General features: G+C 72.1%; 49 protein-coding genes, 1 tRNA gene and 3 pseudogenes (1 of these 53 only partly in view). 37 read left to right on the forward strand and 16 right to left on the reverse strand.

The features are described 5' to 3' along the window. Window positions 1-120 (forward strand): annotated as a pseudogene (locus EER30_RS49825) (IS630 family transposase); the annotation flags it as partial. A 73-nt stretch (window positions 121-193) separates the two neighbouring features. Here the strand turns inward: EER30_RS49825 and EER30_RS39810 are convergent. Beyond that, a pseudogene (locus EER30_RS39810) lies at window positions 194-1,795 on the reverse strand (VWA domain-containing protein); the annotation flags it as partial. A 96-nt stretch (window positions 1,796-1,891) separates the two neighbouring features. Further along, window positions 1,892-2,122: a hypothetical protein gene (locus EER30_RS39815; protein ID WP_240670599.1), complete on the reverse strand. Its 231-nt coding sequence runs from the start codon at window positions 2,120-2,122 to the stop codon at window positions 1,892-1,894. Window positions 2,123-2,193: 71 nt separating this feature from the next. Here EER30_RS39815 and fdh point away from each other — a divergent pair. From fdh to nrfD, 3 genes and pseudogenes are all read left to right on the forward strand, one after another. Then, window positions 2,194-5,436, forward strand: a pseudogene (fdh, locus tag EER30_RS39825) (formate dehydrogenase); the annotation flags it as partial. A gap of 16 nt (window positions 5,437-5,452) precedes the next feature. Further along, a complete protein-coding gene (locus EER30_RS39830) occupies window positions 5,453-6,364 on the forward strand; it encodes a 4Fe-4S dicluster domain-containing protein (RefSeq protein ID WP_127506854.1) in 912 nt (303 codons plus the stop codon). After that, window positions 6,361-7,326, forward strand: coding sequence for an NrfD/PsrC family molybdoenzyme membrane anchor subunit (nrfD, locus tag EER30_RS39835; RefSeq protein ID WP_127506856.1), 966 nt, complete (start codon window positions 6,361-6,363; stop codon window positions 7,324-7,326). Before EER30_RS39830 ends, nrfD begins: the two co-directional genes overlap by 4 nt. Here nrfD and selD read toward each other — a convergent pair. Continuing rightward, window positions 7,316-8,326: a selenide, water dikinase SelD gene (selD, locus tag EER30_RS39840; RefSeq protein ID WP_432417589.1), complete on the reverse strand. Its 1,011-nt coding sequence runs from the start codon at window positions 8,324-8,326 to the stop codon at window positions 7,316-7,318. The two genes, nrfD and selD, sit on opposite strands and share 11 nt — an antisense overlap. A gap of 59 nt (window positions 8,327-8,385) precedes the next feature. Here selD and EER30_RS47600 point away from each other — a divergent pair. Next, window positions 8,386-8,479, forward strand: a tRNA-Sec gene (locus tag EER30_RS47600). A gap of 8 nt (window positions 8,480-8,487) precedes the next feature. Here the strand turns inward: EER30_RS47600 and EER30_RS39845 are convergent. Next, window positions 8,488-9,297 (reverse strand): serine/threonine-protein kinase, encoded by an 810-nt coding sequence (locus EER30_RS39845; protein ID WP_127506858.1) that lies wholly within the window; start codon window positions 9,295-9,297, stop codon window positions 8,488-8,490. Between the two features lie 134 nt (window positions 9,298-9,431). Further along, window positions 9,432-11,183 (reverse strand): ABC transporter ATP-binding protein, encoded by a 1,752-nt coding sequence (locus tag EER30_RS39850; RefSeq protein ID WP_127506860.1) that lies wholly within the window; start codon window positions 11,181-11,183, stop codon window positions 9,432-9,434. A gap of 78 nt (window positions 11,184-11,261) precedes the next feature. Here EER30_RS39850 and EER30_RS39855 point away from each other — a divergent pair, with 78 nt between their 5' ends. The 6 genes from EER30_RS39855 (at window position 11,262) to EER30_RS39880 (ending at window position 15,668) form a co-directional block, all read left to right on the forward strand. Further along, window positions 11,262-12,623: a sensor histidine kinase gene (locus EER30_RS39855; RefSeq protein ID WP_127506862.1), complete on the forward strand. Its 1,362-nt coding sequence runs from the start codon at window positions 11,262-11,264 to the stop codon at window positions 12,621-12,623. After that, complete coding sequence (locus EER30_RS39860) at window positions 12,547-13,176, forward strand: response regulator (RefSeq protein WP_127506864.1); 630 nt, start codon at window positions 12,547-12,549, stop codon at window positions 13,174-13,176. Before EER30_RS39855 ends, EER30_RS39860 begins: the two co-directional genes overlap by 77 nt. Continuing rightward, the gene (locus EER30_RS39865) at window positions 13,173-13,445 is read left to right on the forward strand and encodes a hypothetical protein (RefSeq protein WP_127506866.1); all 273 of its coding nucleotides are present in this window, start codon (window positions 13,173-13,175) and stop codon (window positions 13,443-13,445) included. Before EER30_RS39860 ends, EER30_RS39865 begins: the two co-directional genes overlap by 4 nt. Window positions 13,446-13,724: 279 nt before the next feature. Beyond that, a complete protein-coding gene (locus tag EER30_RS39870; RefSeq protein ID WP_127506868.1) occupies window positions 13,725-14,822 on the forward strand; it encodes a hypothetical protein in 1,098 nt (365 codons plus the stop codon). A gap of 85 nt (window positions 14,823-14,907) precedes the next feature. Beyond that, window positions 14,908-15,222 carry a hypothetical protein gene (locus EER30_RS39875; RefSeq protein ID WP_127506870.1) on the forward strand — a complete coding sequence of 105 codons (315 nt, stop codon included), beginning with the start codon at window positions 14,908-14,910 and terminating at the stop codon, window positions 15,220-15,222. After that, on the forward strand, window positions 15,219-15,668 hold the full coding sequence (locus EER30_RS39880; RefSeq protein WP_127506872.1) for a MerR family transcriptional regulator: 450 nt from the start codon (window positions 15,219-15,221) through the stop codon (window positions 15,666-15,668). Before EER30_RS39875 ends, EER30_RS39880 begins: the two co-directional genes overlap by 4 nt. A gap of 36 nt (window positions 15,669-15,704) precedes the next feature. Here EER30_RS39880 and EER30_RS39885 read toward each other — a convergent pair whose 3' ends face one another. Together EER30_RS39885 and EER30_RS39890 are read right to left on the reverse strand one after the other, a co-directional pair. Further along, window positions 15,705-16,361 carry a 4'-phosphopantetheinyl transferase family protein gene (locus EER30_RS39885; protein ID WP_127506874.1) on the reverse strand — a complete coding sequence of 219 codons (657 nt, stop codon included), beginning with the start codon at window positions 16,359-16,361 and terminating at the stop codon, window positions 15,705-15,707. Between the two features lie 35 nt (window positions 16,362-16,396). Continuing rightward, window positions 16,397-17,299 (reverse strand): LysR family transcriptional regulator, encoded by a 903-nt coding sequence (locus tag EER30_RS39890; RefSeq protein ID WP_127506877.1) that lies wholly within the window; start codon window positions 17,297-17,299, stop codon window positions 16,397-16,399. A gap of 71 nt (window positions 17,300-17,370) precedes the next feature. Between EER30_RS39890 and EER30_RS39895 the strand changes: the two genes are divergently transcribed. Beyond that, entirely contained in the window at window positions 17,371-17,784 is a 414-nt protein-coding gene (locus EER30_RS39895; protein ID WP_127506879.1) for a RidA family protein, read from the forward strand. A gap of 68 nt (window positions 17,785-17,852) precedes the next feature. On the opposite strand, the gene selB is transcribed toward EER30_RS39895, so the two are convergent. Both selB and selA read right to left on the reverse strand, forming a co-directional pair. Beyond that, entirely contained in the window at window positions 17,853-19,595 is a 1,743-nt protein-coding gene (selB, locus tag EER30_RS39900; protein WP_127506881.1) for a selenocysteine-specific translation elongation factor, read from the reverse strand. 2 nt (window positions 19,596-19,597) lie between these two features. Continuing rightward, on the reverse strand, window positions 19,598-20,890 hold the full coding sequence (gene selA / locus EER30_RS39905; RefSeq protein WP_127506995.1) for an L-seryl-tRNA(Sec) selenium transferase: 1,293 nt from the start codon (window positions 20,888-20,890) through the stop codon (window positions 19,598-19,600). A gap of 174 nt (window positions 20,891-21,064) precedes the next feature. Here selA and EER30_RS39910 point away from each other — a divergent pair, with 174 nt between their 5' ends. From EER30_RS39910 to EER30_RS39930, 5 genes are read left to right on the forward strand one after another with little or no spacing between them, the layout of a single operon-like run. Further along, entirely contained in the window at window positions 21,065-23,836 is a 2,772-nt protein-coding gene (locus tag EER30_RS39910) for an ATP-binding protein (protein ID WP_164842655.1), read from the forward strand. Continuing rightward, complete coding sequence (locus tag EER30_RS39915; RefSeq protein WP_127506885.1) at window positions 23,833-24,924, forward strand: class I SAM-dependent methyltransferase; 1,092 nt, start codon at window positions 23,833-23,835, stop codon at window positions 24,922-24,924. The genes EER30_RS39910 and EER30_RS39915 overlap by 4 nt, the downstream gene beginning before the upstream one ends. A gap of 43 nt (window positions 24,925-24,967) precedes the next feature. Then, window positions 24,968-25,618 (forward strand): dienelactone hydrolase family protein, encoded by a 651-nt coding sequence (locus tag EER30_RS39920; RefSeq protein ID WP_127506887.1) that lies wholly within the window; start codon window positions 24,968-24,970, stop codon window positions 25,616-25,618. Beyond that, on the forward strand, window positions 25,594-26,256 hold the full coding sequence (locus EER30_RS39925) for a phosphoribosyltransferase (RefSeq protein ID WP_240670600.1): 663 nt from the start codon (window positions 25,594-25,596) through the stop codon (window positions 26,254-26,256). Before EER30_RS39920 ends, EER30_RS39925 begins: the two co-directional genes overlap by 25 nt. Before the next feature lie 45 nt (window positions 26,257-26,301). Then, the gene (locus EER30_RS39930) at window positions 26,302-27,489 is read left to right on the forward strand and encodes an MFS transporter (protein WP_127506889.1); all 1,188 of its coding nucleotides are present in this window, start codon (window positions 26,302-26,304) and stop codon (window positions 27,487-27,489) included. Window positions 27,490-27,618: 129 nt separating this feature from the next. On the opposite strand, the gene EER30_RS49095 is transcribed toward EER30_RS39930, so the two are convergent. Further along, complete coding sequence (locus EER30_RS49095) at window positions 27,619-29,718, reverse strand: D-alanyl-D-alanine carboxypeptidase family protein (protein ID WP_240670601.1); 2,100 nt, start codon at window positions 29,716-29,718, stop codon at window positions 27,619-27,621. Between the two features lie 670 nt (window positions 29,719-30,388). On the opposite strand from EER30_RS49095, the gene EER30_RS39940 reads away from it, so the two are divergent. From EER30_RS39940 to EER30_RS39955, 4 genes are all read left to right on the forward strand, one after another. After that, window positions 30,389-31,732, forward strand: coding sequence for a ferredoxin reductase family protein (locus EER30_RS39940; protein WP_127506891.1), 1,344 nt, complete (start codon window positions 30,389-30,391; stop codon window positions 31,730-31,732). Between the two features lie 166 nt (window positions 31,733-31,898). After that, entirely contained in the window at window positions 31,899-32,837 is a 939-nt protein-coding gene (locus EER30_RS39945; RefSeq protein ID WP_127506893.1) for an alpha/beta hydrolase, read from the forward strand. A 35-nt stretch (window positions 32,838-32,872) separates the two neighbouring features. Continuing rightward, window positions 32,873-33,406: a hypothetical protein gene (locus EER30_RS39950; protein ID WP_127506895.1), complete on the forward strand. Its 534-nt coding sequence runs from the start codon at window positions 32,873-32,875 to the stop codon at window positions 33,404-33,406. Window positions 33,407-33,983: 577 nt separating this feature from the next. Further along, a complete protein-coding gene (locus EER30_RS39955; RefSeq protein WP_240670602.1) occupies window positions 33,984-35,039 on the forward strand; it encodes an aldo/keto reductase in 1,056 nt (351 codons plus the stop codon). A 50-nt stretch (window positions 35,040-35,089) separates the two neighbouring features. Here EER30_RS39955 and ald read toward each other — a convergent pair whose 3' ends face one another. Next, entirely contained in the window at window positions 35,090-36,202 is a 1,113-nt protein-coding gene (gene ald / locus EER30_RS39960; protein WP_127506897.1) for an alanine dehydrogenase, read from the reverse strand. A 123-nt stretch (window positions 36,203-36,325) separates the two neighbouring features. Here ald and EER30_RS39965 point away from each other — a divergent pair, with 123 nt between their 5' ends. From EER30_RS39965 to EER30_RS39975, 3 genes are all read left to right on the forward strand, one after another. Then, entirely contained in the window at window positions 36,326-36,796 is a 471-nt protein-coding gene (locus EER30_RS39965; protein ID WP_127506899.1) for an Lrp/AsnC family transcriptional regulator, read from the forward strand. Window positions 36,797-36,899: 103 nt separating this feature from the next. After that, window positions 36,900-38,117 (forward strand): GAF domain-containing sensor histidine kinase, encoded by a 1,218-nt coding sequence (locus tag EER30_RS39970; RefSeq protein ID WP_127506901.1) that lies wholly within the window; start codon window positions 36,900-36,902, stop codon window positions 38,115-38,117. Window positions 38,118-38,283: 166 nt separating this feature from the next. Continuing rightward, a complete protein-coding gene (locus EER30_RS39975; protein ID WP_127506903.1) occupies window positions 38,284-39,297 on the forward strand; it encodes a LacI family DNA-binding transcriptional regulator in 1,014 nt (337 codons plus the stop codon). Between the two features lie 312 nt (window positions 39,298-39,609). On the opposite strand, the gene EER30_RS39980 is transcribed toward EER30_RS39975, so the two are convergent. After that, the gene (locus EER30_RS39980; RefSeq protein ID WP_127506905.1) at window positions 39,610-41,211 is read right to left on the reverse strand and encodes a serine/threonine-protein kinase; all 1,602 of its coding nucleotides are present in this window, start codon (window positions 41,209-41,211) and stop codon (window positions 39,610-39,612) included. Between the two features lie 42 nt (window positions 41,212-41,253). After that, window positions 41,254-41,973 (reverse strand): laminin G domain-containing protein, encoded by a 720-nt coding sequence (locus EER30_RS39985; protein WP_127506908.1) that lies wholly within the window; start codon window positions 41,971-41,973, stop codon window positions 41,254-41,256. Between the two features lie 175 nt (window positions 41,974-42,148). Here EER30_RS39985 and EER30_RS39990 point away from each other — a divergent pair, with 175 nt between their 5' ends. Further along, on the forward strand, window positions 42,149-42,607 hold the full coding sequence (locus tag EER30_RS39990; RefSeq protein ID WP_127506910.1) for an STAS domain-containing protein: 459 nt from the start codon (window positions 42,149-42,151) through the stop codon (window positions 42,605-42,607). After that, entirely contained in the window at window positions 42,604-43,008 is a 405-nt protein-coding gene (locus EER30_RS39995) for an ATP-binding protein (protein WP_127506912.1), read from the forward strand. The genes EER30_RS39990 and EER30_RS39995 overlap by 4 nt, the downstream gene beginning before the upstream one ends. A gap of 121 nt (window positions 43,009-43,129) precedes the next feature. Here the strand turns inward: EER30_RS39995 and EER30_RS40000 are convergent, their stop codons facing one another. Then, window positions 43,130-44,632 carry a PP2C family protein-serine/threonine phosphatase gene (locus EER30_RS40000; protein WP_127506914.1) on the reverse strand — a complete coding sequence of 501 codons (1,503 nt, stop codon included), beginning with the start codon at window positions 44,630-44,632 and terminating at the stop codon, window positions 43,130-43,132. 187 nt (window positions 44,633-44,819) lie between these two features. Here EER30_RS40000 and EER30_RS40005 point away from each other — a divergent pair, with 187 nt between their 5' ends. The 4 genes from EER30_RS40005 to EER30_RS49100 all read left to right on the forward strand — a co-directional run bounded on the left by EER30_RS40005 (window position 44,820) and on the right by EER30_RS49100 (window position 47,996). Then, complete coding sequence (locus EER30_RS40005; RefSeq protein ID WP_127506916.1) at window positions 44,820-45,605, forward strand: hypothetical protein; 786 nt, start codon at window positions 44,820-44,822, stop codon at window positions 45,603-45,605. Window positions 45,606-45,716: 111 nt separating this feature from the next. After that, entirely contained in the window at window positions 45,717-47,216 is a 1,500-nt protein-coding gene (locus EER30_RS47605; protein ID WP_164842654.1) for an ATP-binding protein, read from the forward strand. Window positions 47,217-47,354: 138 nt separating this feature from the next. Next, window positions 47,355-47,765: a hypothetical protein gene (locus tag EER30_RS40015; RefSeq protein ID WP_127506918.1), complete on the forward strand. Its 411-nt coding sequence runs from the start codon at window positions 47,355-47,357 to the stop codon at window positions 47,763-47,765. 51 nt (window positions 47,766-47,816) lie between these two features. Beyond that, a complete protein-coding gene (locus tag EER30_RS49100) occupies window positions 47,817-47,996 on the forward strand; it encodes a tetratricopeptide repeat protein (RefSeq protein WP_432417590.1) in 180 nt (59 codons plus the stop codon). 60 nt (window positions 47,997-48,056) lie between these two features. On the opposite strand, the gene EER30_RS40025 is transcribed toward EER30_RS49100, so the two are convergent. Further along, window positions 48,057-49,982, reverse strand: coding sequence for a hybrid sensor histidine kinase/response regulator (locus EER30_RS40025; RefSeq protein ID WP_127506920.1), 1,926 nt, complete (start codon window positions 49,980-49,982; stop codon window positions 48,057-48,059). 61 nt (window positions 49,983-50,043) lie between these two features. On the opposite strand from EER30_RS40025, the gene EER30_RS40030 reads away from it, so the two are divergent. The 4 genes from EER30_RS40030 (at window position 50,044) to EER30_RS40045 (ending at window position 53,306) form a co-directional block, all read left to right on the forward strand. After that, window positions 50,044-50,865, forward strand: coding sequence for an SAM-dependent methyltransferase (locus EER30_RS40030; protein ID WP_127506922.1), 822 nt, complete (start codon window positions 50,044-50,046; stop codon window positions 50,863-50,865). A 67-nt stretch (window positions 50,866-50,932) separates the two neighbouring features. Then, the gene (locus EER30_RS40035) at window positions 50,933-51,355 is read left to right on the forward strand and encodes a response regulator (RefSeq protein WP_127506924.1); all 423 of its coding nucleotides are present in this window, start codon (window positions 50,933-50,935) and stop codon (window positions 51,353-51,355) included. 88 nt (window positions 51,356-51,443) lie between these two features. Next, window positions 51,444-53,120, forward strand: a complete 1,677-nt coding sequence (locus EER30_RS40040; RefSeq protein WP_127506926.1) for a GAF domain-containing sensor histidine kinase — start codon at window positions 51,444-51,446, stop codon at window positions 53,118-53,120. Window positions 53,121-53,153: 33 nt separating this feature from the next. Next, window positions 53,154-53,306: a response regulator gene (locus EER30_RS40045; RefSeq protein WP_205650628.1), complete on the forward strand. Its 153-nt coding sequence runs from the start codon at window positions 53,154-53,156 to the stop codon at window positions 53,304-53,306. Here the strand turns inward: EER30_RS40045 and EER30_RS47610 are convergent. Then, complete coding sequence (locus tag EER30_RS47610; RefSeq protein ID WP_164842656.1) at window positions 53,303-53,680, reverse strand: Hpt domain-containing protein; 378 nt, start codon at window positions 53,678-53,680, stop codon at window positions 53,303-53,305. The genes EER30_RS40045 and EER30_RS47610 overlap by 4 nt on opposite strands. Before the next feature lie 112 nt (window positions 53,681-53,792). Here EER30_RS47610 and EER30_RS40055 point away from each other — a divergent pair, with 112 nt between their 5' ends. The 3 genes in view from EER30_RS40055 to EER30_RS40065 are tightly spaced (at most 2 nt apart) and all read left to right on the forward strand, a layout consistent with a single transcriptional unit that may run on beyond the window. Then, window positions 53,793-56,057 (forward strand): putative bifunctional diguanylate cyclase/phosphodiesterase, encoded by a 2,265-nt coding sequence (locus EER30_RS40055; RefSeq protein WP_240670604.1) that lies wholly within the window; start codon window positions 53,793-53,795, stop codon window positions 56,055-56,057. Window positions 56,058-56,059: 2 nt separating this feature from the next. Beyond that, complete coding sequence (locus EER30_RS40060; RefSeq protein WP_127506932.1) at window positions 56,060-56,566, forward strand: hypothetical protein; 507 nt, start codon at window positions 56,060-56,062, stop codon at window positions 56,564-56,566. Continuing rightward, window positions 56,551-56,619 carry the start of an SCO6745 family protein gene (locus tag EER30_RS40065; RefSeq protein WP_240670605.1) on the forward strand. The gene runs 807 nt beyond the window's last position, so the window shows 69 of its 876 coding nt (coding positions 1-69); its start codon is at window positions 56,551-56,553; its stop codon lies off the right edge, out of view. The genes EER30_RS40060 and EER30_RS40065 overlap by 16 nt, the downstream gene beginning before the upstream one ends.

Raw genomic sequence — 56,619 nt, forward strand, 5'->3', positions numbered from 1 at the left:
CGCCAAGCCCATGCCTTCTTCCAGCACCGCACCGACAGCCAGAACCTGACCACCGCCGCGCCCTGGACCTCACCCTGGCTGCCGCCGGGTTACGGACAAAACTTCTGGCCAGGCGCTTAGCAATAGCCTCAAGAAAGATCTCACCAATTTTGGCCGGGTCAGTAGCAACGAAGACCCCACCCGACCCCGACGCCTTAACGATCGCCTCCAGCTCACTGCGATCAATAGCCGTTCCCATGCCGATGATAATCATGCGGACAGGCTTGTCAGGGTTGCGGAGTTTGGTCATCCTGGCCACCAGCTGATCGATGGTCAGCCCGCCCGGGTTGTCGTTCTTGCCGTCCGTGTAGATCACGACCGAATTCGAGACCCCTGGCTTCCACCCTTTTTGGACGCGCTCGTAAGCCGCCAGCGCCGTGTCAAAAAGACCCGTGTCTCCGCCGTCCTTCGGCACGATCTTCCCGATTGCCACCTTGAGCTCGGGCAGGCTGGTCGCCACCGACGAGATCGGCATGTTCTCGACCCACGGTCTCTTGCCCGCCATGTTCGTCGAGAACGTCCAGTTTCCCACCGACCAGCGGCCGTCCAGCAGGGCCAGCCCTTGTCGAGCCACTCCCTGGGTCACCTGGGCCCGGGTCAGCCCACCCGCTGTCGGCACTTTTGCCTTCATCGAGCCGGACACGTCGAACACCGCCAGCATTCGTCCTGGTTGCGTGATCGCCGTCCAGCTTCCGAGGAGTTGGGCTATCGCCCCCGCTACCGCCTTCGGGTCTTTCCCCGCGGTCGGCGGTGTCACTTTGGCCGGTGCGTTCTTCGGTGCCGGGAAGCCTGCCCCGCTCGTCCCGTCCGGGGCGCGCAGTCCCGCTTTCGCCAGTTCTCCGGTGAAGCTGGCCGCCCGCAATGCTGCCCTGAGGCTCGCCGCCGCCGTTTCCTTCTCGGGGGCGACTCCCGGCATCACCGCGTACGGGTAGTCAAGCACCGCCGTCGCCGGGTTCGGGTAGAGGGCGGCCAGCTTCGTCGCCGGGGATTTCGCGTTGTACGCGATCACGTCGGCTTCCGACAGCGGTGCCAGCCCGACCTCGTCGCCGAGTTTGGTCATCATCTCGGCGCGCAGGGCGGAGCTGTTGGCCGAGAGCGCCCGCATGACCCCGACGCGTAGCGCCGCCGCCGACGCGCCGCTGCCCGCGGCTCCGCCGATGGTGAGCAGCCCGGCCAGGCCGGTGGCGTCGCGGGACGGTTCGACGATGCCGGGGCGCAGCGATTCGTCCACGGCCAGCTTCTTGACCAGGTCGACCACCTTGGGCGTGCGGGTGGGCCAGCCGAGCTGCTGGGCGGCGGGCTCGGGGGCGGCCAGCACGATCGGGCTCGCGGCCACCGGGCCCAGCGCGGTCGGCAGGAAGCCGGGTGCTTCGGAGGTGATGCGCAGCAGCCACGTGCTGGAGTCGGGGATCCACACGTCGATGCCGGTCGCCGCCGACTGCTGGCCGGTGCCGACGCCGGCCAGGTTGACGCCGTGCTGGCCGCCGACGGCCGCGGCCACGTCGGCCGGGTCGGCCGCGTCGACCGTCACCTGGGCGCAGGTGCCTTCCTGCTTGCTCCAGGCGGTGGCGGCGGTACGTACGGCGGGGGCGATCTCGGGGGCGGCGTCGATTCGCAGCTCTACTGTGGTCGTGCACTTGTCGTCGTTGAGCCGCTGGTAGCCGGCCCAGCCTCCGCCGGCCATCACCGCTGCGGCCAGGACGGCGGCGGTGATGACGAATCCGGTGCGGCGCAGGGGGCGATGACGGCCAGGCATCGGGACATCATGGTCGTCCGGGTGGAAGTCGACCTCGGTCGTTCGGGCAATTGTCACTCGCCATGCACATAGATGTGCATGAACGTCGGTACGGGTTCAGGCGCGGTCGGCGGGGCGGTCCCAGCCGTCGCAGGCGTCCTGGTCCTCGTCCGAGGCGAGCAGGTCGAGCAGGTCGGGGCCCTCGTGGCCGGTGTCGACCGAGCGCCCGGTCAGGCCGAGCTGGGCCGCGCAGTCACGGCCGAAGCCCTTGATCATGCGGTCGGCGCGCGTCGGATGGCCGCAGCGCGGGCACCGCCGCAGGGCCGGGGGACGCTCGGGCACAGTCACCTGGCCCACAGTAGCCATGAGATCGGGTTTTGAGCGGTGCGCGCCGACCGGGGCGGGGTTAGTGTGTGATCGTGGGAGTCAGGACGTGGATCGAGGGCTGGCCGGTCTATCGGCAGCTCACGGGCACCGACCCGCTGGGTCGCGGCGCCGCTGCGCAGTCCCCGAAATCGAGGGCCCTGACGGCCCGCACCGAGACCGCCGACCGGGTCGCCAAGTCGGTCTGCCCCTATTGCGCGGTCGGCTGCGGGCAGCGCATTTTCGTGAAGGACGAGAAGATCGTCCAGATCGAGGGCGACCCCGACAGCCCCGTCTCGCGGGGGCGGCTGTGCCCCAAGGGCTCGGCCAGTCTGAGTTTGGTCACCAGCGACCGTCGCCAGCAGAAGGTGCTCTACCGCCGGCCCTACGCGACCGATTGGGAAGAGCTCGACCTCGAGACGGCGATGGACATGATCACCGACCGGGTGCTGGCCGCGCGCGAGGCGACGTGGCAGGACACCGACGCCGACGGCCGGGTGCTGAACCGTACGCTGGGAATCTCGAGTCTCGGCGGCGCGACGCTGGACAACGAAGAGAACTATCTGATCAAGAAGCTCTTCACCGCGATCGGCGCCATCCAGATCGAGAACCAGGCGCGTATTTGACACTCCGCCACCGTCCCCGGTCTGGGGACCTCGTTCGGCCGTGGCGGGGCCACCGGGTTCGTGCAGGACCTGGCCAACGCCGACTGCATCGTCATCCAGGGCTCGAACATGGCCGAGGCACACCCGGTCGGGTTCCAGTGGGTGGTCGAGGCGAAGAAGCGCGGCGCGAAGGTCATCCACGTCGACCCGCGATTCACCCGCACGAGCGCGCTCGCGCACTCCTATGTGCCGGTGCGGGCAGGCGCTGACATCGCCTTCCTGGGCGGAGTGATCAACTACATCCTGAGCAACGAGAAGGACTTCCGCGAGTACGTGCTCGCCTACACCAACGCGTCCATGATCGTCAGCGACCGGTTCCAGGACACCGAGGATCTGGACGGGCTGTTCTCCGGTTTCAACCCCGAGACCAACACGTACGACGGGGCGAGCTGGATGTACTCCGGATGCGAGGACAGCGGGCGCAGCCACACCCAGGCGCACGCCGACCGCGAGACGGCCGCCGGGCTCGAGTACGAATCGCACGGCGCGTCGGTCCCCGGCGACCTGCCCCAGGACCCGACGTTGCAGAACCCGCGCTGCGTCTACCAGATCCTCAAGCGGCACTACGCGCGGTACACGCCCGAGGTCGTCGAGCGGGTGTGCGGCGTACCGCAAGAGCAGTTCCTCGAGGTCTGTGAGGCCTGGACCGCGAACTCGGGGCGGGAACGTACGACCGCGCTGGTCTACTCGGTCGGCTGGACGCAACACAGCGTCGGCGTGCAGTACATCCGCACCGGCGCGATCGTCCAGCTGCTGCTGGGCAACATGGGCCGGCCCGGTGGCGGGGTCATGGCGCTGCGCGGGCACGCGAGCATCCAGGGCTCGACCGACATCCCGACCCTGTTCAACCTGCTGCCGGGCTACCTGCCGATGCCGCATTACACCCACCACCCGACGTTCGCCAAGTGGGTCGACGGGATGCGCAACCCGGGCCAGAAGGGCTTCTGGTCCAACGCCGAGTCCTACGCCGCCAGCTTCCTGAAGGCGTACTTCGGGGATGCCGCGACCGCCGAGAACGACTGGGGCTACGGCTGGATGCCGCGCCTGACCGGCGACCACGGCACATACCAGCAGGTCCTCGACATGATCGACGGGAAGATCAAGGGCTACTTCCTGCTCGGGCAGAACCCGGCCGTCGGGTCGGCGCACGGCCGCGCGCAGCGGCTCGGCATGGCCAACCTCGACTGGCTGGTCGTTCGCGACCTCTACATGATCGAGAGCGCGACGTTCTGGAAGAACGGGCCCGAGATCGCCACCGGCGAGATCACGACCGAGCAGTGCAAGACCGAGGTGTTCTTCATGCCGGCCGCCTCGCACGCCGAGAAGGAAGGCACCTTCACCCAGACCCAGCGCATGCTGCAGTGGCGTGAGAAGGCGGTCGACCCGCCGGGCGACGCGCGCAGCGAACTGTGGTTCTTCTACCACCTCGGCCGGCGCATCCGGGAACGGCTGGCCGGCTCGACGCTGCCCCGCGACCGCGGCGTCCAGGCGCTGACCTGGGACTACCCCGTGATCGGGGAGCGTGGCGACGAACCCGACGCCGAGGCCGTGCTCAAGGAGATCAACGGGTACGACCTGACGAGCGGCCAGTTGCTGAGCACGTTCGGCCAGATGAAACCCGACGGTTCGACCTCGGGCGGCTGCTGGATCTACACCGGCGTGTTCGCCGACGGCGTCAACCAGGCCGCTCGCCGCAAACCCGGCCGCGAACAGAATTACGTGGCTGGCGAGTGGGGCTGGGCCTGGCCGGCCAACCGGCGCATCCTCTACAACCGTGCCTCCGCCGACCCCGAGGGCAACCCGTGGTCGGAACGCAAGAGGTACGTCTGGTGGGACGCCCAGAAGGACGAGTGGGCCGGTGAGGACGTGCCCGACTTCGAGAAGAAGAAGCCGCCCTCCTACCGGCCGCCGGAAGGCGCGGTCGGCGTGGCGGCCATCTCCGGGGACGACGCGTTCATCATGCAGGCCGACGGTAAGGGCTGGCTCTTCGCGCCGATCGGGCTGATCGACGGCCCGATGCCGACCCACTACGAGCCGGCCGAGTCGCCGATGCGCAACCCCCTCTACGGGCAGCAGGCGAACCCGACCCGCAAGGTCTACAACCGCCCTGACAACCCGACCAACCCGAGCCCGCCCGAGCAGCACTCCGAGGTCTTCCCGTACGTCTTCTCGACCAGCCGCCTCACCGAGCACCACACCGCGGGCGGCATGAGCCGGCAGCTGGCGTACCTCTCGGAGTTGCAGCCGGAGATGTTCGTCGAGGTCTCGCCGGAGCTGGCGGCCGAACGGGGCCTGGAACACCTGGGCTGGGCCCACATCATCACCGCCCGCGCCGCCATCGAGGCCAAGGTGCTGGTCACCGAGCGGCTCGTGCCGCTGCGCATCGAGGGCCGCCGCGTGCATCAGCTCTGGATGCCCTACCACTGGGGCGGCGAGGGTCTGGTCACCGGCGACTCGGCCAACGACCTGTTCGGCATCGTGCTCGACCCGAACGTGCTCATCCAGGAGAGCAAGGTGGGCACCTGCGACATTCAGCCGGGACGCCGGCCCACCGGACCCGACCTGCTGCGCTACGTACAGGGTTACCTTGATCGAGCGGGGCTGGGCCCCGACCACCATCCGCCGATCGTGACCGCGAGGGACACAGACGATGGGGAATAGCCTCTACGGGCCGCTCGACGACCCGGCCACCGACGCCGGCTTCACCGAAGCGCCGCCGCGCATGGGGTTCTTCACCGACACGTCCGTCTGCATCGGCTGCAAGGCCTGCGAGGTGGCCTGCAAGGAGTGGAACGCGGTCCCGGAGGACGGCTTCAACCTGCTCGGCCAGTCGTACGACAACACGGGCGGGCTGTCGGCCAACTCGTGGCGGCACGTGGCGTTCGTCGAGCAGCCCGCCCCGGCTCATGTCGATGCACTCACCGAGGCGGGTACGCAGTTCCTCGGGATGCCGCTGTCCGATCTGCCCGGGCGGGTCACCGACGCCCCGCGTACGGATTTCCGCTGGCTGATGATGTCGAACGTGTGCAAGCACTGCACGCACGCGGGCTGCCTCGACGTCTGCCCGACCGGCGCGCTGTTCCGCACCGAGTTCGGCACGGTCGTCGTGCAGGACGACATCTGCAACGGCTGCGGCTACTGCATCTCGGGCTGCCCGTACGGCGTGATCGACCGGCGCGAGGACGACGGGCGAGCCTGGAAGTGCACGCTCTGCTACGACCGCATCGGCGACGGTCTCACCCCCGCCTGCGCCAAGGCCTGCCCGACCGAGTCGATCCAGTTCGGCGAGCTCGACGAGCTGCGGACCCGCGCGGCCGAGCGGGTGGCGAAGCTGCACGAGGACGGCGTCACCGAGGCCCGCCTCTACGGCAACGACCCGGACGACGGCGTCGGCGGTGACGGAGCGTTCTTCCTGCTCCTCGACGAGCCCGAGGTGTACGGGTTGCCGCCCGACCCGCACGTGCCGACGCGCGACCTGGTGAAGATGTGGAAGAAGGCCGGACTGGCCGCCCTGAGCATGGTGGCCACGGCGGTCGTCGTCTTCGCCGGGAGGAGCAAATGAGCCCCGGCGGTGGTGACCGGCCCATGGTGCCGAAGGCCGAGTTCGAGTCGTACTACGGGCGGCCGATCGTGCGTCCTCCGGTGTGGACCCACGACATCGCCATCTACCTGTTCACCGGCGGGCTCGCGGCCGGGTCGGCGATCCTGGCGGCCGGCGGTCAGGCCACCGGCGACCCGGTGCTGCGCCGCGCCGGGCGGGCCGTGACGATGGCGGCGCTCGGAGCCAGCACGTTCTTCCTGATCAAGGACCTCGGGCGGCCGGAACGCTTCCATCACATGCTGCGGGTCATCAAGCCGACCTCGGCCATGTCGCTGGGGACGTGGCTGCTCAGCGGATTCGGGGGCGTGGCCGGGGTGGCCGCGGCGTCCGAGTTCGCCCCGCTGCTGCCCGAACGCGGCCCGCTCGGGCTGGTGCGGCGGGTGCTGCCACCGGTGGGCGCGGTCGCGGGGTACGGCACCGCTGCGCTCGCCCCCGGCCTGGCGACGTACACGGCTGTGCTCTTCAGCGACACCGCGGTGCCGAGCTGGAACGCCGTCTATCCCGACCTGCCGTTCGTCTTCGCCGGAAGCGCGCTGGCCAGCGGGGCCGCGGTCGGGTTGGTGGCCGGGCCGAACGACCGGGTGGTGCAGATGGCGGTGATCGGGGCGGCGCTCGAGCTCGGCGCCGGTCACCGGTGCGAACACGGCTACGGGCTGCTGAGCGAGCCCTACCGCAAGGGCCGGGCCGGCAAACTGCTGAAGGCCGCGAAGGTGCTGAACGCGGTGGGGGCGGTGGGCGCGGTCGTGGGGCGGCGCAGCCGCGTGGTGTCGGCCCTGGCCGGCGCGGCGCTGCTGGCCGGATCGGTGCTGACGCGCTTCGGGGTCTTCGAGGCGGGCGTCGAGTCGGCCAAGGACCCGCGCTACACCGTCGTCCCGCAGCGCGAGCAGGCCAACGGCAAGAAGGTCAACTTCCCTAGCGCTTGACTTCCAAGGTCATTCCATCCGTACGCAGGGGGAGCAGCTCGCCGATCACCGGGTAGCCCGGGACCTCGCCCGCGACGAGCAGACCGCCCGAGGTCTGCGCGTCGGCGAGGAGCAGCAGCTCGTCCTCGCTGACGCCCGCGTCGAGGTGAGGGCGCACCCAGTCGAGATTGCGGCGGGTGCCGCCGCTGACGAACCCGTCGGCCAGGGCCTGGCGGGCACCGTCGAGATAGGGCACCTTGGCCGCCTCGATGCGGGCCGTGACGCCGCTGGCGCGGGCCAGCTTGTGCAGGTGGCCGAGCAGGCCGAAGCCGGTCACGTCGGTCGCGCAGACCGCGCCCGCCTGCAACGCCGCGGCCGAGGCGGCCCGGTTGAGCCCGGTCATGGCGTCGACAGCGACCGCGAAGACCTCACCGGTGGACTTGTGGCGGCTGTTGAGCACGCCGATGCCGAGCGGCTTGGTGAGCGTGAGCGGCACCCCGGCGACCCCGGCATCGTTGCGCATCAGCCGCTCGGGGTCGGCGACGCCGGTGACGGCCATGCCATATTTGGGCTCGGGATCGTCGACGCTGTGCCCGCCGGCAACGTGGCAGCCGGCCTCCCGCGCGACGGCGAGACCACCGGCCAGCACCTCGCCGGCCAGCTCCATGGGCAGCAGGTCACGCGGCCAGGCGAGCAGATTCACGGCGACGACGGGCGTGCCACCCATGGCGTAGACGTCGGAGAGCGCGTTCGCGGCGGCGATGCGACCCCAGTCGTACGCGTCGTCGACCACCGGCGTGAAGAAGTCAGCGGTCGCCACGATGGCCGTGCCGCCCGCGAGGCTGACGACAGCGGCGTCGTCGCCGTCGTCGAGCCCGACGAGCAGTTCGCCCGGCCCCTTCGGCGCCCCCGTGCCGACCAAGCCCGCCACCACCGATTCGAGCTCGCCCGGCGGTATCTTGCAGGCGCAGCCGCCGCCGTGCGCGTACTGGGTGAGCCGAGGAGCCGAAGTCATCGTCACGCCATCCACTCTGGCACGCCGGCAGCGGTCCTGCCCGTCAGGAACGCTATGGTGATCGCGGAGGCGTTCAGGTGGCTGGTGCCCCTCCCGGTCTTCAAAACCGGTGTGACTCGGCATCCGGGTCAGGCGGGTTCGATTCCCGTCCGCCTCCGCTGATTCGTTCAGGCTCCGGCCCACTCCGGCCAGGGGCGGTCCTCCTCGGGCAGCATCGCGCCGAGCAGGCCGTACGCCTCGGTCAGGCTCGGCCGGTGGGCCGGGTCGGGGGCGTAGAGGCGGTCGATCACGTCGTGCACCGGTTTCGGGGTCTTGCCCTCGACCGGTGGGTCGCCGGTCAGGGCCTCGCGCAGCGTGATGCCCAGGGCGTAGATGTCCATGCCGGCGCTGATCGGCTCGCACGCCTCCATCTCGGGGGCGGCGTAACCAGTGGTGCCGACGGGCTTGCCGGCCGGCTGCGGGGTGCCGAGCTCGCGGGCCGAGCCAAAGTCGACGAGGATCGGGCGGCCGTCGCGAAGCACGACGTTCTCCGACTTGACGTCGACGTGGGCCAGGCCTCGTGTGTGCAGTGCGCGCAGGCCGGTCAGCAGCTGCAGGCCGAGCGTCGCGACCTCGGTCTCGACCAGTTTGCCGTCGTCGTCGACCTCGTCGGCCAGCGTCGGGCCGTCCACGTACTCCATCACGATGTACGGCATCGGGCCGGTCACGTCGGCGGCGTAGAGGCGGGGCAGCACCGGGTGCGGGTTGTCGCGGAGGGCGATGACCTCGCGGGCCAGCGCACGCTTCGCGCGGGGGTGCTTGACCTGATGCGGGCGGGGCAGTTTGAGGACCGCCGTGATCCACAGGCGCGGCGACCAGACCAGCCAGGTCTCGCAGCGCTGCCCGACGCCCAGCCGTTCCCAGGCGCAGAAGCCGCCGGGCATTCGCGTGCCCTCCGCGAACTCCCAGATCGGCTCGCCGTCCACGTCGTCGTTCATCGCTGGCCCCCGCCGGGTCTTGTCGAAATGAAGCGAGATGAATGGAGGCCCACCCGGGTCGTCGCACCCGGGCGGGCCTCCCCCACTAATTACCGAGGAAATTTCAGTGACAACGCGAACGGCTGCGCGACTTGCTACGCGAGCGGCTGCGGCTGTGGCGACGCTTCTTGTGGTGACGCTTGCGGTACTCGAGCGGCGTCTGGATCCGACCGGCCATGTTGTTCACCCCCTCTCAGTGGCTCCAAGGTGACGACACGGTCGGCGATGGCCGCCGTGTCCTGGTCGTGGGTTACGAGCAGAACCGTCCGGTCTGCGGTCGCGGACCGGATCGCTCGCATGATCGAGGTGGCGGCGGCCTGGTCGAGCGAGGCGGTCGGCTCGTCCAGCAGCACCAGGGGGGCGTTCGAGACGGCGGCCCGGGCCAGCGCGACCCGGCGCCGCTGTCCGCCGGAGAGGCGTACGCCGCCCTCGCCCAGCGGGGTGTCGTAGCCGTCGGGCATGTCCTGGGCGAACTCGTCGACCAGCGCGGCCTTGCCGGCGGCGAGCACGTCGGCCCGGGTGGCCTCGGCCGAGCCGAACGCGATGTTCTCGGCCAGGGTGCCGTCGAGCAGCCACGGGTCCTGCGGCACGAAGGCGATGCGTTCGCGCAGGCTCTGCAGCTTGCAGTCGCGGACGTCGATGCCGTCGATCAGTACGGCGCCGGCGTCGACGTCGTAGAGGCGCAGCAGCAGGTGCAGGGTGGTGCTCTTGCCGGCGCCGCTCGGGCCGATCAGGGCGACCGTCTCGCCGACGCCGATGCGCAGGTCGAAGTCGCGCAGCACGGGACGGTCCCGGTCATATCCGAAGCCGACGTCGCGGAAGCACACCTCGCGCCGCAGCGTCGGGGCCGTGATGGCGCCCGGCCGGTCGACGATGGCCTCGTCGCTGTCGAGCACCTCGGCCACCCGTTGCGCACTGGCCGAGGCCTTCGCGAGCGTCGTGGACAGCCGGGTCAGCGCTCGCACCGGAGAATAGAGGTCGGCCAGGTAGGCGACGACCACCAGCAGTTCACCGGTGCTCAGGTTGCCGGCCAGCACCTGGCGCCCGCCGACCAGCAGCACCAGTCCGGCGCCGATCGCCAGCACGATGTCGGCCAGGGGTGTCCAGCGCGCCGACACGTTGATCGCCTTCAGCTCGGAGCTCAGCGCCGCGTTGTTGCGTACGCCGAACTCGCGGGCGGCCCGGTCGGTGCGGCCGAACGCCTGCACGGCCCGTACGTTGCGTACGAGGTCGGTGGTGGCCGCGGCCAGCCGGCCCGACTCGGCCCGGGCGTCCTGCTGGGCTGCCCGAACGCGCCGACGTTGGCGAATCGCGAGCAGAGCCAGCGGCGGCAGCACCGCCACGCCCACCGCGGCCAGTCCGGGGTCGAAGATGACCAGGATGGTCAGCACCGCGATCAGCATGAGCACGTCGGGGATGAGGGTCTCGACCAGTGCCACGATCGCGTCCAGCATCCGGCCGACGTCGGAGGTGAGGCGCGACAGCAGCTCCCCGCTGGGCATCCGGTCGTGCCAGCGCAGCGAGCGCGACACCGCGTGGTCGAACACCCGGGCCCGCACTCGCGCCCCGATCCGCTCGGCGGCGCGCTCCACGCTCATCACGCCGGCCATGTCGAGCAGGCCGGAGATCGCGCTGAGCCCGACGGTGGCGGCCGCGGCGACCACCAGCAGGATGGGGCGCGGGTTCTCGGCGCCGATGACCTGGTCGACCGCGAACGCCAGCGGCCACGGCTGGGCCAGCGCCACCACGACCTGCAGGACGTTGATCCCGGCCCCGGCCGACAGCGCCGGCGCCTCGGCCCGCAACGCGGGTCCGGCGACGGTGACGGCGAGTGGGATCTTCGGCATGCGTGTGACTTTGCTCGCACGCAGGTCGGAGAGGCTATTGCACCTTGGTACTAGTCCTTACGCCCCTACGCTGCGGTTATGACCTCGACCGCGGGCCTGGTCGCTCGCTTCACCGTGGTCGGTCTGGCGGTGCTGGCCGCGATGGCCGCGCTGCTGGCGATGGCGGCCCGCCGGGCCGGCGCGGAACAGGCCACCGATGCGGCTCGCGAGGTCGCGTGGGTGACCGCCAAGGGTGTGGTCGAGCCGCGGCTGAACGCTCAGGTGCTGGCCGGCGACCCGGCCGCGCTTCAGGGCTTCCATGACTCCGTACGGCAGTACGTGCTGCGCGGCTCCCTGGTGCGCGTGAAGCTCTGGGACGACTCCGGCAAGATCGTCTACTCGGACCAGCCGGAGCTGATCGGCACCCGCTGGGTCCTCGGCGAGGAAGAGCTGGAGGCCCTGCACCAGCAGCTGATCGACTCCGAGATCAGCGACCTGTCCCGGCCCGAGAACCGCTTCGAGACCGTGTACGGGAAACTCCTCGAGCTCTACGTCGGCGTGCGCGCCCCCACCGGCGAGAACCTGCTGTTCGAGGTGTATTTCCGCTACGACGCGGTCGACCAGGCCGGCCAGGCGGCGTGGCGGCAGTTCGCCCCGGTCTCGCTCGGCGCCCTGGTCGCCCTGCAGCTCCTGCAGATCCCGCTGGCCTGGTCGCTCGCCCGCCGCCTGCAACGCCAGCAGCACGAGAGCGAGGCGCTGCTGCGGCACGCCGTCGAGGCCTCGGACGCCGAACGCCGCCGGATCGCCGGCAACCTGCACGACGGGGTGGTCCAGCAGCTCACCGGAGTCACGTACGCGCTGGACGCAGCCCGCCTGGGCCGGCCGGACGCCGGGCGCCAAGGGGAGGTCATCACCGAGGCCGCGACCGAGCTGCGGTCCGGGATCGGCGCGCTGCGGTCGCTGCTGGTCGACATCTATCCGCCCAACCTGGCCGAGGAGGGGCTGATCTCGGCCCTGGTCGAGCTGGCCGGCGGGCTCGAGCGCAGCGGGGTGCGGGTGAACCTGGACCTACCGGACACCGACGACTTCCCGGCGGTCACGGCGGGTCTGCTGTTCCGGGCCGCCCAGGAGACGCTGCGCAATGTCGGGACGCACAGCGGGGCCCGTCAGGTGGACATCAAAGTCACTGTTCAGGACGGCACGGTGCGCCTGGTGATAGATGATGACGGCCGGGGCTTCGACGCTGATCTGCTGGCCGAACGCAGCAGCGGCGGCCACTTCGGCCTGCGGGCCCTGGGTGACCTGATCGCCGGTGCGCACGGCCGGCTCGTCGTACGCTCCGCGCCCGCCGCCGGGACCCGAGTGGAAGTGGAGGTGCCCGTCGATGATCCGAGTGTTGATCGTCGACGATCACGCGGTCGTCCGGCGGGGCCTGGCCCAGCTCCTGGCGACGACGGATGACCTGTTCCTGGCCGGCGAGGCGGCCGACGGGGAGATCGCCGTCGGCCTCTGCGCCGAGTTGGAGCCCGACGTCGTACTGATGGACCTGTCGATGCCGAACCTCGACGGCGTACGCACGACCGCGCGCATCCTGGCCACCCAGCCGGACCTGCACATCCTGGTGCTGACCTCGTTCAGCGACCAGAACCAGATCCTCGACGCGCTGCAGGCCGGGGCCGAGGGCTACCTGCTCAAGCACGCCGAGCCGGAGACCATCCTGGCCGGCATCCGCGAGGTGGTGGCGGGCGGCTCGCCGCTCGACCCGAAGGCGGCCCGGGTGCTGCTCACGGGTCGCCGCCCGGCGCCCGGCCCGGCCCTGAGCGACCGGGAACGCGAGGTGCTCGACCTGATCGGCGAGGGCCTGCCGAACAAGTCGATCGGGCGCCGCCTGGGCATCACCGAACGCACGGTCAAGGCCCACCTGACCAGCATCTACCACCAGCTCGGCGTCACCGACCGCACGCAGGCGGCCCTGTGGGTCCAGCGCCGCACGGCGGGTGACGACGCCGGATGATCCAGCCCGGCGCGGACACCCGCCACCGCCCGATCGTGCTGGACACGGGCGAGCTGCGCCCGTCGATCCGGCGTCGCGGGCGGACGGCCCGCCGCGCCTTCGACGTCGCCGTGGTCACGCTGCTCAGCGTCGGCGCGGTGGCCGCCGGGACGTGGAGCATCCTGACCGCGGCCCAGGGCAACGAACCGACGCAGCAGCCGGCGCCCCTGTGGTTCCCGGCGTCGACGCCGTCCTCAGCCCCGAGCCCGACACCGTCTGCCAGCCGGTAGCGAACCGTCCGATTCTGGGTGAATTGCTCGGTTCGTGACGCAAGTCGCCCTAACGTGAACAATCGTCGGCATTCCTCACGTCTGCCGCATCCTTCGACGTATTCAAGGCGTCGGATGGCGGACCGGTGTGCTCGCGCCCGAGACACCGCCGGCTTCCGGCACGTCGCCCGCGACACCTGTGAAGGAACGGTCGACGCTCAGGGCGCCTTCGAGACCGAGATTGTCGACCGGCCTCCCGTACGTCATTAGGCTGACAGGCCTCGGGAAGGGGCGGGCGCCGTGGACACCGGGACCGCGATCGTCTTTGTCGCAGTGGTCGGCGCGCGCTTCCTCGTGCCCCTGCTCATCCCGTTTTTCCCTCTGCCCGCGATCCTGGCCAGCCTGGTGCTCGACGGGGTCGACCAGACGATCTTCCAGGCGTTCGGCCACGACCCGCCGCAGTACCAGGGCTACGACAAGGCGATGGACGTCTATTACCTGGCCGTCGCCTATCTGTCGACGATGCGCAACTGGACGAGCCGGCCGGCCGTACAGGTGGCGAGGTTCCTGTACTTCTACCGGCTCGTGGGCGTGGTGGCGTTCGAGCTGGCCGACTGGCGCCCGCTCCTGTTGATCTTCCCCAACACCTTCGAGTACTTCTTCATCGCGTACGAGGTGATTCGTCTGCGCTGGGACCCCGCCCGCATTCGCCTGCGCACCTGGATCATCATCGCCGCGACGATCTGGATCGTCGTCAAACTGCCCCAGGAGTGGTGGATCCACGTCGCGAAACTCGACGTGACCGACCTGATGGCCGAGCACGGCTGGATCCTGCCGACCCTGCTGGCGGTGCTCGCGCTCGCCGCGGCGCTGTTCTACTTCCTCGTCGTGCCGCGCCTGCCGGCTCCGGCCTGGCCGTGGCGGTTCGCCGCCGATCCGCTGCCCGAGAACATCGACGAGGCCGCCGAACGCGACCGCTGGGTGGCGGCCAACAGCCGGCTGTGGTCGACCGGCACGCTGGAGAAGGTCGTACTGATGGGCCTCCTCTGGGTGATCTATGCCGAGGTCCTGCCCGAGGGCCAGGCCGGCACCACCCAGCTGTTCCTCGGCGTCGCCGTGTTCGTGGTGATCAACGCGGCGATCTCGCTGTTCATCGCGAGGCGCACTCGCAGCTTCGAGTCGGCCCTGGCCGCCTTCGCCGTCCGAGCCCTGATCAACGTGGGGCTGATCCTGGTGGCGAGCTGGCTCGTTGGCGGCACACTGCAACGCGGCAACGCCATCTTCTTCGTCCTGCTGCTGAGCCTGATCACCCTGCTCGACGACCGCTTCCGCCCGGTCCACGAGGCCCGATTCGCCCCTTCCGTCGTCGGCCGATCAGCGGGCGAGTATTCGTCGTAGACGCTTGCATTCCGTACCCGGGTACAGGCTTACCGTCGACTCACGGCACCGAACTCGGCGCCGCGACCAGTTCGAGGAGTCCGCGATGTCTTTCGTCGTTCCCGAATCCTGCACCTTGCCGACGGTGGAGCAGCCGCTGCGGCTGGCGGAGTTCGACCGGTTGTTCGCCACCGCCGTCGACCAGATCGAGTCGCTCAGCCCGACCCGTGCGCGGATGCTGCTGTCCGGTCCGGCCGGTCTGGCGGCCACTGTCCGCGATCTGACCGGGCGGGAGACCGACTGCTGCTCGTTCTTCACGTTCACGATCAGCTCCCGGCCGCAGACGCTGGTCCTCGACATCCGAGTACCCGCCGAGTACGCCGACGTCCTCGCCTCGCTGATCGATCGTGCCCGCGCATGACCGGCCCGGCCGAACGCGGTGGGTTGCGCACCAGCCAGGTCGCCGAGCGGGCCGGCGTCAACATTCAGACGCTGCGCTACTACGAACGCCGCGGTCTGCTGGCCGAGCCGGCGCGCTCGAACGGTGGGCACCGGCTCTATCCGCCTGACACCGTTGCTCTGCTCACCGTGATCAAGGCCGCGCAGCGGCTCGGATTCACCCTCGATGAGGTAGCCGACCTGCTCGATGCGGGCCGCCGCGGGCACCCCACGCCCGATCTGCGGCAGCGAGCCCTCGACAAGATCACCGAGATCGACGCGAGGATCGCTGACCTGACCGCCATTCGCACCTCGCTCACCGACGTCGTGGACGCCCGCTGCGACAGCATCACCGACTGCACCTGCGCCGACTGCCCGCTCCCGTTTCTGACCGTCACCACTGTCGCGCCAGACGGGGAGCGGCCGTGACCCAGTCCTTCGGCGCCCCGCTCGCTGCCCCGGCGTTCACCGATGGAGTGGTTCGGCATCGAGCGGGACGCTCACCGCGGTCACCACGAGGTTCCGCTCGACGAGGTAGCGGCCGTTCATCGGGATGGGGTCGGTGACCAGCAGGCGGGCCGTGAAGGTCTGGGTGGTGGGGTCGATGGTGAGCTCGGCCTCGTCGAAGCCGAGCCAGCGGGCGGTCAGCGGGTGCCAGGCCTTGTAGATGGACTCCTTGGCGCTGAACAGCAGGCGATCCCAGTGGACGGTGGGGTCGGCGGTGGTCAGCTCGGCCAGATGGTCGCGTTCGGCGGGGGAGGTGACCAGGCGCAGGACGTCGGGGGGCAGCGGGGCGTGGGGCTCGGCGTCGATGCCGATGGAGGCCAGGTCGGTGGCGCGGGCGACGACCGCCGCGCGGTAGCCGGTGCAGTGGGTGAGGCTGCCGACGATGCCGTTCGGCCACAGGGGCTCGCGGTTGGGGCCGGTCAGGATCGGGACGGCGGGGACGCCCAGGCGGGCCAGTGCGACGCGGGCACAGCGGCGGGTGGTCATGAACTCGCGGCGGCGGCCGTCGACCGCCCGGGTGATCAGGTGTTCCTCGCCGGGATGCGGCTGTTCGTCCGGGGCATCCTCGAAGGCCTCCGCGGCGACAGCGGCGGCCGGCACGATCTTTTCCAGCACCGGACGATTCTCCACCGTACGGGCGGCCGTCCTGATCAGCGGCCCCAGGCCGGGTCGACGGCGGCGGTCAGCAGGGGCAGGAAGCGGGTCACCGCGGCGGACCGGGAGCGACCGGCGAGGGTGGCCGCGTAGATGCGGCGAATCGGCTCGTCGTCGCGGTGCAGACGCAGCAGGGCGACGTCGGCGGGGGTGCTGCGGATGGCCAGCGCGGGAACAAGGGCCACCCCCAGACCGGCGGCCACGCAGCCGAGCTTGCCGGTCCAGTCGGCGGCGACGATGTCGATACGGGGCTGAAAACCCGACGGGAGGCTCGCTCGCAGAAGCGTCCGCTCGGCGTCGGCCGATCCGGCGATGAACGCGTCGGCCGCCAGTTCGGCCAGGCGCACGGTGCGGCGCCGGGCCAGCCGGTGATCGCGGGCGACGGCCACGAGCAGGCGTTCGTCGAGCAGGCGGTGCGGGGCGAAGCGCGCCGGGTCGATCGGCCCGGTCGGCGACTCGCTCACCACGGCCACGTCGACCGTCCCGGCGGCGAGACGCTCCAGCAGGGTGGGGGTCAGGCCTTCGACCAGATCCAGGGCCACTTCGGGGTACGTGTCCCGGAAGCGCGCCAGCGCACGCGGAACGAGCGCGGCCACGGCCGTGGGGAAGGCGCCGACCCGCAGCCGTCCGGCGTTCAGGACGCGCAGGTCGTCGACGTCGCGCCGAGCGGTGTCGAGGCGGTCGAGGATGGCGTCGGCGTGTGGCAGCAGGGCGCGGCCCTCCTCGGTGAGTGACACGCCACGGGGGAGCCGGTCGAAGACGCGGGTGCCCAGCTCGGATTCCAGCGCGGCGATCTGGCGGGAGACCGCCGATTGGGTGAACCGCAGACGCCGGGCGGCCGCGGTGATCGAACCGAGGTGGGCGACCGTGCGGAACACGCTCAGCAGGACGGTATCCATGATGTTCAAGCATGGCAGCTATGCCGGACATTCGCTGGTGGCATGGCGGGGAGCGGGCTTAGCGTCGCGGCATGGTGAAGATGGTTCTGGACAACCCCGCGTCCGTCGCCGCGCCGTTCGGCGATCGGTTCGCTCACGTGGCGCGGGTCGAGCTGGCCGGCGGCGCGTTGTTGCAGCTCTCCGGGCAGGTCGCGGTGGACGACGAGGGAGCTGTGGTCGCCCCCGGGGACGCGGGCGCACAGGCCGAGCGGATCTTCGAGATCGTCGGCGGGCTGCTCGCGGCGCACGGGGCGAGCCTGGCCGGCGTGCTGTTCATCCGCACGTTCATGACGGACCTGGGGGACCTGCCGGCCTATGCGGCGGTGCGGGGCCGGCTCTTCCCGGCGGCGGGCAAGAAACCGCCGGCCAGTACGACGGTGGAAGTGAGCCGTCTGTTTCTGCCGGGCGCCGTGCTCGAGATAGAGGTGACAGCGATCGCCGGCTGACGACGCGGGCGGGGGCGGAAACGCAGGGGTGAGAAGGCGGGGGCGGGAAGGAGGGTGGGAGCGGTCGGTCAGCGGGTTCGGCGGCGGTCGTCGGGGAGGCGTTCGGTCAGGGCTCGGCGGTCCAGCAGTTCGAGGAGCGGCACGGCCACCCGGCGGGTGGTGTCGAGGGCGCGCCGGGCCTCGCTCAGGGTGAAGGGCTGCGGCAGGCCGGCGAGGACCCGGGCGGCTTCGTCGGCCGCGCCCGCCGCGAGCACGACCTGGGGTGTCAACTGCAGGACCAGGCCGGTGCGGGCGGCCGCGGCCAGTTGGCGGGGGCCGAGGCCCAGCGCGGCGAGGTTGTTGGCCTCGGGCGCGGCGAACGGGCCCAGACCGTCGAAGGCCTTCTTGACCAGGGCGACCAACTCGTCGGGTGGGCCCGACGACGACGCGGTCACCCGGCCGCCGCGGGTGGTGAGCGGGGGCCGGATCAGCGCGGTCACGAGCGCGCGGTCGGGCAGGCCCAGGCGGTGGCGCAACGCGTCGAGCGGCATGCCGGGCTCGAGGGGGTGCTGCCTCAGATAGGCGGTGACCTCTTCGGGCAGGCGCTCGCCGAGGGCGGCCCAGTGCGCCGGGTCGGCATACCAGTCACCCGCGACAGGAGAGTGCATGGTGGTCAGTGCGACGCCCATCGCGGTCAGGTCGTGTGCTCGCGTCAGAAGCCGCCGGGAAAGCTCGGACGCCAGGTCAGGACGGCCGTCCAAAGTGGTCAGGACCGAGGCTCGGGCGGCTGCGGCGCCGCGTCGCTGGAGGCCGGGCGGGGCCACGTCGAGCACGGTGACGCCGCCGGCCACGTGGTGCAGGCCGGGGTCGCGCAGCAGGGCGCGGTCGCCGATGCGCAGGGGCAGCGGGCGGGCGAGGCGGAGGCGGGCCGTGTCGGCGCCGAGCGGGCGGACGCGGACCGGGACGGCGGCGGAACCGGCGTGCAGGGTCATGGTGGCGGGCAGGGCGGTCACAGGGTCGCCGTGGAGGCGTACGTCGATCAGGTCGGTCGGGCGGAACCGGCCCGGGGTCAGCAGGGCGTCGCCGCGGCCGACGTCGTCGCGGGTGGTGCCGCGCAGGTTGACGGCCACGCGGGCGACGGCGGTCACCGAGTCGGCCGGCTCACCCAGGCTCTGCAGGCCACGAATCCGTACGGTGGTGTCGCCCAGGGTCAGCTCGTCGCCCGTGCGCAGGGTGCCGGCGCCGAGCGTGCCGGTGACGACGGTACCGGCGCCCTTCACGGTGAAGGCGCGATCGATCCAAAGCCGTACGGGAGTGTCTGTCGAGGGGTCGGGAAGCTCGGCCACCAGCGATTCCAGAGCGGCGCGCAGATCGCCGAGGCCGGCGCCGGTCAGGCCGCTGACGGCGACGGCCGGCACCCGGCCGAGTGAGGTCGCGGCGATCTCGGCCAGCGCCTGGACGGTCGCGGGACCGGGGTCGGCGAGATCGCTGCGGGTCACGACGAGCAGACCATGGCGTACGTCGAGGGCCGCCAGCGCCGCGAGGTGCTCGGCTGACTGGGGCATCCATCCCTCGTCGGCCGCCACGACGACGATCGCGGCGGGCACCGGGCCGATGCCGGCCAGCATGTTCGGTACGAAGCGCTCGTGGCCGGGGACGTCGACGAACGCGACCGTCGCGCCCGAGCCGAGGGTCGTCCACGCGAAGCCGAGGTCGATCGTCATGCCCCGGCGGCGTTCCTCGGCCCACCGGTCGGGCTCCATGCCGGTGAGCGCCCGCACCAGGGTCGATTTACCGTGGTCGACGTGGCCCGCCGTGGCCAGCACGTGCATGGTCAGCCGGCCTGGGACGCGGCGAGGACGACCGTTTCGATCAGCGCCTGGTCGGACTCGGCCGGGACGCAGCGCAGGTCGAGCAGCAGGCGGCCCCGCTCGACCCGGCCGACCACGGGCACGGGCGCGGTGCGAAGCAGGGCCCCGTACGCCGGAGGCAGCGAGAGGGACCACGACGGGAGGGTGAGCTCCGGGGCCCCGCCGCCGCCGACGACCGCGGGGGACTCGACCAGGTCGGACTCGACGCCGGCCGCGGTCAGGACTGCCTGCACCCGGGCTGTGCGCGCCCGCAACGTCTCGGGGTCGCAGTGGAGCGCCTGCCACGTCGGCGTCGCAGGGCCGGTGATGGTGGCCTGGAGGGCGGCGAGGGTCAGCTTGTCGACGCGCAGCGCGCGGGCCAGGGGATGTCGCCGCAGCCGTTCGATCAGGGCGGCGTCGCCCAGCAGCAGGCCCGCCTGAGGTCCGCCGAGGAGTTTGTCACCGCTGGCGATCACCAGGGAGGCGCCCTCGGCCAGGGTGGTGGCGGCGTCGGGCTCGTCGGGCAGCAACGGGTCGGGGTGCAGCAGACCCGAGCCGATGTCGGCGACCACCGGCGGCCCCAGAGCGGCGAGCTCGGGGACGGCGGCCGCGCTGGTGAAGCCGCGGACGACGAAGTTCGACGGGTGCACCTTGAGGATGAAGCCGGTCGAGGGGCCGATGGCGCGTTCGTAGTCGGCCGGGGACGTGCGGTTGGTCGTGCCCACCTCGCGAAGGCGGGCGCCGGTCGACTCGAGCAGGTCGGGCAGGCGGAAGCCGTCACCGATCTCGACCATCTCGCCGCGGCTCACGATGATCTCGCGGCCGCCGCCGGCCAGAGCGGTCGCCGCCAGCACCAGCGCGGCGGCACCGTTGTTGACCACGTGGACGTCGCCGGCCGTGGGGATCGCCTGGTGCAGCGCGGCCAGGGCGGTGCGGCCCCGCTTGGCGCGCCGGCCGGTGGTGAGGTCGAGCTCGACGTCGGTGTGGCCGGTGGCGGCGAGAACCGCCTCGCGGGCGGCGGGGGAGAGAGCGGCGCGGCCCAGGTTGGTGTGCAGGACGACGCCGGTCGCGTTCAGCACCGGGCGGGGGCCCGCGGGCAGCGCGGCCAGGGCGGCGTCGATCACCTCGTCGGGTTCGAGCTCGCCGGATCGTACGCGGTCGAGGGTCTGCACCACCGCGGCCTTGACGGCGGCCCGGCCCGAGTGGACGAAGGCCGGGGCCAGGCGAGGGTCGGCCAGGACCACGTCGGTGCGGGGCACGTTGCGCCGGGGATCCACCACGCTGTCCGTCCTCCCTCGCTGTCGGTTGCTTCTGCTGTCGGTCGCTGCCGCTTGTCGGTCGCTGCCGAGAAAGTTACCCGCCCGGACCGGCCCGGGACCCGTGAGAAACTCACGAAAACCTTGTGAAAAATGCACTGTTCCGCCGCGAAGCCGCTGGCCAGAATGGTGAGCATGAACGTCGAGGTGGGTCTGCTGGGACCGGTCGAGCTGCGGCTCGACGGTCACCCGGCCGCGCTGTCCGGCGCGCCGCAGCGGGTCCTGCTCGCCCGCCTCGCGCTCGCCGAGGGGCGGGTGGTGCCCACCGGCGATCTGATCGAGACACTGTGGGGTGCCGAGCCGCCCGACAACGCGGTGGGCAACCTCCACAGTTATGTCTCCCGGCTGCGGCGGCACACGGGCAGCGAGGCGATTCGACGCGAGCCCGGCGGCTACCGTCTCGACCTGCCGGCCGAGGCCGTCGACACCGGCCGCGTCGAGCGGCTGGCCGGGGCGGCCAAGGGCAGCCATCCGGCCGAGGCGGCGGCCATCCTCACCGAGGCGCTCGCCGTCTGGCGGGGCGACCCGCTGGCCGACGTGGCCGACCGGCTCGCGTTCGCGCCCGACGTCGCGCGGCTCACCGAGTGGCGGCTCCACCTGCGTGAGGAGTGCCTCGGGCAACGGCTCGAGGCGGGCCAGGCGGCCGAGGCGCTGCCCGAGATCGAGGCGCTGGCCACCGCCGAGCCGATGCGCGAGCGGGCCTGCCTGCTCCTCATGCGCGCCCTGCACCAGACCGGGCGCACCGCCGAGGCGCTCGCGGCGGCCCGTGCGTTCCGCGAGCGCGTCGTCGACGGGCACGGCGTCGACCCGTCGCCCGCCCTCGACGAGCTGCGCCAACGCATCCTGACCGACGACCCGGGCCTGCGCTCGGACGCGCCGCCACCGCCGCGGCGCCGGGCCGACCGGTTCTTCGGGCGAACCGAAGAGATGGCAGCCCTGCGCGCCGCGCTCGCCCAGGGACGGGTGACCACGCTGGTCGGGCCGGGCGGCGTGGGCAAGACACGGCTGGTGAGCGAGATCCTCACGGGTGACGAGCTGCTGGTCGAGCTGGCCGAGCGCTCCGTGCCCGACGACGTCGCGGCGGCCGTCGCCGGGGCGCTCGGGCTGCGGGCGGCGCCGCGGGGCGGAGTGGTCGCGATCGCCGACCGGCTCGGCGGGTCCCCCGCGCTGCTGGTGCTCGACAACTGCGAACACCTGCTCGACGCCGTCCGGGCTCTGGTCGACGAGATCGTGCTGCGCTGTCCCCGCGTGCGGGTGCTCGCCACCTCGCGGCAGCGGCTCGGAGTCGCGGGCGAACGGGTGCTGCGGCTTGGCCCGCTGCCCGAAGACGATCGGGTTGCGCTGTTCTGCGACCGGGCCGCGTTGCTGCGTGCTGACTTCGCGGGCGACACCCGCACGCGCGAGCTGGCGGCCGAGGTCTGCGGCCTGGTCGACGGGCTGCCCCTCGCGGTCGAGCTGGCGGCGCGGCGCGAGGCGGTGTTCGGGTTGGCCCATCTGCGCGACCGCCTCAGCGCGGGGCTGCAGGTGCTCGATCCGGCGCGGGGCGGTGACCGGGCGACGGCGGTGGCCGCGACGGTCGAGTGGTCCTACCGGCTGCTCGACCCGGCGGCCCAGCGGCTGCTCGACCGGCTCTCCGTGTGCAGGGGCGGGTTCGGCGTCGACGCGCTGCCCTATTTCGACGCGGGCGAGGCCCTGCTGGCCGAGCTGGTCGACGCCTCGCTGATCACGGGCGACGTCACGGCCGGCCCCCCGCGCTACCGGCTGCTCGAGACCGTGCGGCACGTCGGGCTCGCCCACCTGAGCGCCGACGACGAGCGCGAGGCCCGAGACGCGCACGCCCGGTGGATGCTCGCCTTCGTCACCGACCTGCTGAGCCGTCAGCGCTTCCGCAACCCGCACACCACTCCGGCCCTGCGCCGCGAGATGGCCAACCTGCAGGCAGCCCTGGCCTGGAACGGGGGCGCGCGACTGGCGGCGTGGACCGCCACCGCGGCCTCGGACGCGCCCGACCCCGGCCTGACCGCGCAACTCGTCGGCTTCGCGCCGGCGAGCGTGAACACCGAGGACGACGCGCTGCGGGCGCTGGCGGCCGGCACGGGGGAGTGGCTCAACGGGCGGCTCGGCGTGGCGGCCCGCCTGCTGAGCGCGGCTGTCGACCGGCTGCCACCGGGCCATCCGCTGGGCGGGGCGGCGCTGCTGATGCGCATCTCCAACTCGATGTTCGAGGGCCGCGCCGACCGCGTACGGGAAGACGCGCTGAGACTGCGGGACGACCTCACCGCTGCGGGGTGGACGCGCGCGACCGGGCTGTGCTGCGCGGCCCTGATGGACGCCTACGGCGGGGATCCCGACGCGGGGCTGCGCTGGCTGGAGACGTACGCGGAAGATCTCAACGCCGACCCGATGGATGGGTTCGTGCCGTTCACGCGCGGGGAGTTGCTCGCCGGCAGCGATCCCGAGGCGGCGCTGGCCTGCTACGACGAGTCGCTGCGGCGCACCGAGCGGGCGGGGCTGGGCTACACGGCGAACATCGCGCGGGTGGGTCGCGCGGCGGTGCTGATCCGCACCGGGCGGCACGACGAGGCGATCGAGGCGTGCCGCGAGACGATTGTGCGCGTGCGGGCGGCGGGCATGACGGCGCAGCTCTGGACGATGCTGCGGCTGGTGGCCGAGCTGCTGGGCGACCTCGGCGACGCGACCGCGGCCGCGCTTCTCGTGGCGGCGGCCGACGACGACCCGTACGCGCCGGCGGTCATGGGTCTTGATCGTGACCGGCTGGCGCGGCTGCGGCTGGACGCGGCCGAACTGCCGCCGAAGCCCGACGACGTGGCCGGCTACGCGCTGACGCTGCTGGCAAGCCACGGGCAAGGGGGTGGCAAGCGGGCGCCCGCAGAGTCGAGGGCATGACTGACACCCAGATCGACGAGGCCCGTGTCGAGGCCTTCGCAGGACGACTCCTCTCCGACTTCGCCGGGGCCGGCACGACCGCGCTGACCGTGCTCGGCGACCGGCTCGGTCTCTACCGCGCGCTGACCGGCACGGGGCCGGTGACCGCGGCCAAACTCGCGGCCACCACCGGGCTCCATCCGAGGCTGGTGACCGAGTGGCTGACCGCCCAGACCGTCTCGGGTCACCTGACCAGCGACGGCGAGACCTTCGAACTGCCCGTCGAGCACGCGCTCGCCCTGTCCGTGATCGATTCCCCGGCGTACATGATCGGGGGTGCCGAGATCATCGCCGGGTACTTCCTGACGATCGACCGGCTCGAGCAGGCCTTCCGGGGCGACGGCGGGCTGCCCTACGCCGACATGCCGGGCTGCCTGCACCACGGCATCGAGCGGTTCTTCCGTACGGCCTACGTCAACCACCTCGCCCAGACGTGGTTCCCGGCCGTTCCGGGGCTGGTCGAGAAGCTCCAGAACGGTGCGCGGGTCGCCGACGTCGGCTGCGGGCACGGCGTGGCCAGTCTGCTCATCGCCCAGACGTGGCCGCGGGCGAGCGTGACCGGGTTCGACGACCACGAGCCGTCGATCGCGGTGGCGCGGGCGAACGGGATCGAGGCCGGCGCCGACGTGTCGTTCCTGGTCGCGGACGCGGCGGGCATCTCCGGGCACGGGCCGTTCGACGTGGTCGTGTTCTTCGACTCGCTGCACGACCTGGGCGACCCGCCGGCCGCGCTGCGCGACGCCTACGACTCGCTCACCGAGGGCGGGCTGGTGGTGGCGGTCGAACCGTGGTCGGCCGACGACTTCACCAGCGTGATCGGCAACCCGATCGCGCGGGCCAACTACAACGCGTCGACCGCGCTGTGCACGCCGGGCTCGTTGAGCCAGCCGGGGGCGTACGCGCTGGGCACCCAGGGCGGCCCGGCCAAACGGCTCGACCTGCTCGCCGGCGCCGGGTTCGCCGACCCGGTCGTGGCCGCCGACACCGGCTTCAACCTGGTGCTGGCCGCGACGAAGCGCACGACGAAGCGCACGACGACGAGCGAGTAAAATCGGACGTATAGGGCGTGCCCTTCGGGGTACGCCTTTGCGTATGGCCATCGTCACGACCGAGCGGCGTTTTCCGACGGCGGGTCTGGAGCTGGACGGGGAGCTCACGCTGCCCGACGAGGCCACCGGCGTCGTGCTCTTCGCCCACGGCAGCGGCAGTTCCCGGCTGAGTCCGCGTAACCGCCTGGTCGCCGGCGCGCTCAACCGGCGCGGGCTCGGCACGCTGCTGGTCGACCTGCTCACGCCCGACGAGGAACTGAAGGACGCCCGCACCCGGGACATTCGTTTCGATGTCGGGCTGCTCGCCGACCGGCTCATCGGCCTGACTGACTGGCTGGCCGAGGACGACCGCACCGGGCGCCTGCCGGTCGGGCTCTTCGGCGCGAGCACCGGGGCGGCCGCCGCGCTGGTCTGTGCGGCGGCAAGGCCCTTCCCCGTACGGGCGGTGGTGTCGCGCGGCGGGCGGCCCGACCTCGCCGGGCCCGCGCTCATACAGGTCGAGGCGCCGACGCTGCTGCTGGTCGGCAGCGAGGACGGGCCCGTTCTGACCCTCAACGAGCAGGCCCGCAACGCCATGACCGTGACCGCCGAGGTGCGGATCGTCGCGGGCGCCACGCATCTGTTCGAGGAGCCGGGCGCCCTCGACACGGTCGCCGAGGAGGCGGGCACGTGGTTCACGACCCATCTGAACTGATCTTCGCCGACCGGGACGAGGCCGGGCGGCTGCTCGCCGAGGCGGTGGCCGCTCAGGTGCCCAAGCATCCCGGGCCGATCCCGCTGGTGCTGGCCCTGCCGCGCGGCGGCGTGCCGGTCGCGGTGCGGGTCGCGGCCCGTATCGGGGCCGAGCTCGACCTGGTGCTCGCTCGCAAGATCGGGGCACCGGGACGGCCGGAGTTCGGGGTCGGGGCGATCGCCGAGGACGGGCCGCCGGTCTTCGACGACGACAGCCTGGAGCATCTCGGGCTCGCCGCCGGCGACTTCGACGACACCGTGACGGCCGAGCGGGCCGAACTGCGGCGGCGGGTGCGGGAGTACCGCGGCGACCGCCCGGCCCCTGACCCGACCGGGCGCGAGGTCGTGGTGGTCGACGACGGTCTGGCCACCGGGGTCACGGCGCGGGCCGCGCTGCGCTGGCTGGCCGGGCGGCATCCGCGGCGGCTGGTCTTCGCGGCGCCGGTGTGTGCCCCGTCGGCTCGCGACGGGCTGAGCGGCTACGCCGATACGGTGATCTGCCTCAGCGCGCCGGCGGCCTTCCGCGCGGTCGGGCAGTGGTATCTCGACTTCGGTCAGCTCACCGACGCCGATGTGCGCAGTGTCTTCGCACATAGTTGACGGGCACTATGTACGATCGTACACATCGTGTGTACGCTCGTACGCATGACGCTCCTGGACGCGCCCCCGCGGAAAGCCCGTGCGGCGGTGGCCGCGCTGTTCCTGACGAACGGCGCGGTCTTCTTCAACATCGTTCCGCGCTATCCCCAGATCAAGGCCGACCTGGGCGTCAGCAACGCCGTCTTCGGCACGTCCCTGGCCGCCTACCCGGTCGGGGCGCTGCTGGCGGGCCTGCTCGCCGGGGCCGCGATCCGGTGGCTCGGCTCGGCGCGCGTGGCGTCGTACGGCATCGTTCTCACCACGATCGCGACGCTGGCCATCCCCTTCACGCCACACTGGGTGGCCTTCGCCGGAGCGCTGTTCCTGATCGGCGCGCTCGACTCCGTCGTCGACGTCGCGCAGAACGCGCACGGCCTGCGGGTCCAGCGCCTGTACGGCCGCTCGATCCTCAACTCGCTGCACGGCGTGTGGAGCATCGGCGCCGTCCTGGGCGGTCTCATGGGCGCGGCCGCCGCGGGCCTGAAACTGCCGCTCGGCGTCCACCTGGCGATCTCGGCCGTGCTGTTCAGCGGCATCGCGTTGATCGCCTACCGATACCTGCTGACCGGCCCCGAGGACGCCGAGCGCACCGCCGCTGCTCCCGAGTCGCCTCCACGCCGCTTCTTCACAGGCGCGATCGTACGGATGCTGGCCGCCCTCGGCGTGCTCGCCGCCGCCGGTGCCCTGGTCGAGGACGCGGGCGCCTCCTGGGGTGCGCTCTTCTTCACCGAGGACCTGCTCGCGGGTGCCGCGACGGCGGGCCTGGCGGTCGTCGCCATGCAGGGCGCCATGACCGTCGGCCGCCTGCTGGGCGACCGCGTCGTCGACCGTTTCGGCCAGCGCACCGTCGTCCGCGCCGGGGGTGCCCTCGCCGCCGTCGGCATGGGACTCGCGCTGGCGCTGCCGTCGGTGCCGACCGCGCTGGCCGGCTTCGCCCTGGCCGGCCTCGGCGTCGCCACCCTGGTCCCCGCGGCCATGCACACCGCCGACGAACTGCCCGGCCTGCCACCCGGCACCGGCCTGACCATCGTGAGCTGGCTGCTGCGCGGCGGCTTCCTGCTCTCCCCGCCCCTGGTCGGCCTGATCGCCGACCAGACCAGCCTGCGTGTCGGCCTGCTCTCCGTCGTCCTGGCCGGCGCGGTCACCTTCGTCCTGGGCCGAGTCCTGGTCAACCAGCACCAGACGCGGCATTAGCAACATGCCGCCAGCGTCAATGTTCGCCCGAGCCGTCACCTGTCCCGAAAAGATCTCCCAGGACGGCCTTCGACCGTGCTGGCAGAGGTTCACTCGCCTTTCAACCCTCACGCAGCGGCATTACTGATCCTACGGGCGACGGGTCAGCTGCCACCAAAGTGACGGATCCTCGGTTGCGGTGTCGGCTCGCAGGTCTACCCGTACGCCGGAGGCCTCTGCCACGCCGACGGGCTGACCTGCCGTCACCGTCGCGCCGGGTGCGGTGGTGGTGACCTTGACGGGGACGGACAGGCCGGGCCAGCCGACGACCTTGAGCGGGGTCGCCGGGCGTACGGGGCTGGTGGCGCCCCATGCCGTCTTGACCTCGCCCACCGGGTCGGCCGGGAGCAGGGTGTACTGCTTGACCGACTGGCGGACGGCCTTGAGCAGGGCGCGGACCTCGCGGTTGGTGTTGCGCAACTGCTCGGGGGTGTGCAGGCCGGGCTGGTTGAAGACGGCGCCGATGACGGTCAGCTTGCGGCCGCCGACGGTCAGGTAAGCCGAGAAGAGCAGGCAGCCGCCCGCCTCGTCGGTCGAGCCGGTCTTGATGCCGAAGACGCCGTTCACACCGAGCAGGTCGTTGTAGTTCCGGATCTTGCCGGCGACCGGGATGGTGGCGCTGGGCAGCGCGACGATCTCGGCGAAGACCTCCATCTTGAGTGCGGCGCGAGCGAGTTTGACCTGGTCGGGGGCGGTGCTGACGGTGGTCGGCAGATAACCGCTCGGGTCGGTGTAGGTCGTGGCCGCCATGCCCAGTTCGGCCGCGGCCGCGTTCATCTTGTCGACGAAGGCGCTCTCCGAGCCGGCGTCCCAGATCGCGAGCTGGTGGGCGATGTTGTTGGCCGAGGGCAGCATCAGGGCCTCGATGGCGTCGCGCTCGGTGAGCTTCTCGCCGACCGCGACGGGCACGAGGGACTGGTTGCTCGCGATGCGCGCCTGATAGTCGGCCACGTCAGCGGCGGTCACGGTCAGCGACGGGCCCTCCTCGGCGCCTTGCAGAGGGTGGTCGCGCAGGATCACGTACGCGGTCATGACCTTCGCGACGCTGCCGATGGGCGCCGCCTCCGTGCTGCCCGAGCCACCGAGACGGCCCAGACCCTCGACCATGAGCTCGGCCGAACCCTGATCGGGCCACGGCAGGGTGACCGCTTTGCCGGGGATGCGCATCGTCGCGGCGACGTTCGTGGCCAGTGTCGCCTGCGGCAGATCGCGCGTGAGCTGCACCGTCGCGCCGGTCCCGAGCAGCGCCACGATCAAGAACACACCGACGAGTACGGCGACCAGCCGCTTACGCCGCTGCGGAGCACGACCGTATTGGGTCGCGGGCGAGCCCGCCGGCTGCGGCGTCGCGCCATAGACCGGGCTGCCCTGCTGGGCTGGTCCGCCGTAGACCGAGCTGGGCTTCTGGGGCGCGCTGCCGTAGGTCGAACCGGCCGGGGGTGCACTGCTCTGGGCCGGCTGGGGTGCGCTGCTCCGGGCCGGGCTGGTCTGCTGCGGGGCGTTGCCGTAGAGCGGGCCGGCTTTCGGGGGCACGGCGCCGTAAACCTGGCCGGCCTGCGGTGCCGCGGCGCCGTAGACCGAACCGGCCGGGCTGCCGTCCTGGCCCGGGCCCGCGGTGCGCTGGGCTCCGCCGTAAACAGCCCCGGAGGGCGGGGGAGCGACCGGCTTGGAGGGGTGACCGGCGGCCGTCTCGAGCTTGGGCGGGTCGGCCGGTGCGGGTCTCGGCGCGGGAAGCGTCACCGAGCCTGGAGCGGCCGGGCTCGAAGCGGCCGGTTTCGCCCGGTCGGCAGCCCGGTCGGCATCCCGGCCGGGAACCGGCGGGAGTGCGGTGGTGCGGTCGCTGTCTTGCGGCGGGACCGGCGGGAGTGCGGTGGTGCGGTCGCTGTTCGGCGGCGGGAGGGCGGTCGTGCGGTCCGGGTCCTGGACCGGGGGAACTGCCTTCGGCCCGGATGGCTGAGCGGGAACAGGCGTCGGCCGGGCGGGGTCCGGCGCGGGACGTGCGGGGGCGGCCGACGGGCGTTTGAGGTCGCCGAGCGTCTGGGGCCTGGCCTTCTGAGCGGGCGGCTGGGCGCGCGGCGGAGCCGGGAACGCGATCGACATCGCCGTCGGAGGAACGACCGTGGTGCTGTCCGGGTCGGAGGGCTGGGCTTCGGCCCGCGGGGCCGGCACCGCCGTCATCGGCGCGGTCACATCGGGGTCCCCGGCGGGCTCGGCTTTCGATCCGGGCTGAGGCGGCTCCGCGGCGCGCGGAGTGCCGGGCGCGGGCTGAGTGCCGGGCGCGGGCTGAGTGCCGGGCGCGGGCTGAGTGCCGGGCGCGGGCTGAGTGCCGGGCGCGGGCTGAGTGCCGGGCGCGGGCTGAGTGCCGGGCGCGGGCTGAGTGCCGGGCGCGGGCTGAGTGCCGGGCGCGGGCTGAGTGCCGGGCGCGGGCTGAGTGCCGGGCGCAGGCGCAGTAGCCGTAGCGGGTGCCGATTCAGCCGCCGCCGCACTCGGGTCAGGCGGTGCCGCCTCACCCCCGGACGGGGCCGTCGGAGACTCCGCGGCAGGCGCCGGTTCGGGGTCGGCGGTGCCCGGGGAGGACGAAGCCGCGGCGGGAAGGGCCTCCGTCGGGTCGTCGGGGGCCTCACGAGGGGCCGAACTGGTCGGCTGGGTCTCGTCCGTCGGCTGTGCCGGCTGCGTCACTACCTGTTGCTCCCTTCCGCCCGCGTGCCGGGCGCCCGGGCAAGTATCACCGGAGCGCGCCACTCCACACGTACGGTGATTTGGCGGACACTGAGGTGAACCAGGTTGCTCCACCCGTCGTATGTGTCATTGCACGGTCAAACGATCATCGGCTCAGTCGGGCCGGCCTCGGGAGGTTCGGATGCTCACCGCGACCCCACCGCACGTGCGCCGCTCCGGTCAGGCACGGGCGGCGTACGTCTTGATCTGGGTCTTCCTGCTGCTCAACCTCGTGATCATCGAGCTCATGCTCGCGAACCCGAAGACGCCGGCGCACAACACGCTGACCACCGTCGGCCGCGTGCTGGGCCTGCACCTCGCGTTCGTGCTGGCGTTGCAACTGCTGCTGATCGCCCGCCTGCCGTTCCTCGATCGCCGCCTCGGCATGGACCGGCTCACCTCCTGGCACCGCTGGACCGGCTTCACGATCTTCTGGCTGGTCCTGCTGCACCCGACGTTCGTGCTGCTCGGCTACTCCCAGCTCGACAAGATCTCGTTCTTCGGCGAGATCCCGAACCTGGCCAAGCAGATGCCCGTGCTGCTCGGCATGATCGCCGCCGGGCTCGTCGCGATCATCGCGGTGACCTCGGTGCGGGCGGCCCGCAAGAGACTGTCGTACGAGGCCTGGCACTTCATCCACCTGCTGGTGTACGCCGTGATCGTGCTCGCCGTGATCCACCAGGTGTACGAGGGCAGCGCCTTCAAGACCAACGACCTGACCCAGATCTACTGGTGGGGGCTGTGGGCGTTCGCGATCGGCGCGCTGCTGACCGGCCGGTTCCTCGTGCCGCTGGTGCGCAACGTCCGGCACCGGCTTCGGGTCGCCGCCGTCGTGGCCGAGAGCGACGACGTTGTCTCCGTGCACGTCACCGGCCGCGATCTGCACAAGCTGCAGGCCCGCGCCGGACAGTTCTTCCTGTGGCGCTTCCTCGGCTACAACCGGTGGTGGCAGGTGAACCCGTGGTCGCTCTCCGCTGCCCCCGACGGTCACTCTCTGCGGCTGACAGCCAAGGCGATCGGTACGACCAGTGCCGGCTTGCGCGAACTGCCGGTCGGCACGCGGGTCTTCGCCGAGGGGCCGTACGGCGCGTTCACCGCGCTCGGCCGCACCCGCCAGGACACGGTCCTGATCGCGGGCGGCATCGGCGTGACCCCGATCCGCGCGCTGTTCGAGGACAACACGCTCACCGGTGACCTCGTGCTGCTCTACCGGGTGCGTACGCCGGCCGAGGCGGTGCTGCTCGGCGAGCTGCGCAACCTGGCCCAGCTGCGGGGCGCGCGCCTGCACCTGCTGACCGGCCGCACGAGCGAGGGCCACCAGCCGTTCAGCCCCGAGAACCTGCGCGGGCTCGTCCCCGACATCACCGAGCGAGACGTGTACGTCTGTGGGCCCGCGGCGATGACCGACGCGGTGCTGCGCAGCCTGCGCACGCTGAGAGTGCCGGCCCGCCAGCGCCACGCCGAGGTGTTCCGCCTGGCCAGCTGAGCACGGCGGCGAGCTGAGACGGCGGCGAGCTGAGACGGCGGCGGGTTGAGACGGCGGCGAGCTGGGACCGCGGCGAGCTGGGACCGCGGCGAGCTGAGACCCGCGGCGAGCCGTGACAGGTGCCGCGGGTGGTGAACCTCGGGTCGCGGGGTCCGTTTGGTCTTCCGTGATCTTCCGCTGGTTCGTCCGTGTTCTCTGCGCGCTGGTCGTGCTCGTCGTGCTGGCGATCGGCGCGATCTATGCCTGGCCGCTCGGGCTCGACCGGGGCGCCGCCCACCCGGCCGGGTTCGCCGAGGCCCGCGCAAGGGTCGCCGACGCGGTCTCGCGGGACGAGGCCGACCCGGCGGTGACGGCGCGGTGCCGTACGCGGGCTCTGGTCCACCCCGGACGCACAGCCAAGGCGGTGCTGATGCTGCACGGCTACACCGACTGCCCCGCCCAGTTCGACGAATTGGCCCGTCTCTACTACGACCAGGGTTACAACGTGCTGGTGCCTCGTGCGCCCCGGCACGGCGTCACGGACCCGAAGGCGCACGCCGGGCTGCACGCCGACGAGCTCCTCGCGTACGCCTCGGACTCTCTTGATCTTGTCTCGGCCCTCGGCGACGAGGCCGGGATCGTGGGCATCTCGGGCGGGGCGGTGCTGGCCACGTGGCTGGCCGAGAACCGGCCGGTGGCGCGGCTGCTGTCGCTGTCGCCGTTCTATCAGCCGGCCGCGTCGCAGGCGCCGTCGTGGCAGGTCAAGCCCCTGATCGTGCTCTATGGCGGCCGGTTGCTGCCGGACCACTTCAACAGCCACGGCTTCTCGTACGCCGCCCTGTCGCAATACCTGCGCATCGCCCGCGACTTCAGCGACTCGCCGCGCACCGGGTCGCTGAAGTCGGTCGGCCTGGTGACCACGCCGGGTGACACGTTCGTCGACCTGTCGCGCGCCGCCACGGTGACGTCGTCGCTGGCCTCGGCGAACGGGCTGCGCTCGAACAGCTTCACGATCCCCGGAGCGTGGGGGATCGGCCACGACACCGTCGACCCGGCCGGGCTCGGAACCCACGCGGCGGAGTTGGAGAAGACCTACTTCGACCTGTACGAGGGCAGGGCCGCCTGACGGAACCCTCGGGGGCGGGACGGTGTCATGGAGACATGCGCCTTCCCGCCCTTTTCGTGGCCGTGCTCCTCCTCGCGGCCGCCTGCACAGCCGACCCGGTTCCCGCGCCCGTCTCGCCGACCTCCGGCCCGGCCGGCCCGTCCTCCGGGTCGACAGTGTCGCCGCCGCCCGGCACCGTCGACTGCGCGCACGTCATCGGCGGCGAGGAAGCACCCGCGGACGGCGCCCAGGTCGTCCTCGGCGCGGTGTCGCTGCCGAGCCGGGTGCTGGAGCCGCAGGACTCGGGCGAGCCCGGATGGCTCTTCGCCAAACAGGGCCTGGTCGTGCGGGCCGGCACCGCGGTGTCGCTGACCGTCGCTCCCGCGGCCGCGGGCAAGGCGACCATCGGCTGGGGCAGCCCGGGCCCGCGGGGAACCACGATCAGCGTCCCCGCCTGCCAGGGCGCCAACCCCTGGCTGGCCTTCGCCGGCGGCTACACCGTGCGCGAGCCGCTCTGCGTCCCCCTGATCGTCCGCGTGAACGGACGCGAGGAGCGCGCGAGCGTCAGCGTCGGCGCCCGATGTGCCTGACCATGTCCGCGAGGGCACCGGCCCGGGATCTCGACTCGGACTTTCACCGGCGCGATCAGCTATTCTGTGTCTTCCCCGGGGGAATCGCCGTGCTATTCAGCTGAGTGCTGTATGGCTGATTGCCAGCTGGCATTTGCGAGCCCGCTATTGTCGCCGTCCGTCACAATCCACTTGAGGCGAGTGCGGGATCTCACCCTGACAGGGCTCGGCTCTGCTGGGGAGGCGTCAGCAATGATGAGCGATCAATCTTCCGAGGGTAGATCCAATTCCGTCATGCGGTCTTGGGTCTCCATGTTGATTCTCGTCGTCCTTTTGGGCTCGTGCGCCGTGGTCGCCGGAATTAATTTCTAGTGGCTTTGCCGTCTCCGCGCAACGCTTTCGGCAATTCGCGTTCGAGATGTCTATTCCGGCGCGGCGCAAGTAAATCATGACGCCGGTGAAGGGCCGGTCCGGCGAGTCGGCCGGCCGGCCCTCACCGTCGTCGGAGATCACAGCGGGCGACCGGGCGTTCCGGTGGACAGTCGACGCTGGGCGGGGAAGGCTGGGTTCAGCGTTCGCCGATGGTCAGGGAGAAGCAATGACGATGCAGTACCGGCAACTCGGCCGTACGGGTCTGAGGGTTTCGACGTTCACCCTGGGCACGATGGGCTTCGGCGGGACCGGGTGGGCGTCGCCGGTGGGGAAGATCGACGTGGCGGGGGCGCGTGAGCAGATCGCTATCGCGCGCGACGCCGGCGTCAACCTCATCGACACGGCTGATGTCTACTCGGCGGGGCTCAGTGAGGAGATTCTGGGCGAGGCGCTCGGTGACAGCCGTGATGACGTGCTGATCGCCACCAAGGTGCGGATGCCGATGGGGGACGGGCAGAACGACGCCGGCCTCTCGCGGCACCACATCATCCGGGGGGCGGAGGCCAGCCTGCGGCGGCTCGGCACCGACTACATCGACCTCTACCAGGTGCACGAGTGGGACGGCCAGACGCCGCTCGAAGAGACGCTGACCGCGCTCGACGACCTCGTGCGCAGCGGCAAGGTCCGTTACATCGGGTGCTCGAACTACGCCGCCTGGCACATGGTCAAGGCGCTCGGCGTGTCCGACGCGCGGCAGCTCGAGCGGTTCGCCAGCACGCAGGTGTTCTACTCGCTGGCCAACCGGGACATCGAGGCCGAGATCGTGCCCGCCGCGGTCGACCAGGGGGTCGGCATCCTGGTGTGGAGCCCCCTCGCGGGCGGTCTCGTGTCGGGCAAGTACCGGCGCGGCGTTCAGGCGCCCGAGGGCAGCCGGCACCTGTCGGAGTGGAACGAGCCGCCGATCCACGACGAGGACCGGCTGTACGACTCGATCGAGCTCGCCGTGAAGATCGGTGAGTCGCACGGGGTGTCGGCGGCGCAGGTGTCGCTGGCCTACATCGCGCAGAAGCCGGGCGTGACCTCGCTGATCGTCGGTGCCCGCACGCCCGAGCAACTGCGCGACAACCTCGCCGCGGCCGACCTCGAGCTGTCCGCCGACGAGGTCAAGGCGCTCGACGACGCGACCAGCGAGCCGCTGCGCTACCCGTTCTGGCACCACCGCAACACGAGCACCGACCGTCTCAGCGCGGCCGACCTCACCCAGATCAGCCACTACCTGTAAACAAAGAACGGCCGCCCGCGCGAACAACGCGGGCGGCCGTCAGGAAACGGTCAGAGAACGGATGCCACCGGCACCGAGGGCAGGCCCAGCGCCGTCCCGACCGACTCGTTCGTCAGGTCGCCGTCGTGCACGTTCAGCCCGAGCGCGAGCGCCGGGTCGGCCGCCAGCGCCGAACGCCAGCCCAGGTCGGCCAGGCGAAGGGCGTACGGGAGGGTGGCGTTGGTCAGGGCGTAGGTCGAGGTGTTGGGCACGGCGCCCGGCATGTTGGCCACGCAGTAGAAGACCGACTCGTGCACCTTGTAGACGGGGTTCTCGTGGGTCGTCGGGCGTGAGTCCTCGAAGCAGCCGCCCTGGTCGATCGCGATGTCGACGAGCACCGCGCCCGGCTTCATGCGCTTGACGAGCTCGTTGGAGACCAGCGTCGGGGCCTTCGCGCCGGGCACGAGGACCGCGCCGATCACCATGTCGGCCTCGATCACCGACTGCTCGATCGCGTAGGACGACGAGACCAGCGTCTTCACCCGGCCGTTGAACTGGGCGTCGATCTGGCGCAGCCGGGCGATGTTGAGGTCGAGCACGGTCACGTCGGCGCCCATGCCCAGCGCGATCGTCGCCGCGTTGACGCCGGAGACGCCGCCGCCGATGACGGTCACCTTGGCCGGGGCGACGCCCGGGACGCCACCGGGGAGCACACCGCGCCCGCCCGAGTTGCGCATGAGGCTGTACGCACCCACCTGCGGGGCGAGCCGCCCGGCGACCTCGCTCATCGGGGCCAGCAGAGGCAGCGAGCCGTCCGCGAGCTGCACCGTCTCGTACGCGATGGCGGTGGTGCCGCTGGCCAGCAGAGCCTTGGTGCCTTCGGCGTCGGCGGCCAGGTGCAGGTAGGTGAACAGGACCTGGCCGGCGCGCAGGCGGTGGTACTCGGCGGCGATCGGCTCCTTGACCTTGAGGAGCAGGTCGGCGCGCTGCCACACGGTGTCGGCGTCGGGGGCGATCTCGGCGCCCGCGGCGACGAAGTCCTGGTCGGTGATGGCCGAACCGTTGCCCGCGCCCGCCTCGATCAGCACGGAGTGCCCGCGGCGGACGAACTCGGCGACACCCGCGGGGGTGATCGCCACTCGGTACTCGTGGTTCTTGATCTCGGCCGGCACACCGATCTGCATGACTTGTCCTCTCGTCGCCGCGTGGCATCAGGGTGGAACGATGTGCAGTTGTGGCGCAAGGAGAGCGAAGATGATTCTGTACGCTGTGACGTGCCCGAAGAAGATGCGAAAAGTGAGATCAGCATGACCGACGTACCGAAGGATCTTCGAGGCCTGGATCACATCGACCGTGAGTTGCTGGCGCTGCTCGAGGCCGACGGCCGCATGCCGAACAACGCCCTCGCCGAGCGCGTGGGCATCGCCGCCTCCACCTGCCTCACCCGCATCAGGCGGCTGCGCGAGATCGGCGCGATCCGCGGCTTCCACGCCGACGTCGACCCGGAGTGGATCGGCCGGCCCATCCAGGCGATGATCGCGGTCAAGATCCGGTCGGAGTCGCGCGACGCGATCGGCAAGTTCGCCGAGTCGCTGGCGGGTATTCCCGCCGTACGGGAGGTGTACTTCGTCTCCGGCTCGTACGATTTTCTGCTGCACGTGGCGACGGCCGACGTCGAGGATCTGCGCGAAGTCATCACCGAGCGCCTCAGCGGCACCCGATTGATCGCCGGCACCGAGACCTACCTGATTTTCGAGCACCGCAGAGGCAACTACTGAGCACCGCTCTGCACCCGATCCAACGCTCAGGGGCGAGGGCGCCCGGCCGACCGTGGACCTTCGAACGGGAGCCCCCGGATCAGGCGAACCTAAGGACTCGGATATGTCGGACACACTGGCACTGGCGGACGCCGCCGAGCGGGAGCGCCTCGCGGTCCTGCGCGCGTACGGCGTGCTCGACACGCCCGCCGAGAGCGACTTCGACGACATCGCCGTCCTGGCCGCCCAGCTCTGCGGCACCCCGATCGCCGCGGTGACCCTGGTCGACGAGCACCGCCAGTGGTTCAAGGCCCGCGTCGGGCTGGACATCTGCGAGACCGCCCGCGAGGACTCGTTCTGCGCCCGGGCGATGCTCAGCGACGAGGTCATGCAGGTCCCCGACGCGCGCGTCGACCCCCGCTTCGCGAACAACCCGCTGGTCACCGGCCATCCGGGCATCGTCTTCTACGCCGGGGCGCCGCTGGTCACCTCGAGCGGGCAGGTGCTGGGCAGCCTCTGCGTCATCGACCGGGAGACCCGCGTGCTGACCCCGGCCGAGTGTCAGGGCCTGCGGACCCTCGCCCGGCACGTCGTCGCCCAGCTCGAGCTGCGGCAGTACGCCCGCGGGCTCGACGCGGCCAACGAGCGGCTGCGCGACGCCGACAAGCTCAAGGACGAGTTCATCTCACGGGTCACCCACGAGCTGCGTACGCCCCTGACGTCGATCAACGGATACCTGGAGATGCTCGCCGACGACGACCTCGATCCGGGCGCCGGCCCCGAGTTCCTGCGCCGCATCCGCCGCAACTCCGACCGGCTGATGGCGCTCGTCGAGGACATGCTGCTCGCCGCGCGGGCCGGCCACGACGATCTGCGCCTGAACAAGCGCGTGCTCGACCTGGCCGAACTGTCGCGCGCCGCCGTGGTGCGCAACGGCGACCTGGCCGACGGCCGCGGCCTCGAGATCGTCGCCGACGCCCGCGAGCCCGTCGTGGTCGAAGCCGACGAGGCCCGCCTGGTGCAGGTGGTCGAACGGCTGGTGCTCAACGCGGTCAAGTTCACCCCGACCGGCTCGATCACGGTCAGCGCGGCCGTGCACGGAGACCGCGCGGTGCTCGTCGTGCGCGACACCGGCATCGGCATGAGCGTGCTCGACAGCGAACGGGTGCTCGCGCCCTTCCGCCGCGCGGCGACCGCCGAACGGGCCGAGGTGCAGGGCGCCGGGCTGGGCCTGAGCATCGCCAAGGCAATCGTCGACGGCCACGGCGGCTCGATCCGCATCGAGAGCCAGCCCGGCCAGGGCGCCGCGGTCATCGTCGAGCTGCCCCGCTACGGCGGATGAGCGGCAGTGTCCACACCGGCGCCGGCCCGGCGTCGCGGTGGCTGATCCGCCGCCGGCCATAAAGATCATGTTGCGGGAAGCGCGGGACAGGTACCTTGTGTCGGGCGCGGACACCGATCGCGCCGGGGGGCGCGGACGATGAATCGCGCCAGGGAGGTGCCAAGCGATGACGACCGAGCGGAACCGGGCCAGCGGCCGGCCGACCCTGGAAGAGGTCGCGGTGCGCGCCGGCGTCGGCCGCGGCACCGTGTCCCGGGTGGTGAACGGCTCGGCCCAGGTCAGCCCGCGCGCGCGGCAGGCGGTCGAAGACGCGATCCAGGAGCTCGGCTACGTCCCCAACCGGGCCGCCCGCACCCTGGTCACGCAGCGCACCGACTCGATCGCGCTGGTCATCTTCGAGTCCGGCGAGCGGTTCTTCCGTGAGCCGTTCTTCGGCCGCATCGTGCAGTCGATCTCGTCGGTGCTGGTCGCCCGCAACCTCCAGATGGTCCTCATGATCGCGCAGGCCCCCGAGGAGCGCCGCCGCCTCGAGGGCTACCTGACCCGCCAGCACGTCGACGGCGCCCTGCTGCTGTCCCTGCACGGCGACGACCCGCTGCCCGCCGTTCTCGAGGAGCGCGGCGTCGCCACCGTCCGCGTCGGCCGCCCGATGTACGCCGAACGTGGCACCTACGTCGACGCCGACAACCGCGCCGGCGCCCGCGAGGCCGTCGCCTACCTGCGCTCCCAGGGCCGCCGCCACATCGCCGCGATCACCGGCCCGCTCGACATGGCCGCCGGCATCGCCCGCCTCGAGGGCTACCGCGACGTGGTCGGCGACGGCCCGGTGGCGTTCGGCGACTTCAGCGAGGAGAGCGGCGCCGCCGCCATGCGCCGCCTGCTCGAACAACATCCCGATCTCGACGCCGTCTTCGCCGCCTCCGACATGATGGCCGCCGGCGCCCTGCAGGTCCTGCGCCAGCTCGGCCGCCGCATCCCCGACGACGTCGCCGTCATAGGCTTCGACGACTCGGTCATCGCCCGCCACACCGACCCCCCGCTGACCAGCGTCGACCAGCCGATAGCCGAGATGGGCCGCGAGATGGTCCGCCTCCTCCTGGCCAAGATCGACGGCAGCGACGAGGCCGGCGACACCGAGATCGTCCTCCCCACCAGCCTCGTCATCCGCGGCTCGGCCTGAAAATCCATTCAGCAGTACGAGTCCTCCAACGCGAACCGGGCCAGCAGCCCCGCTGGGTGCCGTCCCGGCCCCTCTGCGCCGCCTCCGGGCTGTCCTGCAACAACACCCCTTCCTGTTTGATCGCCGAACGCTGATCCTGGAATCTGGGGCCTCGATCGCGTTCGAGGGGCCTACTTTCGTGGTCTTGGGATCGATGGTGGAAGGGAAGGGGCCCCGTTCCCGCGAAGTAGCACTTCGTTCGTCTCGTGCGGCACGAGCATCCGGTCGCCGTGACCGCGCCACCAGGCGAACGCGCCGGGCAGCCAGCCGGGCCTAGATGCCGGCGGCGCGGTCGAGGTCGGCCAGCCGGGTGCGGAGAACCGCCACGTGTTCGGGTTTGACGCCGCCCTCGTCGATGCGCTCGTCGAGTTTGCGGCGCAGCGAGTCGACCTGGCGCACCACCTCGTCGGGGCCGGCGTCGGCGAAGGCCAGGGGCCGCAGCAGGTTGAGGAAGTCGGTGGCCACATCGGAGCGGATGGTGCCGTCGGCCGCGCCGTCCTCGACCGCGCTGCGGAACCGGTTCACGGCGTCGTCGAGCCGCAGCGAGGGGAGCACCTTCGGAGTGGACGAGAACGACGGCGCGTTCGCCGGGCTGGTGCTCGGCGCCGGGGAGGACGACACGATCGCGGGTGGGAGCGGTTCGGGGATCGCCTGCGGAGACCCGCGCGGCCAGTTGACCGCGATCACCGCGCCGCCGATGGCCGCCAGCAGCGCGACAACGGTCACGCCGAGCACCCAGCGGCGGGTCGGCGGCGGCGTGAGCGCGAGGGTTGCGGGCGCGGCACGCCCGGTGGCGTAGGCGGGATGTTCAGCGCCCGCCCGAGGTTCCTCGGCCGTGCTCCGGACCCGGCCGCCGTTCTCTGCGGGCCGCCCGGCCGTGGAAGCACCGGTTCGCCGTCCAGGCCCGACAGGCCCGGATGGCGTGGCAGGCCCGGATGGCACAGCGGGCCTGGGTGGTGCGGCGGGGCTCGGCGATCCGGACGGCTCGGGTGGCTCGGCCGGGCGGGGTGAGCCGTTCGGGCTGGGGAGAGGAGCGGACAGGATCGAGGCGGGCGGCGCCTCGAAGGTGGGCTTGAGCCAGAGCGCGGTCAGGTCGAACCGGATCTCCTCAGCCCCCGGCCGGTCGGCGGGGGAGTCGGCCAGGCAGCGGGTCACCAGGTCGCGGAAGGCGCACGGCAGGTCGTCGGGGAGAACCTGGGGGCCCGACGCGCGCGCGGCGGCCAGCTCTTCCCAGCTGTCGACCGGAAAAGGCGGGTCGCCGGTCACCATCTCGAAGAGCAGGACGCCCAGACCGTACACATCGGTAGCGGGCTCGGCGGGCATGCCGTCCAGACGTTCGGGGGCCGCGTAGGCGGGGGTGCCGAACGTCGAGCCGGTGTCGTCGTCGTCCGGCTCGCCCGCGGTGGCGCTGATGCCGAAGTCGAGGATCTTCACGCCGGTCGGGGTGAGCATGACGTTGCCGGGCTTGATGTCGCGGTGCACCACCGCGTTCGCGTGGGCGGCGGCCAGGGCGTCGGCGACCGCGGCCCCGATGCGGGCCGCCTCGGGCAGCCCGATCGGCTCACGGTCGAGGCGGGCCGCCACACTCTCGCCGGCCAGCAACTCCATCACGACGAAGGGCGCCACCGTGCCGTCCGGGCGAACCGCCTCCCGGTAGTCGTGGACGGCGGCGATGTTCGGGTGACTGAGCCGGGCTGCCATTCGCGCCTCGCGGCGTACCACCTGCGATCCGTGCGGCAGTTTCACCGCGACCGGGCGGCCCAGCAGTTCGTCGTCGGCCTGCCAGATCTCGGCCATGCCGCCGGCCTCCAGCATCGTGACCAGGCGATATCGTGCCGCCAGCAGCATCCCGGACCGAGGCCACTCTTCGCTCACCAGGGAACATTCGCCCGGATCGTTACGTGTGTCAACACCTCGTCACCAGTCGGACTCCTCCACGTCCACGGCGATGTAGTCGATGTCCCCGTGGAAGTAGTCGCAGCCCACGTCGACCTGATCGCAGTCGGTCTTGCCGCCGATCGCGACCGGCCAGGAGTTGTCGATCGGGCCGGTCCAGCCCTCGCGCGAGGCCACCTCGCGCCCGTCGATGGCGAGCGTGACGCCGTCGCCGGTGCGTTCACACCGTACGGTGTGCCATTCGCCGTCGTTGATCGGGCGCGGCGCCGTGACCAGCAAGGAGGTGCGCGAGCCACGGAACCAGCACTGCACTTTCCCGTTGGGGATCTGGAGCTTGAAGCTGCCGCCCCGCACGGTCGCCTGTCCCTTCTGGACGATGTTGCCGAAGAAGTCCCGGGTACGCAGCCGCAGATCGATTGCGTAATCGCGGGAGCCCGGGTTGAGCCGGTCGGCGTCGGGGACGATCACCAGGTGCCCGGGATGGGCCGGCGGGGTGTCCGGTTCCAGGCGGTCGAAGCCGTACGCCGTCCGGTCGCCCGACCGCAGGCCGACCGCGACGTCCTCGCCGATGCGCCCGTCGAAGCCGTGCCCGGTGACGTCGCGCATCGTCCGGGAGCCGGGGCGCTCGTTCATGGTCCAGAGCGCCAATTCGTAGTCGGGGGCCGCGGTTGCCGCGCCTCCTGTGGTGACCAGCAGGGCCGCCGAGGTCAGAGAGACAATCCACAAACGCCGCTTCTTCATGGTTCATCCCCGAACACGCTTTATTTCCAATTTGACCCTTTCAGTCTAAGGGGGGCGACTCGTCCCCGCACCGGTAAGAGACCGGATTCGCCCGCCAGCCGGACATCGTTGGGAACCGGAACTCCGGGTGCGATGATGTGACCGGTCACGGGCATGGGAGGGGTCGGTCCGCGGGATGGGGCACTTCGAGGCGAGAACCGACAAGGGAACCGGCCATGTGCGGGTGACCCTGACCGGCGAATGCGACCTTGCGGTCCGCGATGAACTGCACGCCGTGCTGACCGCGGCCGTGCGCGCCGCCCCGCTGGTGATCGTCGACCTGGGCGCCCTCGAGTTCCTCGACTCCAGCGGCGTACACGGGCTGATCGTCGCCCACCACGAGGCGCAGGCCCGCGGCGCCCGGGTCACGCTCGTGAACCCGACCGGCGCGGTCGCCGCGGTGCTCGACCTCACCGGCGTCGGATCCCTGCTGGGCACACCGGCCGGCGAGCCCGCGCCCGCCGGCCAGCGCCCGGACGTGGCGGGCGGCGAGTCCGCGCCCGTCGGCAAGCGTCCGGACGTGGCGGGCGGCGAGTCCGCGAGCAGCCGGCATCGCACGGCCGTCGGGGACGAACAGACACGGGCCGGCGGATGAGCGACGAGTTCTACGAGACCACGTACGCCGAACCGGGCGACCTGGCCAAGGTGCGGGAGTTCGTCCGCACCCGCGCCGCCCACCTCGGCCTGCCGGAGACGCGTACCGAACTGCTCACCCTGGCCGTCAGCGAACTCGCCACCAACACCCTGCAGCACACCACGGGCGGCGGCGTCGTGCGGTTGTGGGCCGACGACGGCCGCGTCGTCTGCGACGTGATCGACGGCGGCCCGGTGCGCACGCTGGGCCGCGGCATGCCCGCGGCCGACGCCCTGCGCGGCCGCGGCCTGGCCATCGTGGAGCGCGTCTGCGACGAGGTCGGCGTCGACGCCTCCGAGGACGGCACCCGCGTACGCCTCGCCCTGGCCGTCGGCCGGCACGAGGCCGGACACCCGGGCTGACCCGCGGCCGGGCGTGTCCGGGCCGGGCGTGTCAGCGCTGGTCGTGTCAGGGCCGGTCGTGCCAGGGCCGGGCGTGTCAGGGCCGGGCGTGTCAGGGCCGGGCGTGTCACCGCTGGGCGTGTCAGGGCCGGGCCACCTCGACGAGCAGGGTGCACGTGTCGTCGTCAGGGCTGGGCTGGTTGAGCCCGGCGACCAGCGCGCCCTTCGAGCCGGGCGTGGCCGAGGCCGCCGCCAGCAGGTCGACAACCCCCGGCAGCAGGGGCGGGCCGCCGCGCCGCTCGACCAGCCCGTCGGTGTAGAGCAGCAGCAGATCGCCGGGGGCCAGGCGAGGACGGCAGATCTCGTACGTCGTGTCGTCGTCGGCGCCGAGCAGCAGCCCCTCGGGCAGGTCGAGGGGAGCGGCCCGGCCGTCGCGGGCGAGCAGCGGCGCGGGATGACCGGCGCGCCCCCAGACCAGTTCGCGCGACTCGGGGTCGTACACGCTCAGGACCGCCGTGCCGGTGAGCCGCAACTGCCCGCAGAGCCGGTTGAGGTGGCCGAGCAGCGTCGCGGGGTCGTGCACGCCGATCGACAGCCACGCGATCAGGGCGAAGCGCAGGTGGGCCATGCCGTTCGCCGCGCCCAGCCCGTGACCGGCCACGTCGCCGACCGCGAGCACCACCCGGCCGTCGGCCAGGCGCTCGGCGTGGTACCAGTCGCCGCCGACCTGGACCGTGTTCTCGGCGGGCAGGTAGTTGACCAGCACTCGCAGTCCGGGCAGGGGCAGCGGCTCGCGCGGCACCGGCTGGATCATGTGTTGCAGCTGGGCGGCCAGACGGTGCTCGGCGAGGGCGGTCATCTCGCGGCTGCGCAGCTGGTCGCGCAGGCGGTCGATGGCCGTACGGGAGTCTTGAAGGGCCGTGACGTCCTGCACCACGGCGTTGATCTTCAGCGGGTTGCCGGTGGCGTCGCTGACCACATCGGAGAGGACCCGCAGGAACTTCACCGTCGAGCCGACCCGGAAGCGGACCGTCACGTCGGAGGCGGCGCCGCTGTCGAGCGTCTGCCAGGCCGTCTCGCTCAGGCCGCGGTCTTCGGTCAGCATCGCGGCGGCCTGCTGGGTGCGGCTCAGCGGGCCGAGCGCCGGGTCGCGTTCGAAGATCCGGTACATGCCGGGCGACCATTCGGTCTCGCCGGTGGCCAGATCGTATTCCGACCAGCCGAGGCTGCCGAGCAGCTCGGTCTTCTGCATGCGGCGGCGGTCCTCGTCGAGACGCTGCCACCAGACGAGCAGTCCGCCCAGTACCCGATGGACGGTCACATCGAAGAGTGAATGTGCGACGACGCCGGCCTGCTTCTCCTCATACCGGAAGTCGCGCAGCTCGGCGGCCTCGCCGTCGGCCAGAACGCGCAGGTAGAGCTGCCAGAGCGGGCCGCCGACGACGCTCGGGTAGAGCTCGCTGAGCACCTCGTCGATGCGGCTCGTGCCGCGGCGGTAGATGTCGTTGCCGCGCCCGCTCGTGGCCCCGATGCGAAAGTCGGTCACGACGCCGTTGTCGCTGGTCACGGGCAGCAACCAGGAGCAGCCCGCCGGGATCACCGCGAGCATTTCTCGTACGACGTGGGCCACGTCGTCGTCGGCCATGCGCCCAGCCTAGTGGTGGCCGGGTGGCGGGCCCGGCAGACGCACCACGGGCTCTCGCTTCCGGCCTGCTCAGCTTGGTAGCATCCCGCGATCACGCCAGCCCCGTGCGAGTGGGCGCGACCCGGGCTCGCAACAACGGAGGTCTATTCCAGTGTCGTCCGACAACCGCATGAAGGATCGTGTCAAAGTGCTGCTCAATGGGACCTCGGCGGACAGCCAGACCTCTGAACACGCCCTCGTCGCGCCGCCGCAGCAGGCCCAGGCGCAGAACGGCCAGCCGGCCGCCGCCCAGCCCGGGCAGCCTGCCGCCCAGCCGGGACAGCCGGGCGCCCACCCCAACCAGGCCCTGCAGGTGCTGACCCTCGCGCAGCGCACCGCCGAGGAACACGTCGCCCGGGCCCACCACCAGGCCGACAAGATCCGTACGGACGCGCTCGCCGCCGCCGAGCAGGTCGCCCGCGACGCCCAGGTGCACGCCCACAACGTGCGCCGCGAGGCCGAGAAGATCATGGCCGATGCCCGCGCCGCCGCCGAGCAGATCGCCCGCGACTCGCACGCCCGCACCGAGGAGGCGCGGCGCAACGCCGAGAAGATCGTCAACGACGCCCGCCAGACGTCCGAGCAGATCGGCATCGACGCCCAGGCGAACGCCGACCACCTCAACCTGCAGGCCCGCCAGCGCTACGACGACGTGGTCGGCAGTCTCGGCAACAAGCGCGAGGCGCTGCAGCAGCAGATCGAGGCGCTCGAGCACTTCGACCGCGAATACCGCTCCCGCCTCACCAGCTTCATGCAGGGCCAGCTGCGCGCCCTCTGGGTCGACCGGCCGCAGGTCGCCGGCGAGCTGGACGAGCCTGAGGTCCCCACCGGCCCCCGCCACGGCGCCGACGAGGTCGAGGACGCCGTCCCGGCCCAGCGGCACAGCGAGGAGGACGAGGTCGAGGACGAGCAGGAGGAGCGCGCCGAGCGCTGATCCGACACGTCAACTTCCGGCACGTTCGGTTATGGACTGACGGACGTCAGAGTTTTACCGTCGGTGATGCGCGGCTTCGCCCGGGGCCGCGCTCCCGACGGGAGTCGTCGTATGGACGAGTTCGTGGGACGCCATGCCTTCGAGGGACGCCGCGCCTTCACGGGAGGCCACGCCTTCGTGGGACGACACGTCGAGCTGCGCGAGCTGCTCGGCGCGGCCCGCCGTCCCGGGCTCGTCGTGCACGGGATCGGCGGCATCGGCAAGAGCCGGCTGGTGGCCGAGCTGCTGCGCCGCCTCGAGCGGGAGCACCCCGGCGGGCTGACCGTACGGGTTCCCGGCACGGCGACCGCGGCCGAGGTGGTGATCGCTCTCGGTGAACCCCGCCCGATCACCGAACCGATCATGCTGGTCGTCGACGACCTGGCCACAGTGCTGCGGGCCGGGGCAGCCGGGCGGGCCGAACCGGTCGACGCCGGCCTGGCCGGGTTCCTCACCGCCTGGACCCGCGAGCCCGGCCCCCGCCGCCTGGTCGTCACCAGCCGCTACCCGTTCGCGCTGCCCGGCAATGCCCACCGGCGCCTCGCCGAACTGCACCTGGGCCCGCTCGCCAAGGCGGAGGCCCACGAGCTGATGGCCACGCTGGCCGGACTGTCCACGCTGACCGGTGACCAGCAGGCCCGCGCGTGGGCGTTCTGCGGCGGCCACCCGCGTGCGCTGGAAGACCTCGACACGCTGCTCCGCCTGGGCGGCCCCGACTTCACCGACCTGGCCGAACGCGTCGAACGCCTGCTCGCCGACAACGGCGTCCACGACCCGGGCCGCTGGGCCGCGATCCTCGACGTGGCCGACCCCGAGGAGACGATCGCCGGCCGAGCCCTCGCCGAGGTCGTCACCACGGTCGTCGACGATCTGCTGGTGCAGGATCTGCTCGAAGTGCGATATCTGGCCTACCGGGCAGGCGACACCGCCCACCGCCTCGGCGACGACGACGAGGCCGCCCGCCACCACCACCGTGCCCTGGCCATCGACGAACGCCTGGGCCGCCGCGCGGGCCTGGCCGGCTGGCAGCGCCTGGGCCTGCTGGGCGACACCGGCGAGGCGGGCGGCGTGAGCGGTTCGGGCGGCGTTGGTGGCTCGGGTGGCTTGGGCGCCCCGGGAGGCCTGGATGGCTCGGGCGGCGCGGGGGGCTCAGGCGGCGCCGGTGGTTCGGGCGGTCCCGGTTTGGGTGGCTCGGTTCCGGGTGGCGACGGTGGTTTCGGCGGCGACCCGGCCGAGGTCGAGCGCCACCTGCGCCAGACCCTGGCCGTCGACGCCGAGCTGGGCAACCGCGCCGGCATGGCCTCGGGCCTGCACCGGCTGGGCCTGGTCTGCACCCTGACCGGCCGCCTCTCCGCCGCCGTAGCCCTGCACTGCCGGGCCCTGGCCACCGAGCTGGCCCTGAACTCCCCGGACGCCCCACTGGAACTGGCCGACCTGAGCCGCCTGCGAGCCGCGCTGGGCGACGCCGCCTTCCGGCGAGCCGCGGCCGAGGTCCTCCCCGCCGAGTCGATGAACGGCCTGGCCCGCATGCTCGACAACTTCCTCGTCTCCACCGAGAACCGCTACAACTGAGCGCCCGGGGTCCTTTCAGGGCAGACGTCGAGACACCTCCGGTCCGGCACTCGTGCGCGTTTGGGGGATGCCGCTATACAGGTTCCCGCGGTGGGCTTACCTCACGGTGTTCGCACGTTCCGGCGAAGAGGTGGCGGCATGGATCCAGAGGTGACGGCCCTCGCGGCGGCCGTGGTGCCCTATGTGTCGGCGGCGGCCGGCGCCTACGGATCAGCGGTCGTGCAGCGGGTGCAAGACTCGGCGGCCGACGCGACCATGGGGCTGGGCGGCAGGCTGTTGCGCCGCCTGCTGGGCCGCGAGGAATCCGCGGCGGCCGTCGCCGACGCGGCGGTCGACCTGGCCGAAGACCCGGCCGACGAGGATCGGGTAGCGGCGATGCGCTTGCAGATCCGCAAGGCCCTGGCCGCCGACCCTGCGCTCATGGTCGAGATCCGGGAGCTGCTCGCAGCCGAGGGCGTGTCGGTGACGGCGTCGGGCGAGCGCGCGATCGCCGCCCAGACCATCAGTGGGGTGGCGGTGACCGGCGACAACGCTCACATCACCCGATGACCGCGTCAACCGGGCGCAGCGAAGATCCGGCCCGCCGGCATCGCGCGGCGGCTGAGTAGTGTCGGCTACACGCTCTGGCGGTTGGGTCGCTACGCGGAGGCGCTGCCGCTCGAAAGACGTGCGTTGGCGATCACCGAGGCGGCGTTGCCGGAGGGCCGTCCGGACATCGCGCTGCGCCTGGACAATTTGGCGGCCACGCTACGAGGTCTGGGACAATCCGCGGAGGCATGAGGAGGCGTTGCCGTTGCGGGAATGAGCCTCGGAGATTCGCACAGCGAATGCCTCGCAGACCTAGTCAAGGCTTTGCTGGATCGCGGTGAGCAGCTGGTTCTTGCTGAACGGCTTCTCCAGCAGGGTGACCCCGGGCGCGAGTGTCCCCTGTGAAGCGAGCACCGGCCGGGCATAGCCCGACATGAACAGGACCTTGGCGCCGGGTCGCAGCTCGGCGAAGCGGTCGGCCAGGTCGCGGCCGAGCATGTGGGGCATTACCACGTCGGTGAGCAGTACGTCGATCGGGCCGGCGTGGGCCTCGGCCAGTTCGAGGGCGGTCGGGCCGTCCTCGGCGATCAGGGCCTGGTGGCCGGCGCCCAGCAGGATGCGGTGCAGGACGCCGCGCAGGGCCGGTTCGTCCTCGACGGCCAGGACCGTCACGCGGCGGACGTCGCCGGGGGCGGTTTCGGTGGCCCGTTCGATCGCGGCGGGGGCGGCGTCGGTGGCGGGCAGCAGGATCGTGAACGTGGTGCCCAGGCCCTGTTCGGAATAGATGTGCAGGTCGCCGCCGGCCGCCGTGACGATGCCGTAGACGGTGGCCAGTCCCAGGCCGGTGCCCTGCCCGGCGGGCTTGGTCGTGTAGAACGGCTCGAACGCCCGCTCGATCACCTCGGGCGGCATGCCGGTGCCGGTGTCGCTGACCCGCAGCCGCACGTAGCGGCCGGTGCGCAGGTGCGGGCGGCCCGCGGCGTAGTCGTCGTCGACGTCGATCATCTCGGTCTCGATCGACAGGCCGCCGCCGCCGGGCATCGCGTCGCGGGCGTTCACCGCGAGGTTGACCAGCACCTGGTCGAGCTGGCCGGGGTCGGCGGTCACCGAGGGCAGTTCGGGGCCCAGCCGCACGGTGAGCGTGATGTGCTCGCCGATCGAGCGGCGCAGCATCTGCTCGATGTCGGTGACCGCGTCGTTGAGGTTCAACGGCCTCGGGCGTACGACCTCCCGGCGGGCGAAGGCGAGGAGCTGGTGGGTGAGGTCGGCGCCGCGCTGGGCGGCCTTGGTGATCTGCGTGGCGTCGCCGGCGACCTCGGTCAGGCCCGCGTCGGCGGCCGACTCCTCGATGAACGTCGCGTAATTGGCGATCACCGCGATGAGGTTGTTGAAGTCGTGGGCCACGCCGCCGGCCAGCTGGCCCAGGCCTTCGAGCCGCTGGGTGCGCTGCAGCTGGGCCTCCATCCGGGCGCGTTCCGCCTCGGCCCGCAGTTGTCGCAGACCTTCCTGGGCCCGTACGCGTTCGGTGATGTCCCTGATGACCGCGCAGCGCAGCCGGCCCTCATCCGTCGGCAGGATGCTCACCGACACCTCGACCGGGACCGTACGGCCGTCGCGGCGGTGGGCCAGCGTCGGTGACTCCTCGGGGTCGAGCTCGCGCACGACCGGCGCCGGGGTCTCGGCGAGCCCGTCGGAGAGCAGGTCGGTGATCGGGCGGCCGATCAGACCGAGGCGGGTCTCGCCGAAGAGCTGCTCGGCCTCGGTGTTGGCCAGCACCACGACGTCGTCGTCGCCGACGCCGACGAAGGCGTCCGGGGCGGCTTCGAGCAGGGCCTGCAGGCTCGACTCGAGCCGTTCGCGGTGACCGACCGCGCGGGCGATCACGGTGACGCCGAGCAGCCGTTCGCCGTCGTGCAGCGGGGACATGGCGAGGGTGACCAGGATCCAGCGGCCGTCGCGGTGCCGGCGCTGGGTGCGGAAGCGTTCGAGCCGGGCGCCCGCGGCGAGCAGGGTCAGCATCTCGCGCTGGTCGCCGCGGCGGTCGGGCGGAACCAGCAGATCGGCCGTACGCCCGACGATCTCGCCGGGCGCCCAGCCGAGCAGCTTCTCGGCGGCCGGGTTCCACGACAGCACGGTGAAGTTGGGGGCGAGCGTGTAGATGGCGTCGTGCGCGGACCGCACCATGTCTTCCAGCAGGTGTGCGGTCTGATGCCGCGTCGATCCGTACGTTCCGCCCATATCCGGACCATCTTATCGAGTTCGGTGGGGGTGCCGGGCCGCTTTTGCCTACGCTCGCAGCATGAACGTGCTGGGGGAGCAGGCCGAGGCGCTGCCCGAGGTCGATCCGCAGCGGCCCAGCGTCGCGCGCATCTACAACTTCCTGCTCGGCGGCCGGCACAACTTCGCGGCCGACCGGCAGGCGGCCGCGGCGGCGCGGTCGGCCATGCCCGAGCTGCCCGCGATCCTGCGGCTCAACGGGCAGTTCATGGCCGAGGCCGTACGGCTGGCGGTCGAGGCGGGCATCGACCAGTTCCTCGATCTGGGCTGCGGCATTCCCGGCACGGGTACGGGTTATGACGTGGCCCGCCGCACGCTGCCCGCCGGCCGCATCGTCGGCGTCGACCTCGATCCGGTCGCCGTCGTGCACGGGCGGTTGCGTACCGCTGACGACCCGGCGGCCGACGTGCTCTTCGCCGATCTGCTGAACGCCGGTGCGGTGCTCGGCTCACCACCCGTACGCGGTCTGCTTGATCTTGATCGGCCGGTGGGCCTGTTGTTGGTCTCGGTCGCCCACTTCATCACGGACACCGACCGGCTCGTCGCGGCCCTCGCCGGTTATCGCGCGGCCCTGGCGCCGGGCAGCCTGCTGGCGCTGACCCACGCCTGTCGCAAGCGGCTCTCGCCCCGGGTCGATCAGGTGCGCCGGGTCTACAACAACACGACCGCCCCGATGGTGGCCCGCGACGGGGACGAGACGATGCCTCTGTTCGGTGACTGGCCGCTGCTCGAGCCGGGTCTGTGCACGTTCAAGGAGTGGTGTTCGGTGTCCGGGCGGCGTGGCGAGAGTGACGTCGCCGAGTCCGCGTTCCTCGCCGGGGTGGCTCGTAAGCCGGAACAGTGAAATCGGCACATCTCGTACTTTATGGGCGCATGCTGAGGACAAGTGTCCACGAACCCGCGGAGCGAAGATGCCCGGAGTACTCATCGCCGAGGACGACGAAGACATCGCCCTGATCCTGACGAGGCTGCTCAAGCGCGCCGGGTACACGGTGCAGCACGCGCCCGACGGGCAACGGGCGTTCGAGCTCGCGGTGGCCGGCCGGCCCGACGTGGTGCTGACCGACCTGGGGATGCCGCGGATGGACGGCCTCGAGCTGACCCGGGCGATCCGGGAGCACCCGGAGCTGCGCGACACCCCGATCGTCATGCTCAGCGGCCACCTGCACCCCGGCGACAACGGGCCGGTGCGGACGGGGGTCTGCGTGGTGCTGCTCAAGCCCTGCCCCAACGACAAGCTCCGCGAGGTCGTCAACGACCTGGCCGAGCTGGGCGCGCACGGCCACTCCGGGGCCGATTCCGGCTGCCCCGCGCGCTGGCCCGTATCCGCATGATTGTCATGAAGCATATAAAGACCGACCTAGGGTATGAATAGCCCAAGTCCGCGTCCGCGGGCGGTCCGCTCGGGGGATCGGACAACCCATGGTCAGCGTCGACGAGGCCGTCCTGGCCGATCCGGATCGCCTGGGCGCGGTTCGCGCGGCGAAACAGACGCTGCCGGCCCTGACCCTCGCCCCCGACTCGCTGGCCCGGCTCGCCGCCCGGCTGCTGCGGGCGCCCGCGGCCCAGCTCACCCTCGTCGACCGCGACGACGTGCTGCTCGCCGGCGGTGACGGTCCGCCCGACACGGTCATCGCCCGGCAGACCGTCTCGGCCGGGCGGCCGGTGTGCCGCGAGGAAGAGCCGGCCTACCTCTGCGTGCCCGTGCTCGACGGTGCCGGACGGCCGGTCGGGGCGCTCGCCGTCCTCGACGTGCGCGCCCGCTGCTGGAGCGAGGAGCAGTCCCGGGTGCTGACCGAGCTGGCCGAGCTGGCCCGCCCGGCCGGCAGCACCGCTCTGCGCCGGGCCGAGCGCTTCCGGGAGTGTCACCGGGCCGTCGAGGACGCGCTGCGCTCGGCCGGCTCGGCCACCGCGGCCGCGCCCGGCGTGCTGGCCGCGGTCGGCGCGACCCTGGGCTGGCCGGCCGCCGAGCTGTGGCTGGCCGACGAGGACACCGGCGAGCTCGAGATGGGCGGCCGCTGGTGCGCGCCCGGCAGTGGCCTGGAGCGGGTGCTCACGTTCGCCCCGATCAAGGGCACCGGCATCACCGGCCGGGTCTGGTCGAGCGGCAGACCCCTGTGGGTGCCCGACATCGCCGACTCGGTCACGCTGCGCGACCCGGTGGAGCGCCGCCGGGCCGAGGCCTGCCTGGACGCCGGTCTGCGCACCGTGCTGGCCGTGCCGGTGTGCGACGCCGGCAGAGTGCTCGGCGTGCTCACCTGTTACGGCGCCGCGCCCGAGCCGCACGAGGAGCTGCTCGCCCTGCTGCTCGAGGGGGTGGCCGCGCGGATCGGGCTCTACGTGGCGCTGCGCCGGGCCGAGGCGCTCACCCGGCAGCTCTCGCGGGCCAAGGACGACTTCATCTCGCTGGTCAGCCACGAGATGCGTACGCCCCTCACGTCGATCGTCGCGAGCGCGGCGATGCTCGGCGACGAGCGGTCCGGGCTCGACGAGGAGAGCCGCGCGATGGTCGACGCGGTGCAGCGCAACGCCACCAGCTTGCGCGCCGTGGTCGACACCCTGCTCGACCTGGCCGGGCTCGACTCGGGTCACCTGACGCTGCGGGTCGAGCCGGTCGATCTGGGCGCGATCGTCACCGAGGCGCTGGCCGCCGCCCGGCCGCTCGCGTGCGCCAACCGCGTACGGCTTCTGCACGACCGCGACGAGCCCCTCGCCCTCGACGGCGACCCGCAGCGGCTGCGCCAGGTCGTCGACGACCTGCTGGCCAACGCGATCCGCTACAGCCCGTACGGCGGCGACGTCGAGGTCGTGCTGGTCGAGCGGGCCGGCCTGGCCGAGCTGACCGTGGCCGACCACGGCATCGGCACCCCGGCCGAGGAACGCGACCGCGTCTTCGACCGCTTCTACCGCGCCAGCAACGTCCGCCACCAGGGCATCGCCGGCAAGGGACTCGGGCTGAGCCTGGCCCGCACCATCGTCGAGCTGCACGACGGCACCATCCGTCTCAGCGGCCACCCGCCGCACGGCACCACGGTGCTGATCCGGCTGCCGATCACGAATGCCCGAAACGCTGAGCGAGCGGGCCGTTCGTCCGATTAGTGAGGTATGACGACCCGGGCCACCGTGTTGCTCGTGGATGACGAGGCGGCGATCCTCGAGACGCTCTCGTTGCAGCTGCGCCGCGACCACAAGGTGCTCGTCGCAGCCAGTGGCGCCGAGGCGCTGCGCCTGCCGGCCGAGGCCGTCGAGCCGGTGCTGGCCGTCCCCGGCACCCGCCGCTTCTAATCCTCCGCGTAGGCGGCGGCCAGCTTCTCGAGCACCTCGCACACCATCGCGTGCTCGGCCGCGACCCGGCCGAGCGTCAGGTCGGGGTCGGGCACACCGCCCTCGCCGGCCGCGTGCTCGACCTCGGCGAACACGGACGCCAGCCCGGCCGCCCCGATGTTCGAGGCCGACCCCTTCAGCGCGTGGGCGTGCTCGCGCAGCGCGGCGCAGTCACCGCCGCGCAGCAGCTCGGCCAGCCGGTCGACGCCGCCCGGGGTCTTGGCCAGGTACGACCGGATCAGCCGGCCCAGCAGCGCCTGCTCGGCCGGGCCCGGATCGTCGCCCGCGATGTCGGCCAGACGCTCGCGGACCTCGGCCTCCCGGCTACGTTCCATCGCTCCATCCTGCGGCCCGGCGCCCCGGGCGGGGGCTGATTCGCACCGGATTCCTACGGTCGGCCGCGCCGGTGCCGATGCTGGCGGGGTGGCAAACGTCCAGCGCGCACCCGTGAGATACGTCCTGGCCACCACCGTCGTCACCCTGCTGGGGGCGCTCTGGTTCCTGACCCGCCCCGGGCCGGACGCCGTCGCGTACCTCTTCATGCCGGTCGGCGGGGTGGCCGGCATCAGCTCCGTCGTCGCTCTCCTGCGCGGCGGCCGGCTCCAGCCGGGCGCCCGCCGGTTCTGGCGGCTGCTGCTGTTCGCCGTAGCCGCACTGACCATCTCGTACGCCTGGCTGGCCGTTCTCGCCTTCCGCCAGTCGCCCGAGTTGCCCGCGCTGCCGGTCGGTGCCGCCGCCCCGGCCGGTCTGGGCCTGATCGTCGCCATGTGGGCGGTCGGGCGCGTGCCGCTCGGCATCCAAGGTCGCGTTGAGCGTCGCAAGCAGCTCGTCGACCGCGCGATCGCCTTCGTCGGTGGCGGTGCCCTGATGTGGGGCTATGGCCTGGCGCCTCTGATCCTGTCGCCGGGCGGGTGGACCACTCAGTCCGTCGCGCTGATCGGCCTGACCTTCCTGCTCGGCCTCGGCGCCATCGTGAAGGTCTCGTACATCGGCGGCGGCCCGGTCGACCGGGTGGCGCTGCGGCTGATCGCCGCGGCGGCGATCGTCGCGGCCGGGGTGGCGATGCTCGCCCTACACGGCCACGAGGGCGTCCTGCTGGCCCAGGCGGTCGTCATGCCGGCGGCCTTCCTGTTCGCGGCCGGCGCCGCGCACCAGCAGTGGCGATCGGCCGGGTCCCGCACCCGCCGGGCCAACGTGTGGCTGCCCTACCTGTCCGTGCTCGCCATCGACCTGGCCCTGCTCGGCGTTCTGCGCGACGGGCTCGCCTGGCCCGACCGCATCGTCATCGTCGCCGTTGTCGTGCTCACCGCCCTGATCGCGGTTCGCCAGCTCGTGGCCAGCCGCGAGAACCGTCGCCTGATGAGCGAGAAGCACAGCACCGAGGAGCGGCTGCGTCACGAGGTCACCCACGACGGGCTCACCGGCCTGGCCAACCGCGGCCTGTTCCGCGAGCGGGTCGTCGCGGCGATCGCCGCCGGCGGGACGACCGTGCTGCTGGTCGACCTCGACGACTTCAAGACCGTGAACGACTCGCTCGGCCACGACGTCGGCGACGAGCTGCTGGTCGCGGTGGCCGATGCCCTGCGCGGCGCGGTCGGGCCGGACGCCCTCGCGGCCCGCCTCGGTGGCGACGAGTTCGGCGTACTCCTGCCGGGCGCTTCGTGTATTGGTAGCCCAGCTTCCGGGGAGGCCGTCGCGGACCGGCTCCTGCAAGCGCTCGAAGAGCCGATCGGCGCCCACCGCCTGCTCACCCACGCCAGCGTCGGCATCGCGTCGGCGGCCCCCGGCACCGGTCTCGACGTCGTGCTGCGGCACGCCGACATCGCCATGTACGCCGCCAAGCAGCGCGGCAAGGCCAACCGGGTGCGCTACGCCGAGGGCATGGAGCAGCCGGTGCTCGCCCAGGCCCGGCTCGGCGGCGAGCTGCGCAGCGCGCTCGACGCCGGCGAGTTCCGGGTGCACTACCAGCCGATCATCGAGCTCGACACCGGCCGCATGCTGGGCATCGAGGCCCTCGTCCGCCGCCAGGACCCGGCCCGCGGCCAGGTCGCGCCGGGCGAGTTCATCCCGGCCGCCGAGGCCACCGGGCTGATCGTGCCGCTCGGCCGGTTCGTGCTGCGCGAGGCCTGCCGCCAGGCCGCCGCGTGGATCGCGCAGTTCGGCCCCGAATCCGTGCTGCGGATCGCGCCGAACGTATCGGCCCGCCAGCTGCACGACCCCGACTTCGTCGACGACGTGCGGGCCGCCCTGGCCGAGTCGGGCCTGCCCGCCGACCGCCTGGTGCTCGAGCTGACCGAGTCGGCCGTGCTGCGCGGCAAGCAGATCTCGCGCACCCTGCACGAGCTGCACGCGATGGGCGTACGGCTGGCTCTCGACGATTTCGGGACCGGCGAGTCGTCACTGAGCCTGCTGCGGTCCTTCCCGGCCTCGATCATCAAGCTGGACAAGTCATTCGTGGACGGCATCGAATGTGACACGCCCGGCACCCCCGCCGCCGACGCGCGCCAGGCCGTGGCCCGCGCGGTCGTGCAACTGGCCGGGGCACTGGGCCTGGAGACAGTGGCCGAGGGCATCGAGAGCCAGGAGCAGGCCGACCGTCTGCGCCACCTCGGATACACCGTCGGGCAGGGCTATCACCTGGCCCGCCCGATGCCACCCGAGCGGATGACCGAGCTGCTGGCCCGCTCGAACGCCGCGGCGCTTAGGGTTTGACGATGGACACAGCGGACGACGGCACGCGCACGGCGCGGTCCCTCACCGGCTGGCTGGAGGCAGTGCACTTCGCCGAGCTCAGCAACGACCAGGCCACCGTACGCATCCTGGAGGCGATCGCCGCGTGGGGCGAGCACCAGGGCTGGCGGGTCTACCGTCGCGCACCCAGCGTGTTCCCGCTGCCACCCCCGCTGCGCGGCCACTCGGTGCTCGACGTCGCCTGCGCCCGCCCCGACGGCCCGCCGATCGCCATCGAGATCGACCGGCTCGACCGCCCCCGTACGGTCGACAAGCTGCTCGCCGAGGCGGCCGCCGGGCGGGTCGCGATCTGGGTACGGTGGGGCGCCGGCCCCTTCACCCCGCCGCCCCTGCCGGTGCACATGGTGGTTCGCGCGGCTGCCCGCCGCTCCGGCACCTGGCACACCGTCGCCGACCGCCCGCCGCCGAGCCACTCGGCCGCCCCGATCGAGACCTCCACCCCCGAGGAGCTTCCGTGGAACAGCGAGTGACCGAGTCGCCGCAGCGACGAGCCTGGCGCGTGACCGAGCCGATCCACGCCATG

This window comes from Actinoplanes solisilvae (assembly GCF_003999975.1).
GTDB lineage: Bacteria > Actinomycetota > Actinomycetes > Mycobacteriales > Micromonosporaceae > Actinoplanes > Actinoplanes solisilvae.

What these genes read in the sequence shown, in the direction of transcription:
- selB (WP_127506881.1), bottom strand. Translation starts at nt 19,595, where the DNA reads ATGCACGTGCTGGCCACGGCGGGCCACGTCGACCACGGTAAATCGACC.
- ald (WP_127506897.1), bottom strand. Translation starts at nt 36,202, where the DNA reads ATGCAGATCGGTGTGCCGGCCGAGATCAAGAACCACGAGTACCGAGTG.
- EER30_RS39990 (WP_127506910.1), top strand. Translation starts at nt 42,149, where the DNA reads ATGGGGCACTTCGAGGCGAGAACCGACAAGGGAACCGGCCATGTGCGG.
- EER30_RS40025 (WP_127506920.1), bottom strand. Translation starts at nt 49,982, where the DNA reads ATGGGCGGAACGTACGGATCGACGCGGCATCAGACCGCACACCTGCTG.
- EER30_RS40030 (WP_127506922.1), top strand. Translation starts at nt 50,044, where the DNA reads ATGAACGTGCTGGGGGAGCAGGCCGAGGCGCTGCCCGAGGTCGATCCG.
- EER30_RS39940 (WP_127506891.1), top strand. Translation starts at nt 30,389, where the DNA reads ATGCTCACCGCGACCCCACCGCACGTGCGCCGCTCCGGTCAGGCACGG.
- EER30_RS39975 (WP_127506903.1), top strand. Translation starts at nt 38,284, where the DNA reads ATGACGACCGAGCGGAACCGGGCCAGCGGCCGGCCGACCCTGGAAGAG.
- EER30_RS39950 (WP_127506895.1), top strand. Translation starts at nt 32,873, where the DNA reads ATGCGCCTTCCCGCCCTTTTCGTGGCCGTGCTCCTCCTCGCGGCCGCC.
- EER30_RS39895 (WP_127506879.1), top strand. Translation starts at nt 17,371, where the DNA reads ATGGTGAAGATGGTTCTGGACAACCCCGCGTCCGTCGCCGCGCCGTTC.
- EER30_RS40040 (WP_127506926.1), top strand. Translation starts at nt 51,444, where the DNA reads ATGGTCAGCGTCGACGAGGCCGTCCTGGCCGATCCGGATCGCCTGGGC.
- EER30_RS39915 (WP_127506885.1), top strand. Translation starts at nt 23,833, where the DNA reads ATGACTGACACCCAGATCGACGAGGCCCGTGTCGAGGCCTTCGCAGGA.
- EER30_RS39995 (WP_127506912.1), top strand. Translation starts at nt 42,604, where the DNA reads ATGAGCGACGAGTTCTACGAGACCACGTACGCCGAACCGGGCGACCTG.
- EER30_RS39850 (WP_127506860.1), bottom strand. Translation starts at nt 11,183, where the DNA reads ATGCCGAAGATCCCACTCGCCGTCACCGTCGCCGGACCCGCGTTGCGG.
- EER30_RS39865 (WP_127506866.1), top strand. Translation starts at nt 13,173, where the DNA reads ATGATCCAGCCCGGCGCGGACACCCGCCACCGCCCGATCGTGCTGGAC.
- EER30_RS47610 (WP_164842656.1), bottom strand. Translation starts at nt 53,680, where the DNA reads ATGGAACGTAGCCGGGAGGCCGAGGTCCGCGAGCGTCTGGCCGACATC.
- EER30_RS39985 (WP_127506908.1), bottom strand. Translation starts at nt 41,973, where the DNA reads ATGAAGAAGCGGCGTTTGTGGATTGTCTCTCTGACCTCGGCGGCCCTG.
- EER30_RS39965 (WP_127506899.1), top strand. Translation starts at nt 36,326, where the DNA reads ATGACCGACGTACCGAAGGATCTTCGAGGCCTGGATCACATCGACCGT.
- EER30_RS39920 (WP_127506887.1), top strand. Translation starts at nt 24,968, where the DNA reads ATGGCCATCGTCACGACCGAGCGGCGTTTTCCGACGGCGGGTCTGGAG.
- EER30_RS39890 (WP_127506877.1), bottom strand. Translation starts at nt 17,299, where the DNA reads ATGGATACCGTCCTGCTGAGCGTGTTCCGCACGGTCGCCCACCTCGGT.
- EER30_RS47605 (WP_164842654.1), top strand. Translation starts at nt 45,717, where the DNA reads ATGGACGAGTTCGTGGGACGCCATGCCTTCGAGGGACGCCGCGCCTTC.
- EER30_RS39910 (WP_164842655.1), top strand. Translation starts at nt 21,065, where the DNA reads ATGAACGTCGAGGTGGGTCTGCTGGGACCGGTCGAGCTGCGGCTCGAC.
- EER30_RS39875 (WP_127506870.1), top strand. Translation starts at nt 14,908, where the DNA reads ATGTCTTTCGTCGTTCCCGAATCCTGCACCTTGCCGACGGTGGAGCAG.
- EER30_RS39955 (WP_240670602.1), top strand. Translation starts at nt 33,984, where the DNA reads ATGACGATGCAGTACCGGCAACTCGGCCGTACGGGTCTGAGGGTTTCG.
- EER30_RS39855 (WP_127506862.1), top strand. Translation starts at nt 11,262, where the DNA reads ATGACCTCGACCGCGGGCCTGGTCGCTCGCTTCACCGTGGTCGGTCTG.
- nrfD (WP_127506856.1), top strand. Translation starts at nt 6,361, where the DNA reads ATGAGCCCCGGCGGTGGTGACCGGCCCATGGTGCCGAAGGCCGAGTTC.
- EER30_RS39830 (WP_127506854.1), top strand. Translation starts at nt 5,453, where the DNA reads ATGGGGAATAGCCTCTACGGGCCGCTCGACGACCCGGCCACCGACGCC.
- EER30_RS39880 (WP_127506872.1), top strand. Translation starts at nt 15,219, where the DNA reads ATGACCGGCCCGGCCGAACGCGGTGGGTTGCGCACCAGCCAGGTCGCC.
- EER30_RS39845 (WP_127506858.1), bottom strand. Translation starts at nt 9,297, where the DNA reads ATGAACGACGACGTGGACGGCGAGCCGATCTGGGAGTTCGCGGAGGGC.
- EER30_RS39930 (WP_127506889.1), top strand. Translation starts at nt 26,302, where the DNA reads ATGACGCTCCTGGACGCGCCCCCGCGGAAAGCCCGTGCGGCGGTGGCC.
- EER30_RS40000 (WP_127506914.1), bottom strand. Translation starts at nt 44,632, where the DNA reads ATGGCCGACGACGACGTGGCCCACGTCGTACGAGAAATGCTCGCGGTG.
- EER30_RS39970 (WP_127506901.1), top strand. Translation starts at nt 36,900, where the DNA reads ATGTCGGACACACTGGCACTGGCGGACGCCGCCGAGCGGGAGCGCCTC.
- EER30_RS40015 (WP_127506918.1), top strand. Translation starts at nt 47,355, where the DNA reads ATGGATCCAGAGGTGACGGCCCTCGCGGCGGCCGTGGTGCCCTATGTG.
- EER30_RS39860 (WP_127506864.1), top strand. Translation starts at nt 12,547, where the DNA reads ATGATCCGAGTGTTGATCGTCGACGATCACGCGGTCGTCCGGCGGGGC.
- EER30_RS40060 (WP_127506932.1), top strand. Translation starts at nt 56,060, where the DNA reads ATGGACACAGCGGACGACGGCACGCGCACGGCGCGGTCCCTCACCGGC.
- EER30_RS40035 (WP_127506924.1), top strand. Translation starts at nt 50,933, where the DNA reads ATGCCCGGAGTACTCATCGCCGAGGACGACGAAGACATCGCCCTGATC.